The organism is Candidatus Roseilinea sp. NK_OTU-006 (assembly GCF_012931985.1).
In the GTDB taxonomy this organism is placed as follows: Bacteria; Chloroflexota; Anaerolineae; order J036; family Brachytrichaceae; genus JAAFGM01.
In genome coordinates, this window is sequence record NZ_JAAFGM010000019.1 from 1 (window position 1) to 57,671 (window position 57,671).

At 64.3% G+C, this 57,671-nt stretch carries 46 protein-coding genes (1 of these 46 running past the window's edge); 20 read left to right on the top strand and 26 right to left on the bottom strand.

Annotated features, from left to right (window positions below):
• Positions 1-140: 140 nt before the first annotated feature.
• A complete protein-coding gene (locus GXH28_RS10320; protein WP_169238945.1) occupies positions 141-332 on the bottom strand; it encodes a hypothetical protein in 192 nt (63 codons plus the stop codon).
• A 360-nt stretch (positions 333-692) separates the two neighbouring features.
• Here GXH28_RS10320 and GXH28_RS10325 point away from each other — a divergent pair, with 360 nt between their 5' ends.
• Positions 693-2,420, top strand: coding sequence for a CTP synthase (locus GXH28_RS10325; protein ID WP_169238946.1), 1,728 nt, complete (start codon positions 693-695; stop codon positions 2,418-2,420).
• A gap of 79 nt (positions 2,421-2,499) precedes the next feature.
• Here GXH28_RS10325 and mutS read toward each other — a convergent pair whose 3' ends face one another.
• Positions 2,500-5,127, bottom strand: coding sequence for a DNA mismatch repair protein MutS (mutS, locus tag GXH28_RS10330; protein ID WP_169238947.1), 2,628 nt, complete (start codon positions 5,125-5,127; stop codon positions 2,500-2,502).
• A 35-nt stretch (positions 5,128-5,162) separates the two neighbouring features.
• Between mutS and GXH28_RS10335 the strand changes: the two genes are divergently transcribed.
• Positions 5,163-5,636: an acyl-CoA thioesterase gene (locus GXH28_RS10335; RefSeq protein ID WP_169238990.1), complete on the top strand. Its 474-nt coding sequence runs from the start codon at positions 5,163-5,165 to the stop codon at positions 5,634-5,636.
• A gap of 62 nt (positions 5,637-5,698) precedes the next feature.
• Here the strand turns inward: GXH28_RS10335 and GXH28_RS10340 are convergent, their stop codons facing one another.
• Together GXH28_RS10340 and GXH28_RS10345 are read right to left on the bottom strand one after the other, a co-directional pair.
• Positions 5,699-7,042: an ATP-binding protein gene (locus GXH28_RS10340; protein ID WP_169238948.1), complete on the bottom strand. Its 1,344-nt coding sequence runs from the start codon at positions 7,040-7,042 to the stop codon at positions 5,699-5,701.
• Positions 7,043-7,124: 82 nt separating this feature from the next.
• A complete protein-coding gene (locus GXH28_RS10345) occupies positions 7,125-7,751 on the bottom strand; it encodes a lamin tail domain-containing protein (protein ID WP_169238949.1) in 627 nt (208 codons plus the stop codon).
• A 68-nt stretch (positions 7,752-7,819) separates the two neighbouring features.
• Here GXH28_RS10345 and GXH28_RS10350 point away from each other — a divergent pair, with 68 nt between their 5' ends.
• Positions 7,820-8,755 carry a tyrosine-type recombinase/integrase gene (locus GXH28_RS10350; RefSeq protein WP_169238950.1) on the top strand — a complete coding sequence of 312 codons (936 nt, stop codon included), beginning with the start codon at positions 7,820-7,822 and terminating at the stop codon, positions 8,753-8,755.
• Between the two features lie 82 nt (positions 8,756-8,837).
• Here the strand turns inward: GXH28_RS10350 and GXH28_RS10355 are convergent, their stop codons facing one another.
• The 6 genes from GXH28_RS10355 to GXH28_RS10380 all read right to left on the bottom strand — a co-directional run bounded on the left by GXH28_RS10355 (position 8,838) and on the right by GXH28_RS10380 (position 15,463).
• Complete coding sequence (locus tag GXH28_RS10355; protein WP_169238951.1) at positions 8,838-9,827, bottom strand: lysylphosphatidylglycerol synthase transmembrane domain-containing protein; 990 nt, start codon at positions 9,825-9,827, stop codon at positions 8,838-8,840.
• 1 nt (position 9,828) lies between these two features.
• The gene (locus tag GXH28_RS10360) at positions 9,829-11,052 is read right to left on the bottom strand and encodes an alpha/beta hydrolase (protein ID WP_169238952.1); all 1,224 of its coding nucleotides are present in this window, start codon (positions 11,050-11,052) and stop codon (positions 9,829-9,831) included.
• 59 nt (positions 11,053-11,111) lie between these two features.
• Positions 11,112-12,068: a lipoyl synthase gene (lipA, locus tag GXH28_RS10365; RefSeq protein ID WP_169238953.1), complete on the bottom strand. Its 957-nt coding sequence runs from the start codon at positions 12,066-12,068 to the stop codon at positions 11,112-11,114.
• A 114-nt stretch (positions 12,069-12,182) separates the two neighbouring features.
• On the bottom strand, positions 12,183-12,827 hold the full coding sequence (locus tag GXH28_RS10370) for a cyclase family protein (protein ID WP_169238954.1): 645 nt from the start codon (positions 12,825-12,827) through the stop codon (positions 12,183-12,185).
• Positions 12,828-12,867: 40 nt separating this feature from the next.
• Positions 12,868-14,124, bottom strand: a complete 1,257-nt coding sequence (locus tag GXH28_RS10375) for a hypothetical protein (RefSeq protein WP_206156798.1) — start codon at positions 14,122-14,124, stop codon at positions 12,868-12,870.
• Positions 14,125-14,467: 343 nt separating this feature from the next.
• The gene (locus GXH28_RS10380; protein WP_169238956.1) at positions 14,468-15,463 is read right to left on the bottom strand and encodes a thiamine pyrophosphate-dependent dehydrogenase E1 component subunit alpha; all 996 of its coding nucleotides are present in this window, start codon (positions 15,461-15,463) and stop codon (positions 14,468-14,470) included.
• A 107-nt stretch (positions 15,464-15,570) separates the two neighbouring features.
• Between GXH28_RS10380 and GXH28_RS10385 the strand changes: the two genes are divergently transcribed.
• Both GXH28_RS10385 and GXH28_RS10390 read left to right on the top strand, forming a co-directional pair.
• Complete coding sequence (locus tag GXH28_RS10385; RefSeq protein WP_169238957.1) at positions 15,571-16,701, top strand: glycosyltransferase; 1,131 nt, start codon at positions 15,571-15,573, stop codon at positions 16,699-16,701.
• A 53-nt stretch (positions 16,702-16,754) separates the two neighbouring features.
• On the top strand, positions 16,755-17,981 hold the full coding sequence (locus GXH28_RS10390; protein ID WP_169238958.1) for a glycosyltransferase: 1,227 nt from the start codon (positions 16,755-16,757) through the stop codon (positions 17,979-17,981).
• Here the strand turns inward: GXH28_RS10390 and GXH28_RS10395 are convergent.
• Positions 17,968-18,681, bottom strand: a complete 714-nt coding sequence (locus GXH28_RS10395; protein WP_169238959.1) for a hypothetical protein — start codon at positions 18,679-18,681, stop codon at positions 17,968-17,970. The genes GXH28_RS10390 and GXH28_RS10395 overlap by 14 nt on opposite strands.
• Before the next feature lie 139 nt (positions 18,682-18,820).
• Between GXH28_RS10395 and GXH28_RS10400 the strand changes: the two genes are divergently transcribed.
• Positions 18,821-21,517, top strand: coding sequence for a DNA gyrase/topoisomerase IV subunit A (locus tag GXH28_RS10400; RefSeq protein ID WP_169238960.1), 2,697 nt, complete (start codon positions 18,821-18,823; stop codon positions 21,515-21,517).
• Positions 21,518-21,577: 60 nt separating this feature from the next.
• Here GXH28_RS10400 and GXH28_RS10405 read toward each other — a convergent pair whose 3' ends face one another.
• From GXH28_RS10405 to GXH28_RS10445, 9 genes are all read right to left on the bottom strand, one after another.
• Positions 21,578-22,741: a fatty acid desaturase gene (locus GXH28_RS10405; protein WP_169238961.1), complete on the bottom strand. Its 1,164-nt coding sequence runs from the start codon at positions 22,739-22,741 to the stop codon at positions 21,578-21,580.
• 171 nt (positions 22,742-22,912) lie between these two features.
• Positions 22,913-23,422, bottom strand: a complete 510-nt coding sequence (locus tag GXH28_RS10410) for a hypothetical protein (RefSeq protein WP_169238962.1) — start codon at positions 23,420-23,422, stop codon at positions 22,913-22,915.
• 12 nt (positions 23,423-23,434) lie between these two features.
• Positions 23,435-23,953 (bottom strand): hypothetical protein, encoded by a 519-nt coding sequence (locus GXH28_RS10415; RefSeq protein WP_169238963.1) that lies wholly within the window; start codon positions 23,951-23,953, stop codon positions 23,435-23,437.
• Positions 23,950-25,335 carry a VWA domain-containing protein gene (locus tag GXH28_RS10420; RefSeq protein ID WP_169238964.1) on the bottom strand — a complete coding sequence of 462 codons (1,386 nt, stop codon included), beginning with the start codon at positions 25,333-25,335 and terminating at the stop codon, positions 23,950-23,952. Before GXH28_RS10420 ends, GXH28_RS10415 begins: the two co-directional genes overlap by 4 nt.
• A 9-nt stretch (positions 25,336-25,344) precedes the next feature.
• Positions 25,345-26,271 (bottom strand): AAA family ATPase, encoded by a 927-nt coding sequence (locus GXH28_RS10425; RefSeq protein ID WP_169238965.1) that lies wholly within the window; start codon positions 26,269-26,271, stop codon positions 25,345-25,347.
• 110 nt (positions 26,272-26,381) lie between these two features.
• Entirely contained in the window at positions 26,382-28,913 is a 2,532-nt protein-coding gene (locus GXH28_RS10430) for an ATP-dependent Clp protease ATP-binding subunit (protein WP_169238991.1), read from the bottom strand.
• A gap of 497 nt (positions 28,914-29,410) precedes the next feature.
• Positions 29,411-30,544, bottom strand: coding sequence for a dienelactone hydrolase family protein (locus GXH28_RS10435; RefSeq protein ID WP_169238966.1), 1,134 nt, complete (start codon positions 30,542-30,544; stop codon positions 29,411-29,413).
• Between the two features lie 127 nt (positions 30,545-30,671).
• On the bottom strand, positions 30,672-31,883 hold the full coding sequence (locus GXH28_RS10440; protein WP_240550328.1) for an MFS transporter: 1,212 nt from the start codon (positions 31,881-31,883) through the stop codon (positions 30,672-30,674).
• Between the two features lie 95 nt (positions 31,884-31,978).
• Positions 31,979-32,563 (bottom strand): TetR family transcriptional regulator, encoded by a 585-nt coding sequence (locus GXH28_RS10445; RefSeq protein WP_169238968.1) that lies wholly within the window; start codon positions 32,561-32,563, stop codon positions 31,979-31,981.
• Positions 32,564-33,066: 503 nt separating this feature from the next.
• On the opposite strand from GXH28_RS10445, the gene GXH28_RS10450 reads away from it, so the two are divergent.
• The 3 genes from GXH28_RS10450 to GXH28_RS10460 all read left to right on the top strand — a co-directional run bounded on the left by GXH28_RS10450 (position 33,067) and on the right by GXH28_RS10460 (position 35,883).
• Positions 33,067-33,678 (top strand): hypothetical protein, encoded by a 612-nt coding sequence (locus tag GXH28_RS10450; protein WP_206156799.1) that lies wholly within the window; start codon positions 33,067-33,069, stop codon positions 33,676-33,678.
• Between the two features lie 63 nt (positions 33,679-33,741).
• Positions 33,742-34,980, top strand: a complete 1,239-nt coding sequence (locus GXH28_RS10455; protein ID WP_169238970.1) for a Zn-dependent hydrolase — start codon at positions 33,742-33,744, stop codon at positions 34,978-34,980.
• A gap of 240 nt (positions 34,981-35,220) precedes the next feature.
• Positions 35,221-35,883, top strand: a complete 663-nt coding sequence (locus tag GXH28_RS10460) for an SDR family oxidoreductase (protein ID WP_169238971.1) — start codon at positions 35,221-35,223, stop codon at positions 35,881-35,883.
• Positions 35,884-35,905: 22 nt separating this feature from the next.
• On the opposite strand, the gene GXH28_RS10465 is transcribed toward GXH28_RS10460, so the two are convergent.
• The 4 genes from GXH28_RS10465 to GXH28_RS10480 all read right to left on the bottom strand — a co-directional run bounded on the left by GXH28_RS10465 (position 35,906) and on the right by GXH28_RS10480 (position 40,861).
• Positions 35,906-36,931 (bottom strand): carbohydrate ABC transporter permease, encoded by a 1,026-nt coding sequence (locus GXH28_RS10465; RefSeq protein WP_240550329.1) that lies wholly within the window; start codon positions 36,929-36,931, stop codon positions 35,906-35,908.
• Positions 36,928-38,061, bottom strand: a complete 1,134-nt coding sequence (locus tag GXH28_RS10470; RefSeq protein WP_169238972.1) for a carbohydrate ABC transporter permease — start codon at positions 38,059-38,061, stop codon at positions 36,928-36,930. Before GXH28_RS10470 ends, GXH28_RS10465 begins: the two co-directional genes overlap by 4 nt.
• Positions 38,062-38,148: 87 nt before the next feature.
• Entirely contained in the window at positions 38,149-39,687 is a 1,539-nt protein-coding gene (locus tag GXH28_RS10475; RefSeq protein WP_169238973.1) for an ABC transporter substrate-binding protein, read from the bottom strand.
• Positions 39,688-39,844: 157 nt separating this feature from the next.
• Positions 39,845-40,861, bottom strand: coding sequence for a LacI family DNA-binding transcriptional regulator (locus GXH28_RS10480; RefSeq protein ID WP_169238974.1), 1,017 nt, complete (start codon positions 40,859-40,861; stop codon positions 39,845-39,847).
• Positions 40,862-40,961: 100 nt separating this feature from the next.
• On the opposite strand from GXH28_RS10480, the gene xylB reads away from it, so the two are divergent.
• The 10 genes from xylB to bchC all read left to right on the top strand — a co-directional run bounded on the left by xylB (position 40,962) and on the right by bchC (position 55,254).
• Positions 40,962-42,434, top strand: a complete 1,473-nt coding sequence (gene xylB, locus GXH28_RS10485; RefSeq protein ID WP_169238975.1) for a xylulokinase — start codon at positions 40,962-40,964, stop codon at positions 42,432-42,434.
• Between the two features lie 144 nt (positions 42,435-42,578).
• Positions 42,579-43,052, top strand: coding sequence for a hypothetical protein (locus tag GXH28_RS10490; RefSeq protein ID WP_169238976.1), 474 nt, complete (start codon positions 42,579-42,581; stop codon positions 43,050-43,052).
• Between the two features lie 4 nt (positions 43,053-43,056).
• Positions 43,057-44,499 (top strand): MFS transporter, encoded by a 1,443-nt coding sequence (locus GXH28_RS10495; protein ID WP_169238977.1) that lies wholly within the window; start codon positions 43,057-43,059, stop codon positions 44,497-44,499.
• 97 nt (positions 44,500-44,596) lie between these two features.
• Positions 44,597-45,070 carry a 2-vinyl bacteriochlorophyllide hydratase gene (bchF, locus tag GXH28_RS10500; RefSeq protein ID WP_169238978.1) on the top strand — a complete coding sequence of 158 codons (474 nt, stop codon included), beginning with the start codon at positions 44,597-44,599 and terminating at the stop codon, positions 45,068-45,070.
• Positions 45,067-46,203, top strand: coding sequence for a magnesium chelatase ATPase subunit I (gene bchI / locus GXH28_RS10505; protein WP_169238979.1), 1,137 nt, complete (start codon positions 45,067-45,069; stop codon positions 46,201-46,203). Before bchF ends, bchI begins: the two co-directional genes overlap by 4 nt.
• A 27-nt stretch (positions 46,204-46,230) precedes the next feature.
• Positions 46,231-48,072: a magnesium chelatase ATPase subunit D gene (bchD, locus tag GXH28_RS10510; RefSeq protein ID WP_169238980.1), complete on the top strand. Its 1,842-nt coding sequence runs from the start codon at positions 46,231-46,233 to the stop codon at positions 48,070-48,072.
• Positions 48,069-48,872, top strand: coding sequence for a class I SAM-dependent methyltransferase (locus GXH28_RS10515; protein ID WP_206156801.1), 804 nt, complete (start codon positions 48,069-48,071; stop codon positions 48,870-48,872). Before bchD ends, GXH28_RS10515 begins: the two co-directional genes overlap by 4 nt.
• Positions 48,873-48,885: 13 nt before the next feature.
• The gene (locus GXH28_RS10520) at positions 48,886-50,250 is read left to right on the top strand and encodes a BCD family MFS transporter (protein WP_169238982.1); all 1,365 of its coding nucleotides are present in this window, start codon (positions 48,886-48,888) and stop codon (positions 50,248-50,250) included.
• Positions 50,251-50,277: 27 nt separating this feature from the next.
• Positions 50,278-54,171, top strand: a complete 3,894-nt coding sequence (gene bchH, locus GXH28_RS10525; protein ID WP_169238983.1) for a magnesium chelatase subunit H — start codon at positions 50,278-50,280, stop codon at positions 54,169-54,171.
• 81 nt (positions 54,172-54,252) lie between these two features.
• Entirely contained in the window at positions 54,253-55,254 is a 1,002-nt protein-coding gene (bchC, locus tag GXH28_RS10530; protein ID WP_169238984.1) for a chlorophyll synthesis pathway protein BchC, read from the top strand.
• A gap of 63 nt (positions 55,255-55,317) precedes the next feature.
• Here the strand turns inward: bchC and GXH28_RS10535 are convergent, their stop codons facing one another.
• Together GXH28_RS10535 and GXH28_RS10540 are read right to left on the bottom strand one after the other, a co-directional pair.
• Positions 55,318-55,464, bottom strand: a complete 147-nt coding sequence (locus tag GXH28_RS10535; RefSeq protein WP_169238985.1) for a hypothetical protein — start codon at positions 55,462-55,464, stop codon at positions 55,318-55,320.
• Complete coding sequence (locus GXH28_RS10540) at positions 55,461-57,020, bottom strand: ATP-binding protein (RefSeq protein ID WP_169238986.1); 1,560 nt, start codon at positions 57,018-57,020, stop codon at positions 55,461-55,463. Before GXH28_RS10540 ends, GXH28_RS10535 begins: the two co-directional genes overlap by 4 nt.
• 150 nt (positions 57,021-57,170) lie before the next feature.
• Here GXH28_RS10540 and ftsH point away from each other — a divergent pair, with 150 nt between their 5' ends.
• A protein-coding gene (ftsH, locus tag GXH28_RS10545) for an ATP-dependent zinc metalloprotease FtsH (protein ID WP_206156803.1) crosses the window boundary here: on the top strand, positions 57,171-57,671 show its start. 1,377 nt of this gene lie beyond the right edge of the window; only the first 501 of its 1,878 coding nucleotides appear in the window; its start codon is at positions 57,171-57,173; the stop codon falls past the right edge of the window.

The following is a 57,671-nucleotide window of genomic DNA, read 5'->3' on the forward strand; positions in this document are numbered from 1 at the left end:
TCCTTCTCCTGGCGATACAGGGCATACAACTGCTCGACGCTCTCAGCGATCTCAATCGGTTGTCGCGGTCGTCCTGTTCTCATACGCCAAGTTTATTTAGCACACCTTGACTCCGCAAGCGGTATTACTCCCTGCTCGTTTTATGCCCGATCCGGGTTGCGCCGGCTTGTCGCCAGCGCGGCGACGATCAACGCTGCGATCACCAGCGCAATGCCCATCAGCGCGATGAACACGGCGTCGAACAGCCCCGGCAGTGTGGAGAGGGGCAGGATCAGGAACAGAACGATGGGGATCAGGATCGGCCATGCGCCGTTCAAGTTGGTGCGTTTCATAAGGGAATCTCGGTTCACGAATGACTACTGCGCTTGAGACCATGGCTTCGCTGCACGCGGCGGTTCGCGACGGTCGCGCTTCTTGCGCGCCGGCGCGAATCCCCGGCGGCAGCGGTGCGATCACACGCCATTTGTTATACTTCAGATTGTCCGGGTAAGTCGGTTGGGCTTAAAAGTATCCTGCCAGCTTACCAGACCCTTTCGTCTTAATCGTCCTTTTGCGGATCATCCACGCCGAATTCAATTAGTAGGGAGCATGGCGGTGCTCCCTACTGCGCTTTTCGTGCTTGCGCGCAAGCACGATCGAAAGGTCAAATCGGAGAGTGCAAGATTCCATAGACTCTGTCCAAGGGAGCAATCATGCCTAAGTTCATTTTTTGCACCGGCGGCGTCGTCAGCTCGGTAGGCAAAGGCGTGACGGCGGCGGCCATCGGCCGCGTGCTGAAGGCGCGCAGTTTGCGCGTTGCGATCCAGAAGCTTGACCCGTATCTCAACGTGGATCCGGGCACGATGTCGCCCTATCAGCACGGCGAAGTCTTCGTGACCGAAGACGGCGCCGAGACCGACCTCGATCTAGGCCACTACGAGCGCTTCATTGACGAGAACCTGACGCGCGCATGCAACGTGACCACCGGCCAGGTCTACAACGAGGTCATCAGCAAGGAGCGCCGGGGGGACTATCTGGGCAAGACCATCCAGGTGGTGCCGCACGTGACGAACGAGATCAAGCGGCGGATCTCACTGGTGGCCAAGAGCAGCACCGCCGATGTGGTGATCGTCGAAGTGGGCGGCACGGTCGGCGACATCGAGGCCATGCCGTTTATCGAGGCCATCCGGCAGATGCGTCGCGATGTGGGGCGCGACAGCACGTTTTACGTGCACGTCACTTTCCTGCCCAAGGTGGGCGCTACCGGCGAATTGAAGACCAAGCCCACGCAACACAGCGTGCGCGATCTGCGCGGCGCGGGCATCCAACCCGACGCCATCATCGCGCGCAGCGACGAGCCGGTAGATGACGCGCTGCGCGAGAAGATCGCCCTGTTTTGCGACGTCGAGCCGCGCGCGGTGTTGCCCATGGTGACCACGAACTACCTCTACGAAGTGCCGCTGATGCTGGAGGACATGGGCTTTGGGGATTACCTGTGTGAGCGGTTGCAGTTGAGCTGCCCGTCGGCCGATCTGAGCGCATGGCGGGCGATGTGCGCGGAGATGCGTCGGCCCAAGCCGCCGCTGCATATCGCCATCGTGGGCAAGTATGTCGAGCTGCATGATGCCTACATGAGCGTGCGCGAAGCGCTCTATCACGCCGGCGTAGCCTGTGGACGCGATGTCCAGTTGGTTTGGCTCAACAGCGAGGCGCTCGAACGCGGCGAGGGACGAGATTGCCTGGAGCGCGTGGCCGGCATTGTGGTGCCGGGCGGGTTCGGTTATCGCGGCATCGAGGGCAAGATCATCGCGGCCCAATATGCGCGCGAAAATGCGGTGCCATACCTGGGGCTATGCCTGGGCATGCAGGTGATGTGCATCGAGTTCGCCCGCTTTGTGCTGAACAGCCGTGAGCCGAACAGCACCGAGTTCAACCACACCACCCCCTATCCGGTGATTGACTTGATGCCCGATCAGCGCGACATCAGCGACATGGGAGGGACAATGCGCTTGGGTGTGTATCCGTGCCAGCTTGTGCCCGGCACCCGCGCGCACCGCGCTTACGTGAGCGCGCTGGACAAAAGCGAGCTATCCAGCGCGAACCCCGTCAACGGCATGCGCGGCGGCTCGGCTGTCGGCGCCGTCGTCGTGCACGAGCGTCATCGCCATCGCTTCGAGTTCAACAATGAGTTCCGCAAATCTTTGGGCGCCGCCGGCCTGGTATTTAGCGGTCTTTCGCCGGACGGCCGGCTGGTGGAGATCTGCGAACTGCGGGATCACCCGTTCATGTTGGGCAGTCAGTTCCACCCGGAGTTCAAGAGCCGGCCGAATCGCCCGCATCCGCTGTTCAAGGCGTTTATCGAGGCAGCGATCGAATACGACAGGGGGGCACCGCTGATCAAACCGATGATCGTCGAGTCTCCGACGCAGTCGGCCGAGTAAGTCGCAGCGGCCCCAGGCTCCCTGGCGCCCGGCCTCTGGCTGCACGCCGATGGCCGATGCACGCGCGGCGTGCGGCCGGTCACAGGAGCTTCTTCAACTCGTAGAGCGCCGTCAGCGCTTCCAGCGGGCTGAGCGCGTTGGGATCGAGTTGCTTGAGCTTCTCCAGCGCCGGCGATGGCTCGGCGAAGAGCGACATCTGCGCCGGGCGATCCTCAGTCGGCGTGGGGCGCTCATGCGCCCGTTGCCCGTTCTCCAGTTCCTTCAACACATCTTGCGCGCGGTGCACGACGGCCGGCGGCAGGCCGGCCAACTGCGCTACATGGATGCCATACGATCGGTCGGCGCCGCCGGCGATCACCTTGTGCAGAAAGACGATCTGTCCGCCTTCCTCGCTCACCGCAACGTTGTAGTTGCGTACGTGGGGCAGCACATCGGCCAGTCGGATCAGCTCGTGGTAGTGTGTGGCGAATAGCGTCAATGGGCGGTGCTCAGGGTGGTTGTGCAGATACTCGACGACGGCCCAGGCGATGGCCAGGCCATCGTAGGTGCTGGTGCCGCGACCGATTTCGTCGAGGATGACCAGGCTGCGCGATGTGCAGTGGTGCAGGATGTTGGCCGTCTCCACCATCTCGACCATGAAGGTGCTCTGGCCGGCGGTCAGCTCGTCCTGAGCGCCGATGCGGGTGAAGATGCGGTCCACGATGCACAGGTCGGCCTCGCGCGCCGGCACGTAGCTGCCGATTTGCGCCATCAGCGCGATTAACGCCACCTGGCGCATGTAGCTGCTCTTGCCGCTCATGTTCGGGCCGGTGATGATCAGGATGCGCGCGTCACGGTCGAGATGGGCGTCGTTCGGCGTGAATGGGGTTTCGCGCAGCAAATGCTCGATGACCGGATGCCGGCCGTCTTTGATTGCGATGCGGCCTTCGTCGTTGAAGCGCGGGCGACAGTAATGGTTGCGGGCGGCCACTTCGGCCAAGGCTGCAGCCACATCCAGGCGCGCAATGACCTGCGCCGCCTCCAGCAGCGCCCTGGCATGCGCGGCGATGGCCTGGTTGATCTCGATGAGCAAGCGCCGTTCAATCTCGGCGATGCGCTCGTCGGCGTTCAGGATGAGCGCCTCATACTCCTTCAACTGCGGCGTGATGTAGCGCTCGGCGTTGGTCAGCGTTTGTTTGCGGATGTAGTCGTTGGGGATGGCGTCGCGGTGCGCGTGCGTCACCTCGATGTAGTAGCCAAAGACCTTATTGTAGCCGACCTTGAGCGACTTGATGCCGGTGCGTTCCCGCTCGACCCGCTCGAGGTTGGCCACCCAGCGCTTGGCGTCGCGCGCGGCGCGATGCACGCTGTCCAGCTCGGCGCTGAAGCCGGGCTGGATGAAGCCGTCGTCATCCGGCTCGTCCTTAATCGCCGCGGCGATCAGGTCGGCGACGGCGCGCAGGCCGGCAATGAGGGGCTGGAGATCGGAGATTAGAGACTGGGGATTGGAAGATAGGCGATGCGCAATCTCCAATCTCCAATCGCCAATCTCTACGACGCGCGCGCACGCCGCCTTCAAATTCAGCAGATCGCGCGGCGTGGCGATGCCGCTGAGCACCCGCGTCGTCAGCCGCTCCAGGTCGGGCATCTGCTTTAGCGCGTCGCGCAGCTTGGCCCGCAACAGCGCGTCGCCAAACAGCGCATCCACCTGGGCCAGGCGCGCTTCGATGGCTGCCTGGTCGAGCAACGGCTGGGCAATCCACGCGCGCAGCAGGCGTGCGCCCATCGGCGAGAGCGTCTTGTCGAGCACGCCCAGCAGCGTTGGCGTCGTCTTGCCGCCGCCGGCGGCCGGCCGGAGCGGCTCGAGCAGCTCCAGATTGCGGCGCGTCACGGCATCCAACCCCATGAACTGCGACACGGCATAGGTGCGCAACTCGCGGAGTTGGCTCAACGCCGCCGGCTGGGTCTCGCGCAGGTAGGCGATGATGGCGCCGGCAGCGCGCAGGGCATATGGCTTCTCCTCTATCCCGAACCCTTGTAGCGTGCTGACCTTGAAATGGTCGAGCAATGCTTGGCGCGCGTGGCTCAACTCGAAACGGTAGGAGGGGAGCGGGGTCGTGGGGTAGGGCGAATCGTCTCGCCCGGCCGGCGTCGGGCGTCCCCCGTCATTCGGCGTGAGCATTTCACGCGGCTGGATGCGCGCCAGCTCGCGCTCCAACTCCACCCGGCTCTCCAGTTGTGTGGCGCAGAACTCGCCGGTGGTAATGTCGCAGTAAGCTAAGCCGATGGGCGATTGCGTCGTGGCCTGTCGCTCGTCGTTCGCTGCAGCGCCGATGACCGCGGACAGGTAGTTGGGGCGCGCCGCGTCCAGCATGCCCGGCTCGACGACGGTGCCGGGGGTGATGACGCGGCGCACTTCGCGGGGCATCAGGCCGTTGATCGCTTCGTTGCCGACCTGGTCGGCGATGGCAACCCGATAGCCGCGCGCGATCAGTCGAGCGATGTAGCCCTCGGCGGCGTGATGGGGCACGCCGGCCATCGGGATGCGCACGTCTTTGGCCACCGGACGCGAGGTCAGCGCCACGTCCAGTTCGCGCGCCACCAGCTCGGCGTCGGCGTCGAAGGTCTCGTAAAAATCGCCCAGCCGGAAGAACAGGATGCAATCGGGATATTGGCGCTTGAGTTCGAGGTATTGCCGGCGGATCGGCGTCGCGCTTGCTTCGGACATCGGCGCGATGATGATAGCATGTGGCTATGACGACTATGCGCCCTCGCGAAGTGACCCTGCGCTTCTTTGCCCAGCCCACGGAGCAGAACGTGCTCGGCAAGGTGCATGGCGGTGCAGTGATGAAGTGGATTGACGAGGCCGGCGCGGCCGTCGCCATCGGTTGGAGCGGCCAGACCTGCGTCACGGTCTACGTCGGCGGTATTCGCTTTGTCAAGCCCATCCTCATCGGCAGCCTGGTGGAGGTGCACGCCCGGTTGATCCACACCGGCCGCACCAGCATGCACGTCGCGGTGGATGTGCGCGCCAGCGATCCGCGCGACGGCGTCTACGTCCAGACCACGCACTGCATCATCGGCTATGTGGCGATAGACGCAGAAGGCCGGCCGATGGCGGTGCCGCAGTGGCAACCGCAGACGCCGGAGGACATCGCCCTGCAGCAGCACGCCGTGAATGCCATGGCGCTCAGCAAGCGCATCGAAGAAGAGATGCGCCGGTTTATGCAGGTGTAGGGAGCTCAGGCCGCAGGCGCAGCCTGGCTGCGCTGAATCGCGGCGGGCGTTCGCGCGCGATGCTACTTGAGGATGTAGTATGTCCCGCGTTTGTCGCCGATGCGCAGGATCAGTCCGCGCTCCACCATGTCCACGAAGTCGCGCCGAAGCGTCTCCGGGTTCACATCGGGACACAGCTCCTGATAATCGCGGTTGGTGATGCGTCCGTTGGCCTTGAGATAGGCCAGCATCTTCTGCCAGCGCTGTTGCTGCGCCGTCTGTGGCGGGGGGAGGGCTTCCGACTCGATCGCCTTGGCGTAGAGCGTCACGGCGAAGCCGGCTTCGGTCTCCTCGAACGCCGGCGGGGGCTGGTCGGCTTCCTTCATGGCGCGCACCATGCGGTCTATGCCATAGCCCAGCCGCTCGATGAAGCCCATGTCGGCCAACACTTGGACGATCGCTTCGTTGCGCGAATAGCGTTCGCGCAGCAGGTTTTTCAAGGTGATGTGGCCGGGCAAACGGCCGGGGCTGCGCACCTCCACGCGGTCGCTGAACATCAGCACGTGAATGGGGTTGCCGGTCAGGCGGTAATCGCGGTGAGCGACGGCGTTGACTACGGCCTCGCGCAACACGCCGGGGGGGTAGAGCGGCTCGTCGCGGCGCTGCCAATCGCGCAGCCGCGCGCGGTGCGCCAAGTGCTCGGCCAGGAAGGCTTCGGCGCGGCGGATCTGTTCCGGCAAGGTCCCGCCGATGGTCTGCCGAGCGAAGACATCGCCCATCTCGGTGCCGCCGAAGCGCGCGCAGAGGATCTCCGCACTGCGCACCCAGCGCTGGGGCTGCCGGCCGAATAACAACAGCCCGGCGAAGGTGGGCTTGACCTGTGGGCCGCGCTTGACCAGGCACCCGCGCCGCAGCAGCACGTCCTCTGCGTCCTCATCGCCGACCCTCGCCTGCTGCGCATAGGCCTCTGCTTTCGGCCAATCCAGGTCGTCGCGGCCTGCGCCGCTCGGCGTGGCCGACTCCCACGTGCTCTCGCCGCGCACGAGCATCAGCTCGCGCAGCGCCCGCGCCCCCAGGGCGACGTTGCGTCCGTTCTCGCGGGTCAGGTAGCGCCCGTCCAGACTATAGACGTTGGGCAGGCCCTCCGGCACTTCGACGATCAGGGCTTCCGGCGCATTCGGATCGCTGCCGACGAAGTAGGGCAACGGCGCAATCAGGCGTGGTTCGCTCATGAGCATGGCCTGCAGCGCGCGGTCGCGTGCCTCTTCGGGCGAAACTTTGTCTTTTGCGCCGAAAGGGATGACGAGCACGCCGCCGCGCGCGTTGGCCAGCGCGACCAGCGAGCGCGCCATACGTTCTGGCCCGGCCACGTTGGGCGAGAGCACTTCGATGCGCGCACCGGGTCCGGCGGCAAGCAGTTTCTTCACATCGGCGCTGGTCAGCATTTGTATAAGGCGAGTGTCGGATGAGAGGCGACGAATGTCAAGATTGCGCAACGGGGCGCCTGTGTTATCGCACAAGGTAAGTCGCGATCACTTCATCGCCTCGGCGCAGCACCACTTCGTCGCCCACGCGCCACACGGCCTCCGATTGATTCCAGAACAGATCGGTCGGCACGTCCACGCCGCTGGTCGTGTGCAGGTTGATGAAGCTCTCCTTGAGCAGCACCACATTGCCAAAGGTGTAGGCTTTGCCGCGAGGGTTGGCAAGCGTCCAGCCCGTCAGGTCCACCGCGTCGCCTTCGTTCACGATCACCACGGCTTCGCGCGTGCGCTGGCCGGGATAGATGACGGCGCTGATGCGTACATTGGGGACGGTGCCTCGGGTGGCCTGCGCAAGCGTCTGAGTCGTCGCGGTGGGTTGGGGCGGCAGCGTAACCGCTTCGGCGGTGCCGGCCGCTTGATGAGCGGCAAACAGATCGCCGGCCGGCGGGATGTTTGTGCCCTCGGCGACAGGTGGAGCAGCATCGGCGGCGGCGGCGATCGGCTGAGTCGCAGCGGCGACGATCCGGGTCGTGGCCGGTCGGCTCACCGCTTGCGTGAACGCTTGCACAACGAGGAACGCAGTGACGGCCGAAACGAGCACGTTGATCAACAAGAAGATGATCCAGTTGCGAGCTCGAAACGGTGACTGCATAGGCGAAATATAGCACGCGCGGCGCGCCGCGGTTGTCATGGATAGAACATCTGTGCTACACTGTCGGCATGGCGACGGTAACTCGATTGGATGAAGCGCTGCTGGCCTACGCTCAGCACCTCGAGCGCCGGCCGATCAGCGACAACACGCGCAAAGCCTTCTGGGGCGATGTGAATCGGTTTGCCCGCTTTCTCATGGCCGAGAGCCAGCTTATCCCGCCGCTAAGCTCCATCACCAGCGACCGCATTCGCGCGTTTATCGCCCATGAGGAGCGTCGCAAGAACGCCAATAGCCCCAAGTCCGTCGAACGCCGCCTGACGTCGGTCAAAGTCTTCTTCCGCTGGCTGCGCGAATGCGGCTACATCGCAGTGGATCCCGCCGATAGCGTGCCCTACAAGCCGCTGGTGGATCCGCTGCCGGCGCATCTGACCGAAGCACAGGCGGCGGCCGTGTTGCAGGCGGCTCGCCGGGTCGCCGCCGGCGCGCGGCCTGACACGCGAGCGTTGGCCATCATCTCCCTTGTGCTGGAGACCGGCATCAAGAAGAGCGAGTGCTTGCGGCTGACGCGTGACGACCTCGACCGCGACGCGCGCCAGATATGGGTGCGCTACGACAAGAAGCACTTGAAGTTCAAAGAGCGGCAGTTGCCCATCTCTGCCGAGTGCCTACAGGCGCTGGATGAGCATCTGCGCCGCCGACAACCGCGCGGTCGGTTGTTTGACTGCACCGGCCGCAACCTGGAATACATCTTCAACCGCAAGATCGCGCCGCAGGCAGGTCTGGATTCGCTCACCTTCGAGATGCTGCGCTGGACGTGTGCGCTGCGCGACTACCGCGCCGGGACGATGGACGAGGAGCAGCTCCAATATAAATACGGCCTGTCGCCGCTTGCTTGGAAGGAGATGGAGGCGAAGCTCGCCCGCATCGTCCGGGGCGAGGCCGGCCGCGCTTCAAACGCGCGCCGGGGTGGAAGTGCGACGGATGAACGTCAGGCCGACAACTGACCTGATCACCGCTCCCACGCCCGGCGTCGGTCGTAGCGCGCAACCCAGCGCAAGCGTATTCGTCGGCAGAATCGCCGCTGCCCTACGCGGCTGCCTCCTCGGCCCGCCGCAAGTCCGACCAGCGCAGGCCCTCGCGCAGCATGAAGAACACGCCCAGCGATGTCACCGGCAGCCACAGCACCACGTGCAGCGTGAGCACGTAGGCCGCCGCCAGCGAGTCATCCACGCCCAGCGCGCGCGCGCCCAGCATCCCGCCAGCGTCGAATGTGCCCACGGCGGCGGGTGCGCCGGGGATGATCGTGAAAAGGTTCGACAGACTGTTGATCAGCATCAGGCCGCCGAACGGTAGCGCGAGGTCGAACGCTTGCGCCACGCTGCCGTATTTCATCGTCTCCAGTAGCCAGATTACAACCGTGCTGAGGAAAACCGCCAACACGTCGCGCGGGCTGCGCAGGCTCTGCGCGCCTTGGACGAAGCGATGAGTCACGCTCAACAGCGGCGCCTGGAAGCGCCGTGGGGCGAATCGGTTGATGGCGGCCTCGGCCAGCCGATTGGCGCGCGCCGGCGCCAACGCCATCCAGAAGAACACGGCGCTGGCCAGGGCGAAGAGCGCGATGGCGAAGGTGATCACCTGTCCGGCCCGCGCACTCACGCTCGGCGCAGATTGCAGGCCGACCAGGGCAAAGCCGATCATCACGATGCCATCCGTCATGCGTTCGATCAGCACCGTGGCCAGGCTGGAGGCGATGGGCACGCCGGTGTCGCGCCGTAGCACGTAGGCGCGCAGCAGTTCGCCGATTCGCGCCGGATAGATGTTGTTGCCCATGTAGCCGATCACGACGATGGGAAAGAGCTGGCCTACGCTCAGCGCCTTCAAAGGCCGCAGCAGATACGACCAGCGCCACGTGCGCACGATGACGGTGAGCACGTAGAACCCGACGCCGGGCAACAGCCACAATGGGTTGGCCTGTTGCACCGCCAGTGCGAACTCCTCGAAGTGGATCCCGCGCAGCGCCAGAAAGAGGAAGACGATGCTGATGCCGACGCCGATCCAGGTGAGCCAACGTCGCATGTCAGGGGGCGGCGGCTCGGTCGAGCATCTTGGCGCGTGGGACGCGCGGCCACGACGCTGCGTAGAACGCCAGATAGTCCGGCACGCGCGATGTCCAGTAGCTGTCCTCGTGGCCGCCTTCGCCGATTTCGGCGTGATACGGCACGCCGGCGGCGTCCAGGTCGTCCATCAGCTTGCGCATGTCCACCTTCGCCCAGTCGGCGTTGCCGGAGTCCAGCCAAATGCGCAGGTCGCGCAGTGCATCAATCGAGCGCGCCATGCTGAGCATGCTGAAATTGGGGGGCACACCCACCAGTCGAGTAAACACCGATGGACTGTGGCCGCCGACGGCGCTGAACAGGTCGGGGTGGGCAAATGCGATCTCGATGGACCAATAACCGCCGCGCGAGATGCCGCCGATAGCGCGCCCGTCGCGGTCGGCCCATGTGCTGTAGTGCTGATCAATGTAGGGGAGCAGTTCGTTGACCACAAAGTCGTCGTACGACCCTGGGCCGGTGTTCGTCCAAGAGTATCTGCTGGCTTCGCCGGCGCGCATGTCCGCGCCGGGCATCACGATGATGAACGGCGGCAACACGCCCAGGCTCATTTGCAAATCGGCCACGCGCGGCACGCCGTTGTAGAGCCAGCCCCCTTGCTCGAAGGCAGTGCCGTGGATCAGGTAGAGCGTCGGATAGGCGTAGCGCTCCGGGTCATAGCAGGGCGGCAGGTAAATGTGCACGGTGATCGGCACGACGGTGATGTCGCTGTCCAGCGTCTCGGTGATGATCTGCCCGGCCGGTTGTGAGCAGGGGGGGGCTGCAAATCCGTCCGATAGCAGCGCAATCTCGGCGCGCGGCGGCGCGCTGCGCGCATCCGGCGTGGCCGTGGGCGGAGGGGGCGCCGTGGGCCGAGCGCGCGTGGGCATGAGGGGGCGGGCCGCCGACTCCAACCACTCGCGCCGAGGCTGAGGAATAACGGATGACGTGCCGACGCTGGCCTCGAGCGCCGATGTGAGGCTTGCTGACGCATGGCCGACCAGGGGCTGCATCGGGGTCGGTTGGACATAGATGACCTGTATGATGCCGGGGTCGCTGGCGGATGCCTCGCGCGAGGCCAAGGCATAGATTGCAAGGAATGCAGCTCCGACGATCAGCGCAATGACCAGCAGCGCAGGGCCTAGAGGCACCTTGCCCCTGGCGCGCGCAGGCGCGTTGATCGGGTCTGGTGAGTTGCTCCGGGCGTACATGATTCGTGTCGGTCAACGGACGTGAATGTGTTCGACGCTTGTCCGGTGGCGCCGCTGGATCAGGCGGCGGGTGTTGCCTGGGCGTAACGCCAGCGCCTGGAGAGCGCGCGAGCCTGGAACTCGGCACGGAACGAGCTGCGCACCAGCGGCCCGCTCTCGACCCATTTGAACCCCATCTCGTAGCCGATGCGCCGGAATTCGGCGAACTCCTGCGGTGTGTAGTAGCGCTCGATGGGCAGGTGGCGCTTGCTCGGCTGTAGATACTGGCCGAGCGTCAGGATGTCCACGTCAATGGCGCGCAGGTCGCGCATCACATCCAGCACTTCATCCGGCGTCTCGCCCAGGCCGAGCATGATGCCGGTCTTGGTGACCGCGTCGGGTTGGATCGCCTTGGCGTTGCGCAGCGTCTCCAGCGCCCACTCGTAGCGATCCTGCGGCTGCACCTTCTTGAACAGGCGCGGCACCGTCTCGACGTTGTGGTTGAGGATGTCCGGCTCCTCGCGCATGACGATTTCGAGCGCAGCGCGGTTGCCCTTGAAGTCGGGGATGAGCACCTCGACCGTGCAGCCCGGCTGCAGCTCGCGCACCTTGCGGATCGTCAGGGCGAAGATCGGCGCGCCGCCGTCCCGGCGTTCATCGCGGTTCACCGATGTGATCACGACGTGTTTGAGGTCCATGGCTTTGACGGCTTGTGCCACGCGCAGCGGCTCGGCCCAGTCCAGCGGGCTGGGCATGCCGGTCTTCACATCGCAAAAACCACATGAGCGGGTGCACACGTCGCCCATGATCAGAAAGGTGGCCGTGCCGCGCCCCCAGCACTCGGCGATGTTCGGGCAATTGGCCTCCTCGCAGATGGTGTGCAGCGATTTGCTGCGCATCAACCGCTTGAGGTTGTGGTAAGTCTCGCCGGATGGCATGCGCACTTTCAACCACTCCGGCCGACGCGTCGGCGCTGGGCGCGTGTCGGTCGCCAGAGGTATGTCCGCCGTTGGGATCGCGTCTGGGGCAAGCGTCATGATGGCGAAGATTGTAGCAGAATGGCTGCCCCAGCGTGCGGCGTTGACCGTGGGTGCGCGCCGACCGCCTGTGCCTTGGGCGTCGAGAAGTGCTGGGCAATGACGACGCCGTCGTTAGGGCGCGCACCGGCGCAACACGACGCGCGCCGGCCCGGCGTCGCCGCCTGCGATCTTCAGCGGCAGCGCCAGCAGCTCATACTCGCCGTCTGGCACACCCTGCAGGCGCAAGTTCTCGATGATGATGATGCCATGTCGCAAGAAAGCACGGTGTGCCGGCAAGGCCCGACTTGCCGCCGGATCCACCGATGGCGCGTCGGTGCCGATCAGCCGCAGGCCGTTCGCGCCAAGCCAGTCGGCCGCCTGCGGATCGACGTGGGCGAAGGTGTCATCCCAGACGTCGTCCGGGATGTGGCTGGCGCGGGTGCGGATGAGCAGGCGCGGCGCAGCGCGTATGGCGTGGAGCAGATCGCCAATGACGTTTTGCAGGTCGGCGATGGTGATTGCGTCGGCGGCTTCCAGCGTGACCACGCGGGCTGGTCCGATCAGCACATCCAGCGGCACAGCGTCTATGCCCGCGCCGTCGTCGCTGTAGTGGCGCGGCGCGTCCACGTGCGTGCCGGCGTGCGCGCTCATCGTGATGGCCGTGACGTTGCATGAGTCGCCGGCGCGCCTCTGCAGCGTGGGGGTGATGGACACCGGTGTATCGCCGGGGAAGACGGCCGAGCGCGGCGTAAGGGTGCGGGTGATGTCGTATAGCATTGCGCGGGTGAGATGCGCCAACGATGCGGCGGCGAATGCGTCAGGTTTTGCCTGTTGCGTCGCGCGTTCCTGCTTGGAGCCGACGCTGCAGGTCGTCAAAGTCGCGGATGGCGGCAATCTCGCGCAGAAAAGCGCCGAGCGAGGGGCTGCGCCGACGCAGCTCCTGCACCGCCGGGCCGATGGGATCCTTCCCGGCGGCAGGCGAGCCGCCCGGATCGGCGTTGTATGCGCCGTGAAAGGCAAAATAGGCTTGATTCAGCTTGCGGATCAAATAGCCGTTTTGCACGAACAGGATGCGGCGCTGCTCCATGTAGGCTTCGGCTTCTTCAACCCGGCCCTGCGCCAGAAGCTCGTCCACGCGCTCGCGCGTCCGGCGCATCTCGGCGCGAAAGTCGAACTTGTGGTTAGTATCGCTCGCCGCGCTGGCTTGTGTGTCGCTGGCCAGCGCCGCGCTCAGCTCCGGATAGTAACGCTGTGCCACCCGTTCGCGAATTTCGCGCTCCACGATCACGGCGGCGGTTTCGTTGATGGTGCGCGCCTCTGCGCTAGAGAAAAAGTTCAGGCCGACCGGGCTGAGTGTGAAGATCAGGTAATTGTGCACCCACTCGTGGGCGATGACGCCGATCACCCAGTGGAGCGCTGACGTCTCCGGCAGCATGGTCGGGTAAGCGCCCAGCCCGCCGATGGGCGTGACTAACGACGACACGTCGAACCGGCGATCCACTGCTTCCTCCAGGCGCGCCTTCTCTTCCAGCGTTAAACCGGCAGCGAGTTCGCGTGAGGCGATGCGCTCGATCTTGTCTCGGCGTGAAATGACCAGCAGGTCAGGCAGCTCGGTAAAGCGGAAGCGCAGCGGCGGCATCACCTGGCCGGCGACGGCGAAGCCTTCCTCGCGCAGCACGCTCTGCACCTGGTCTTGCAGGATCGCCTCGACGATGGCTTGTCGGACGTTTAGCCTGGCGCGCAGGGCGTCGCGTTGGGCGCGCAGCCCCGCGCTGGCCGCAGCAGCGTCCCCCACTTTGAGGTCGCTGTAGATTGCTTCGATCTGGCCAACCAAACGCTTGAACTCAGCTACGTCGTGCATGTAGTCCTGCACGAAAGCGGCCTGCTCCGCGTCGCTCATGCCCTCATGTGTCGGGATCAACTCGTAGCTGAGCTTGGCTGCCATCGCTTCGATCCACCAACCCGCTAGGTCGAAGTGTTTGCCGGCCAGTATGCGATCGAGATGCGCCTCGCGGTCGCCATAAGGCGGCGCCTCGAACCGCAGCAGAGCGAGCAGCAGGCCGGCCGCCACCATCACACCGGAGGCGCGTCGTAGCTTTGTGCGGATTGCGCGCTGGCTTGTGGAGCTTGCTATCCACAAATCTTTCACAACGCGTCCACAGGCGACGAACATGACTACTGGCTACATGTGGGTCTTAGATGTAGGTCATACCCTATAATTCGGGATCCACTTCGTGTCGGTCAAAATTATCTCCATATTTAAGAAGAGTAAACAATCGTCGCAAGCGGGCCAAAATGTGGACAACTCCCAGACGCGCTGGGGATAAGTGAAAGTGTTTGGGGATAAATCGAACTTGCTGCGTTTTCACAATGCACTTAGATTTTGCATTGAAGTCGTTATTATTATCTAAGCGAACTTAGAACGCCAAACTGTTATGATGGTTGCCGTATACGCCGCTCAGTGCGTCCTCTATGCGTGCCGGCGGCGCAGATCGTGCAAAGGCTACGGCCTCCTCGATGAGCGCCAGCACCTGGCCTTCCACTGCTTCGATCTGCTCCTCGTTGATCCCGCGTTCAACGAGTATGCGACGAAAGCGCGGAATGGGGTCGCGCGCTTGCCAGCGTTCGACCTCCTCGCGTGAGCGGTAGACCTGCGGGTCGCCCTCGTAGTGGCCGCGATAGCGATAGGTGACGCCCTCGATAAACGATGGGCCGTCCCCACGCCGCGCGCGTTCGACTGCTTGCTGCGTGGCCTCATACACGGCCAACACATCGTTGCCGTCCACCGTGACGCCGGGCATGGCGTAGCTCTCGGCGCGCTTGCTGAGCTGGGTGACCGGGGCTTGTTTGTGCTGGGGGGTGCCTTCGCCATATTGGTTGTTCTCGCAAAAAAATACCACGGGCAGTCGCCACAGGCCGGCCAGGTTGAGCGCTTCGTGGAACGCGCCCTCGTTGGTCGCACCGTCGCCGAAGAATGCCAGGGCGACGCGCAGCCCCGCGCCGGTGGATGCGGCCTGCATCTTGAAGGCCAGCGCCGCGCCGACGGCCATGGGGATGCCGCCGGCGACGATGCCGTTCGCGCCCAAGATGCCGAGGTCGAAGTCGGTCATGTGCAACGAGCCGCCTTTGCCGCGGCAATAGCCGGCCTCGCGCGCGGCCAGCTCGGCCATCATGTAGCGCACGTCGCCCCCCTTTGCGATCAAGTGGCCATGGCCGCGATGCGTGCTGGTGATCACATCGTCGCGGTTCAACGCTGCGCATGCGCCGACAGCGCACGCCTCCTCGCCGATGTAGGGGTGGATGAAGCCAGGAATCAATCCCTGGCGTCGCTCGTCAATCGCGCGCAGCTCGAACTGGCGGATCAACACGAGCTGGCGATACCACTCAAGCAAACGATCCGTGGATAGGGTCACAAACCGATTATAAAGTTACGGCCGCATCGAGCCGCGTTCGGCGCTTCAATAGGCCGGCGCGCCATGGCGCAAGGACGAATGCAGTTGCTAAGATTAAGATATCTGTGGTGTCGCGCGTCTCCGACTGCAAGCCCTGCTCAGTCCTCGTGGACTGCCGTCTGATGTATTACCGCAAGGCGGGCGTGTCGTACTACGCGCAGCGGCTGGTGCGCGCCCTGGCCGAGTTGCGCGCGCCGTGGTTCACGTTGCGCATTTTGCTGGATCGGCGCGACGCCGATACCGGCTGGGTGCCCCCGAACGTCGGCATCGTCCGAGCGGTCACGCCGGCGCATCACCGCTACGAACATCTGACTTTGCCCATCGAACTGGCCTGCTTGGGGCTGCGCCGCGCGCCGTGCACCGTGCTTCATTCCCCAGACTTCATCACCTGCCGAGGGCGATTCCGCAAAGTGATCACCATTCATGACCTGTATTTCATGGAACATCCGGAGGCGATGAGCGCCGATGGCGCGCGCTATTACAGCCGCATCCGTTGGTCGGCGTCGGCAGCCGATCGCATCATCGCTGTGTCGCGCTTCACGCGCCAGGACATCCTGCGCCTGATTCCGGAAGCCGCGTCCGAGAAAGTCATCGTGGTGTACGAAGCCGCCGGCCGAGCACCGAAGGTCGAGTCCGGCGCGGTGGCGCATGCTGCGCCTCCGATGCGCGATGTTCGATTTATCCTCTTTGTGGGCACGTTGGAGCCTCGCAAGAACTTAAGCACGCTGCTGCGCGCGCTGGCGCGCTTGCCAAGCGAGGTGCGCCTCGTCATCGTGGGCGCGCCGGGGTGGCGCGATGAGGCGCTGGGCGATGCGGCCCGCGAGCTGGGCGTGGCCGAGCGCATTGAGTTTGTGGGGTGGGTGAGCGAGGACAAATTGGGCGCCTTGTATCGCCAGGCGCGGCTGCTGGTGATGCCGTCGCACTCGGAGGGTTTCGGCTTGCCGGTGCTCGAGGCGATGTCGTGCGGCACGCCGGTGGTGTGCAGCAACGCCGGCGCTTTGCCCGAGATCGTCGCCGATGCTGCGCTGCTCCACAGCCCGACGGACGATGCTGAACTCGCCCGTCATATACTCGCCTTGTGGGCCGACGACGCCTTGCATGCCGAGTATGCGCGTCGCGGCTTGGCCCGCGCGCGGGACTTCTCCTGGGCGCGCGCCGCCCAAGAAACGCTTGAGGTCTACCGTGCGGCGCTCGGCTGATCTGATTGGCCGATGACGGCTTGCGGGTCGTGGCCCGTAAACTTCAAACTCCCATGCGCCTGCTTTTTCTCACGCCGCAGTTGCCGTATCCACCTCAGCAAGGGACCGCGCTGCGCAATTGGGGGCTGATCTCACATCTGGCAGCCCGACATGAGATTTGGCTTCTTTCGTTCGACGAACGGCGCGAGGATGCGCGCGGTGAGCTGCCTGCGCCGTTGCGTCAAGCGTGCCAGCGTGTGGTCATTGCGCCGGCGCCTGCGCGCGCGCTGGGCGACCGCCTGCGCGCGCTGGCGGCCTCCACGCTGCCCGACATGGCGTGGCGCCTGTGGTCGCCGACGTTCGAGCGGATGCTCCATGCGCACCTGTGCGGTCATCGCTTCGACGTTGTGCAATTCGAAGGGATCGAGCTGGCGCGCTATATGATCGGCGCTGCGCGACGGCCTCACAGCGCGCGTTTCGTCTTTGATGCGCACAATGCAGAGTATGTGTTGCAAAAGCGCACCTTCCAGGCCGATGTGCGCCGCCTCAAGCGCTGGCATGGTGCGGGCTATTCGTTTGTGCAATGGCAGCGGCTGCGCGCGTTTGAGCGACGGACGCTGCGCGTCGCCGACGCTGTATTGTGCGTCTCGCCCGAGGACGCGACAGCGTTACAACGCCTCGAACCGTCCATCCGCCCCGCCGTGATCTACAACGGCATTGACGTCGCCCACTACGCGAATTTCGACTGCCCCGCGCCTGCTCCTCGCGCGCCGACCCTCGTCTTTACCGGCAAGATGGACTTTCGGCCTAATGTGGACGGCGTGTTATGGTTTGCTCAGCGCGTGTGGCCGATGGTCAAGCAGGCCCATCCCGGCGTGCGCTTGTGCATCGTCGGCCAAAAGCCCAGCCCACGCCTTGACCCCTTGCGCGCCGATCCCGACATCGCGCTCACGGGCCAGGTGGACGATGTGCGCTTCTACATTGCGCAGGCCGACGTTTACATCGCGCCGTTGCTGGCTGGCGGCGGCACGCGCTTCAAGTTGCTCGAAGCGATGGCCATGCGCCGCGCCATCGTCAGCACATCACTCGGCTGCGAGGGCTTCCCGGTGACGTCGGGGCGCGAGATGATCGTGGCCGACCGACCGGAGGAATTTGCCGGCGCCTTGACCGAGCTGCTGCGCAGCCCGTCGCGTCGCGTTGCCCTTGGCGAAAGCGCCTATCGCTTCGTCTCGGCGACCTACGACTGGCGGGCGATTGTGCCCCGATTGGAGCAGGTCTACGAGCGGCTCACTGCCCATTAGTCCACTCGCGCATGGCCCAGGCGCGCTCGGCGCGCGCCTTGATGCCCAGCAGCATCCGCCGCTCCATAATGAAAGCGCCTGGCTCCAGCAGGGCGCGAATGACAAGGGTGTTTGCGAACGTCGGCTCCCAGTCGGCGCGCCAGCGTTCGATGAGTCGGGTGTTCGTCGCGTCAATCGGTTCTAGGTGGAATGTCCAGGTTACGCGCCGGTAGTATCCGGCTTGCATCACGGCAATCCGCGCCTGGATGGGCGCGTCCGCGTGCATCACGATCGTGCGATTGGGCACGACGATGTCCACCGGCAACCCGACGCCATCCGGTGCCAGTGGCACAGCGTCGGCAGCGTGCAACTCCTGCAGCGATGGGATGATATGGTTGGCGTTGCTGGGATACAGGCCGAGCAGGCGTTCAATCCACTCGTAGCTATAGAAACCGCCGCGCCCCTGGCCCATTTGCACCAGCCATGGCCAGATCGCCTCCGGTGGGGCATGGATCGAAATGGCATGCGTGGCCTGCAATTTGGCGTTTTCAATGAGCGAGTCGCCGAGCAGCGGCCGCTTGGCCTCCTCCTCGGTAGCGCCCCAGCGCAAATGCCATGGTCGAATGAAGGCCACGTAAGCACCAATCGCGCCTGCTCCGGCCAGGGTGAGCGTAGCGAGAAAAGATGAAAGAAACGACGCGCGCTTGGGCGAATCAGTCAAGACAGTCCTCCGATTTTATCTGTCCGCGTATTCTTTTCGCATCTGCAGGTGGTTCAGGCCGTGTAGATTATCGCGCAGAATGCAGAAAGCAGTCGCCATAGCCGGCGCTGCGTATAATCCGGCTTAGAACAAACGTCCGATGGCCAAAAAGCAACCCCCATCCACACGCAACGGCAACGATGGCCGCGTCCCCGTCCAGGGCGTGATCGAACTTGAAGACAACCGCTTCGGCCGCATCCGGCGCACCGACATCAATCAGGAGATGCAAACCAGCTACCTCTCCTATGCCATGTCGGTCATCGTCAGCCGCGCCCTGCCGGACGCGCGCGATGGCTTGAAGCCGGTGCAGCGTCGCATTCTCTATGTGATGTACGATACCGGCCTGCGTCCCGATGCGCCCTATCGCAAAAGCGCGCGCATCGTCGGCGACGTGCTGGGCAAGTACCACCCCCATGGCGACCAGTCGGTCTACGACGCGATGGCGCGCATGGCGCAGGACTTCTCGATGCGTTACCCGTTGGTGGACGGCCAGGGTAACTTCGGCAGCGTGGATGGCGACCCGCCGGCGGCCATGCGCTATACCGAGGCGCGCCTCAGCCAGCCGGCCATGGATCTGCTGGGCGACCTGGAGAAAAACACCGTTGACTTCACTGATAACTACGACGGCACCACACGCGAGCCGACCGTGCTGCCGGCGGCGCTGCCTAACCTCATCCTCAACGGCGCGACGGGCATCGCCGTCGGTATGGCCACCAGCATCCCGCCGCATAACCTGAACGAGATCGTGGATGCGATCGCGTTCATCATTGACCGCATCGCTGCTAAGCGCGGCGCCGCAAAGCAACTGCAACAGTGGCTGTTGCCTGAGGCCGAGGTTGATGTGGATGAGCTGATGCAGTTCGTCAAAGGCCCTGACTTCCCCACGGGCGGCATCGCCTTTCGCTACGATGATCGCGTCGAGGGCGGCGACGCGATCAAATCGGCCTACGCCACGGGCCGCGGCAAGATCACCGTGCAAGCCAAGGTGCACTTCGAGGAAGGCACACGCGGGCGCAACCACATCGTCATCACCGAGCTGCCCTATGCGGTGAATAAATCGGCGCTCATCGAGCGCATCGCCGACCTGGTGCGCGACGACAAAATCACCGGCATCACCGACATCCACGACGAGAGCGACCGGCGCGGCATGCGCATCGTGATTGACATCAACAAAAATGACGATCCGCGCCAAGTGCTGAGCGCCCTCTACAAGCATACGGCCATGCGCACGTCCTTCGGCGTGATCATGCTTGCGCTGGTGAACGGCGAACCGCGCATTTTGCCGTTGCGCCGCATGTTGCAGGTGTTCATTGAACACCGGCTGCTCGTCATCAAGCGGCGCAGCGAGTTCGACCTCGACGAAGCCAAGCAACGCGCCCACATCCTCGAAGGCTTGGTGAAAGCGCTGGACATCATTGACCAGATCATCCGCCTGATTCGCACGTCGCGCGACACCGAGGCAGCGCGGCGCGGGCTGATCCAGCGCTTCCAATTTAGCGAAGTGCAGGCGCAAGCGATCCTGGATATGCCGCTGCGCCGGCTGACCCAACTTGACCGCAAACGGCTGGAGGAGGAGCTGGCCGAGAAGCGCAAGCTGATCAAATACCTCGAAGACTTGCTCAAAAACCCCATCAAGATCCTGGGCGTGATCAAAGAGGAGCTACAAGCGCTGAAGGACAAATATGGCGACAGCCGACGCACCACGATCGTGGGCCGCATAGAGGAAGGGTCAAAGGCCGGCGGACAAAAGGCAGGCACCGAGGGCCGGAGGTCAACAGGCAGCAGGCAGCAAGCAGCGGGTGGGACGAGCGGTAAGGCAGCTCCTGGCAATCGCCAGCCGGCGCCCCGTGACTTCCCGCTCACGGCCCATGAGTTGATCGGCGACGAGGCGGCCTACGTGATCATCGGGCAGAATGGCAAAATCGGACGCGTGAGCGCGCCGCCGCGAGTGACCGGCGCTGCCGAAGTGGCCCCGGCCGCCATTATCAGGGCGTACACCAAAGAGATGGTGTACGTGATCGGGGCATCGGGCAAAGGGGTGGCGCTCAACGTGGGCGCGCTGCCGCAAGAGGATGTGACCCGCGGCCAAGGCGTGTCGCTCAGCGCCATCAGCGCCTTCCCGCCAGACGACGGAGTGGCCGGCGCGTTTGCGGTGGATCGCGCGGCGGTGCAGAAGGGTGACGATGAAGCCGGCCCCTATCTGGTCTGCGCTACGGCTAATGGAATGGTCAAGCGCAGCGCCGCCGGCATTTTGCCCGGTGTGCCCGGCCAAGTCTTCACGGCCATCGGCATAGCCGAGGACGACAGCGTGATCGGCGCGCGTTTAGCTCAGGGTCACGAAGACCTGATGCTGTTTACCCAACAAGGCATGGCCATCCGCTTCAGGCAGGACGAGGTGCGACCGATGGGCTTGCCCGCCGCCGGCGTCATCGGCATCAAGCTCGGAGCGGGCGATATCGTGACCAGCCTGGCGGTCGTGGATAAAGCCAACAAGGCGATGGAAGTCGTGATCGGCTCGACCGACGGGCGCGCGAAGCGCGTGGCCCTCAAGGAATATCCGGTTCAGGGCCGGGCCGGCAAGGGGGTGCTCACCGCTAAATTGGCGAAAGATGCCACCGTCGCCGACGCAGTGATCGCCGCGCCGGACGATACCATCATCTACGCTACTTTCAAGAACAACGCTAAATCGCTAAAAGCCAAAAATCTGACGCGGCGCGGGCGCCCGGCCGGCGGCGATCAGGCGATCGCGCTTTCCGGCAGCGACTATCTGATGCGGATGGTGGTGGTGCACGAGTAGCGCGCGGCGGGAGCAGGGATGGTTAGGCGAAGCGGTGGTCTCCGCCTAACCTCAACGCACTCACACCGGTTGCCGGCCAAACTCGCGCAGCGATTGCCAGTGGTGCTTCAGCGCCGCGCGGAAGGTGGGATAGCAACGATAGGTCAGGCCGAACTCTTCGCACGTTGCCTTCACGATCGGCGCGATCTTCGGATACACCAGATGGCACATGTGCGGGAAGAGGTGGTGCTCGATCTGGTAGTTCAAGCCTCCCACATACCAGTTCAGAATAGGATTGTTCGGCGCGAAGTTGCTCGTAGTCTGCACCTCGTGAATCGCCCATTCGTTCTCGATCTTGAGCGGGTCGCCCGTCGGTTCAGGGAACTCCACATCGTCCATCACGTGCGCCATCTGCAAGATGACGGCCATGACGAAGCCCGTGACCATGGACGTGACGGCAAAGATGATCAGCGCTCCGCCAATGCCGAACACCAGCGCCGGCAACACGAGATACACCATCAAGTTGATGAAGCGGCCGATCCAGAACACGATTTTGTCGTTGCGCGACATGGGCGGGTATCGAAAGGTGTCGCCCGACCGGCCGGTGAAATACACCTGGAAGTTGCGACCGAGCAATAGCCCAACCCCGGCCAGCGCATACACCATCGGCGCATACAGATGCTGGAAGCGGTGAATCGGCTTCCAGATGTCGCGCGGGCTGTTGCGCACCCAGCCGTCCATCTCCAACCCCTCGTCCAGGCCGGCGATGTTGGTGTAGGTGTGATGCCAGATGTTGTGCTGTTGCCGCCAGATGAAGTTGCTCAGCCCAACCAGTTCGACGGTGAGGCCAAGCAACCGGTTCACCCATGGCCGATCGGAGTAGCCGTTGTGGTTGGCGTCGTGCATGATGTTAAAGCCGATGCTGCCCGTCGCCAGCCCGAATGAGAGCGCGAAGAAAAGCGCGACGAGAAAGTGCCAACCGGCGACGCCGCTGTAGAGCATCAACCCATAGCTGATCGCCCACCAACTCAGGCAAATGGCCGACTTGACATACATGGCCGGCAAGTCGCGCGTGCTCAGCTCGTTTGCCTTCAGGAAGGCTTCGACGCGCTGCACCACCGTTCGGCGAAAGCCATACTGCTTGGTGAAAGGTACGGATCGAACGGGGGTTTGCTTGACTGCCGGGATGACCGGAGATTCGAATACCGTCTTCGATGGGGTTGAAGCGGATTGGGTGAGTGACACGGTGATTTGATTTACCTGCCTTTTTCGTGCCTCGATGACTCAACGCGCGCGGTCGTTGGCCGTCGGTCAAGAGGGGATTGATCTGGGCTAAGACGTTACCACAGGTCGGTGGGGCCACGCTGAGCGCGTCGCATCGGCGCGCAAAAGCCGCGCAGTTGCGTGGCGCGGGCGTCAACTCATCTGACGCTTCGCCAGCGCGCCCCCCACGACGCCCAGGATCCAACCGAACAGCAGGGCGAAGAGCAAATAGCCGAAGATGTAGCTGACGTCCTGCCCGCGGAAGAACTCCGCGCCGAGCACGACGTTGAATTGTTCCATCATCGCGATCTGATCCGACGTGAGTTCGGCGGCGCGCTCGGCTACGGTCTGGTCGTTCACGCTGAGGTAACGGGCGAAGTTGTAGATCATGAACGGCAGGACGTAGCCCAATGCAGCGTAGATGCCGCCGGTGACGCCGGCGGAGCGGAAGGACTGCGGCTCGATGGGGACGGCTGCGCGCGCTGCGGCGATGCCGCCCGACAAGGCGACGGCCGCCGCAATGACGCAATGCAGCGCCAAGAACGTGCTTGACAACAGCAGCGTGATGACGCCGACGGCGGCGCCCACTGTCGCGACGAACAGCGCACGCTTGCGGGCCGTCTCCGCCGCCCTGATCTGTGAAGGGGTGCGAACCTTCTTCATGGTTGCTGATGCTTAAGCGCGATGGTTTCGCATTGCGCCGCTCGCGCCGCCCAAGGCGCCCAGCGTCAAGCCTGCGATCGGGAAGCCCAAACCGCAGCAGGCGATGCTCAGCGCCAGCGAGAACTGCGTGAGGGTGCCCAGGTCAATGTTCGCTGCTTCCATTTGTTGGACCTGCAGCGGCGAGAGCTGCTGCGCGACCTCGGCTTGTAATCGCTCAACGCTTGCCGGATCGAACGACTGGAGCAACGAAGCCACGACGAAGGCGCAAGAGACGCATAGGCCGGCGATCAGCCCGCTGAGCGCGCCCACGCTGTAGCCGGCGTTGCGATGCAGCACGCCGCTGCGCCGCGCGGCGAAGTAGCCGGCGACGCCGAAGCCCATCATGATGATGAACGTGCCCAGTGCGCGCATACCGGGTGACGAAGGCGCTTGCTGCGCGATGGCGGCCAGCGCCAAGGTCAGGCCGGCGGTTACGCCCACGCGCAACGCCGGCCGAAGGTGATGCGGCGATGTCTGCGATGGGCGGGTCATCGGGTCTGGAACAAATCGTCAATCGCGTCGGCCAGTTGTTTAAGCGTCGCCACCTGGTGCACCGCGTGGCAGAGCGGCGCGTAAGCCAGCATGTCGCTGTCGCCGTGCCCCCACTGATAGGGCGGCTCTGGGTTGAACCAGATCACCCTGCGCGCGCGCATGCGCAGCATCTGCACCAGATCGGTGCGCGGGTCGTTGTAGTTGTTGCGCCCATCGCCGACGAAGATCAACGTGGTGCGGCTGTCCACCGAATCGGAGAATTTCTCGCAGAACGTGCTCAGGCTGTGGCCCAGATCGGTGTTGTAGTAGCCGGGCGGCAGCTCGCGCAGGACGATCTCGACGGCGTCCTGTGGCCGGTTTTCGGCGAAGATCATGCTGATCTCGTGCATGTCGCTGATGAAGGCGAACGAGCGCGCTTTGCTGATCTGGTCTTGCATCTCGTAGACCATGCGCAGCATGAACTCGGCCACCGGCCGCATCGAGGTCGAGACGTCCACGATGACCGTGAGCTTGGGCTTGAGGTGGCGGCGTTTCATCTTCAGCTCGATCGGCACGCCCATGTTGCGCTGGTTGTAGCGGATGGTGCCCTTCGCGTCGAAGTAGCCTTGTTTGCCGCGACGCATGCGCAGCGCCGCGCGCGAGCGCAGCCGGGCTACCAGCCGGCGCACGTGGTTGCGCAGCTCGTCGGCTTCGGCCTCGCTCAGCGAGGCCAGCGGCCGGTTCATCAGGTCGTCAATGCGCTGCCGGCGCGGGTTGTCATCCGGCTGGTTGAGCAGGCTTTGCCCCACGAAGCGCGCCACCTGCTCGCGCAGCGCCTCGGCGTTGCCCGCCACCGTCTCGCGCACCTCCTGCCGGCCCTCGGCGCTCATGCCCTGCTGTTTGAGCTGCTTCATCAGCGCTTCGAGCGCGTCCTGGACCTGTTCGGGCGTCAGGCCCATCTGGCGCAGCATCCGCTCGGTCAGCCATTCTTGCACTTGCCGGCTGCCGCGCATGCCGCGATCAATGCCGGCTTTTTGGGCGAACTGTTGCATCTGTTCGCGCGTGGGCTGCTGCCCCTGGGCCAGCATCTGCATCAGTTGGCGGAGTTGCTCGCGCAATTGTTCAATGGCGCGCCGGAGCTGCTCCTGCTGCTCTGGGCTCAGGCCGTGCGGCGGCTGCATCGGCGGGCCTTCGTGGCCGAAGTACAGCGGAAAGAGCTGCTCGAACGACGGCACATCCGCCGGTTCTTTGACGAGCGTCGCCTTCAGCGCATTCTTGAACGTCTCGCGATCGGTCACCCCAACGGTGGCGATGGCCTTGATCGCGTCGGCCGATTCGGCCAGCGACACGCGCACGCCGCTTGAGCGCAGCGCGCTGATGAACTCAACGATTCTCTGGTCCATGGCGGCAGACTACCTGACTCCGAAATCCTGGCCGCGCTTGCCGCCGCTGAGGGCGCGCCGGGCGCGTTGAATGTCGCTCTCGTGCTTCAAGATGACCGTCAGCGTGTCGTTCAGCGTCTTCTCGTCGAGGTGCTTGGCGTTGATGGCGACGAGCGCTTTGGCCCAGTCCACCGTCTCGGCGACGCTGGGCGCTTTCTTCAAATCCAGGCCGCGCAGGCGCTGGACGATCTCCACGCACTGCCGGGCTACGTGCGGCGCGAGGTTCGGCGCGCGCATCTGCACGATCCTCAGCTCCGATTCGAACGAGGGGTAATCTACGAATAGATACAACGCACGACGCTTGAGCGCTTCGCTCAATTCGCGCGTGTTGTTGCTGGTGAGCACGACCATCGGCTGGTGATTGGCTTTGATCGTGCCCAGCTCCGGCACGCTCACCTGGAAGTCGCTGAGGATCTCCAACAGAAAGGCCTCGAACTCGGCGTCGGCGCGGTCAATTTCGTCAATCAGCAGCACTACCGGCTGGTCGTTCATCAGCGCGCGCAACAACGGGCGGGGTAACAGGAAGCGCCGAGAGAAGAAAACGTTCTCCTCTTTGCCCAGCGCGTCGGCAGCTTCGGCGAGCGTGGTGGCTTCTCCCATGATTTGGCTCAGCTTATCGCGCAACAACTGGGTGTAGAGCATCTGCTTGGAGTACTCCCACTCGTAGAGCGCCTTAGCTTCGTCCAGGCCCTCGTAGCACTGCAGGCGGATCAGCTCGCGCCCGCTGGCGGCAGCCCAAGCTTTGGCCAGTTCGGTCTTGCCCACGCCAGCCGGCCCTTCGGCCAGGATCGGCTTGCCCATCTGCTCGGCCAGGAAGACCACCGTTGCAATTTCGTCCGATGCGATGTACTGCTGCTCCAACAACCCCTGCTTCACATCTGAGATCTGCTTGAACATGGAAGGGAAAAGCCTCCGCGGGGGATGTTACCAGAAATGGAAAAGAAACTTCCGAAATCCTTGCGGTTTCGGAAGTTGGATCGCACATGCGTCGGGGCGCGGTCGTCCGATTACTGCGCAGGCGCTTGGTGTGGTTCGCCCACGGGTCCGCTGCCGGAGACCAGCTCAGGCGTCCGTTCCTCGTGAGTCGGCTCGTCCGAGCAACCGTCGCGCACGAACTCCAAACCGTCGCCGCCGGCCTTGACGTCCACGACGATGCAATCGCCGGCTTTGAACTTGCCCTGCAGCAACTGTACGCTCAGCGGCCCCTCGACGTACTTCTGCATGGCGCGGCGCAGCGGTCGCGCGCCGAAGTTGGGGTCGTAGCCCTGGCGCGCCAGCCACTTGCGGGCGCCCTCCTTCAGCTCGATCTGGATGCCGCGCTCCATCAGCCGCTCGCGCACTTCGCGCAGTTGCAGCTCGACGATCTTCTCTACGTCTTCCAGCGACAGCGGCGAGAAGACGATGATCTCGTCCACGCGGTTGAGGAACTCCGGCCGGAAGGTGCGCTTGAGCGCATCCTCGATCTTCTTGTGGTCGCCGACCATCTTCATCTCATCCGCGCTGGTCGGCTTGATGAAGCCCAGCGTGCCGCCCTTGCGCACGTATTCCGTGCCCAGGTTGCTGGTCATGATGATGACGGTGTTGTTGAAGTAGACCACGCGCCCCTGGCCGTCGGTCAGCCGGCCGTCGTCCAGAATCTGCAGCAGGGCGTTCCACACGTCCGGGTGGGCCTTCTCGATCTCGTCGAACAGCACCACCTGATACGGCCGCCGGCGGATGCGCTCGGTGAGCTGGCCGCCCTCTTCATAGCCGACATAGCCGGGCGGCGCGCCGAACAGCCGGCTGACGGTGTGCCCTTCGCGGTATTCGCTCATGTCCACGCGCACCAGCGCGTTCTCGTCGTCGAACAGGAACCAGGCCAGCGCCTTGGCCAGCTCGGTCTTGCCCACGCCCGACGAGCCGAGGAAGATGAACGAGCCGATCGGCCGGTTGGGATCCTTCAGGCCGCTGCGCGCGCGTCGGATGGCGTCGCTGATGGCCCGGATGGCTTCGTCTTGGCCGACGATGCGCTCGTGCAGCCGCTCTTCCATCTTCAGCAACTTCTCGCTCTCGGCCTCCATCATCTGGTTGACCGGGATGCCGGTCCATTGGGCAACCACGCCGGCGATGTCGTCTTCGTCCACCACCTCGTCCAGGTTCTTCTCGGTCGCCCATTTCTCGCGCTGCTGGTCAAACTCCTGCTGTAGGCGCAGACGGTGCGTCTTCAACTCGGCGGCCTTCTGGTAGTCCTGGGCCGCAGCGGCGGCTTCCTCCTCGGCGCGCAACCGTTCCAACTCCTTGCTCTTGGCCTTCAGATCGGGCGGCAGGGTGAACAGCGCCACGCGTAGCTTGGCTGCGGCTTCGTCAATCAGGTCAATGGCCTTGTCGGGCAGTTTGCGGTCGGTGACGTAGCGCGCCGACAGCTTGGCCGCGGCGACGATGGCGGCGTCGGAGATGCTGACTTTGTGATGCGCTTCGTAGCGGTCGCGCAGCACACGCAGCATCTCGATCGCTTCGTCCACGCTCGGCTCGTCCACGAACACCGGCGCGAAGCGGCGCTCCAGCGCGCTGTCCTTCTCAATGTAGCGGCGGTATTCGTCCAGCGTCGTCGCGCCGATAGCCTGCAGTTCGCCGCGGGCGAGGGCCGGCTTGAGCATGTTGCTGGCGTCCATCGCGCCGGCGCCGTTGCCGGCGCCCACCACGTTGTGCAGCTCGTCAATGAACAGGATGATCTCGCCCTCGCTGCGCACCACCTCTTCCATGGCGGCCTTCAGGCGCTCCTCGAAATCGCCGCGGAAGCGCGAGCCGGCCACCATCGCAGCTAGGTCGAGCGCCACCACGCGCTTCCCCAGCAGGATCTCCGGCACATCGCCGCTGACGATCTTCTGCGCCAGGCCCTCAACGATGGCCGTCTTGCCCACCCCCGCCTCGCCGATCAACACCGGGTTGTTCTTGGTGCGCCGACAGAGCACCTGGATCACACGCAGGATCTCCTCGTCGCGCCCGACCACAGGGTCTAGCTTGCCTTCCTTAGCCATCTGGGTCAGGTCGCGCGAGTACTTCTCCAGGGTGCGATATTTGCTCTCCGCCTTGGGGTCGGTCACCCGCTGACCCCGGCGCAAGTCCTTGATGGCGTCGCTGATCTTGTCGCGGGTGACGCCCATCTCGCGCAGGATGCGCTCGGCCGGCGTGTTGCGCTCGGTGCTGATGGCCAGGAAGAGGTGCTCGGTGCTGATGTACTCATCCTTGAAGCGGTTGGCCTCCTCGTTGGCCACGTCCAGGATGCGTTTGACGCGCGGCGTGATGAAGATTTGCGCTGTGGCGCCGCCGTAGATCGTGGCCTTGGGCGACTTGCGCAGCTCCTCATCCACTTTGCCGATCATCACGTTCACATCCACGCCCAGCGCCTCCAGAATTTGCGACACGACGCCCTCGGGCTGTTCGAGCAGCGCCAACAGCAGATGTTCGGTATCTATCTGGCTGTGGCCGTAACGGCTCAGCACTTCGTAGGCGCGCGCAGCAGCGTCCTGCGCACGCTCGGTGAATCGGTCAAATCTCATCATGTTCGATCTCGTATGGGACCAGGGTCAGGGATCGGAGCCGTTTGACAGCCGAGGATCGATGACCGGTGATCCAACCTTCCAAACGCCACTCTATCAAACCAAACCATCCCTCTCAAGCAGCACATCCCCGCTTGCGCGCATATCGCTCCGGCGCTGTCGTCGGCCGCTCGAGCGCGCATGGGGACGATGACAATATGTGCCGCGTTACAGTCAACGGATTATAGCGACCGGTGTTAATGCAACGTCAGAGGGTGATTGGAGCGCTATTAGCGGTGCGCAGTCCTCACCCCAATTGATATTGCGCAGCATGCAGACGAAGTGGCCGGGGGCGTCGCCGGCGAGGAACGTGCAAGTGGGGCACGGGGCCGTTGCCGAACGGCAAGTCCCACACGTCGCCCTCGGCCTATGTGCGGGTCATGGGATTCAGAATCCTCGGCGGGGGGTGTCGGGGATCGGGGGTCAATCGCCAATCCGCGATCGCGCGTCCCCGATAGTCACTTGAGCCAGCGATCCAGCCAGGCGAACGCCTCCTCTTGCATCTCGACGTTGAACTGGTGCGGCGCGTCGTAGAAGCGGTAGGCGAAACGCTCGCTCAGGCCGGCCTTGGCGTAGAGCGCCGCAAGCCGGTCGCACGTGCGCTGCATGCCGATCGGTGGAAAGAGCGCGTCTTGGGCGCACTGTTGCACCATCAGCGCGCCGGGCATGCCCATCGCAGCCACATCGCTCAGCTCCAGCCAACCGGTCAAGCCGGGCACGTATTGCGCCCAGGAGTGCCGCGCGATGTGCTCCGGCAGCAGCTCGCGCCAGTCGGTCATCCAGCCGACCGAGACGGCAACCCTGATGCGCGGGTCGGTGCCGAATAGCCAATTTGCGCGCATGGCGCCCATCGAGAGGCCGACGCAGCCGATGCGCTCGCCGTCCACCTCTGGGCGTGAGCACAGATAGTCTACGCTGGCGCGGTCGTCGTGGACAAGGATGCCCATCCAGGTTGCGCCGGCGGCGACGATGTGCCGCATCACCAGCTCTTCCAGCAAGCTGTAAGTTTCGTTGACGCCGGCCACGCCGGTTTTGAATTGCGCGCGGCGCTGCATCTCTTTCACCAGCTCCGGCGGCGTCTGTTGCAAATCCAGCCGACGTTCGCCCCAGTAGAACGCATCGCTGACGATCACGACGTAGCCACGCCGGGCCAGCGCGTCGGCGAACGCGCGCCCGCCGTAACCGCTCCGGCGATAGGCGATCAGGTGCGGCGACTCCCGCTCGGTCTCCACCAGCTTCTCTTTGCCGTGCACATAGTAGCCGCCGTGATCATGCAAGGCGACAATGCCGGGCGCAGGCGCGCCCAGCCCTTTGGGGATTAGCACATAGGCCGGTATGCGCGTCCAGGGCGTGCTGGCGAAGGACACCTTTTCGCGCACGTAGTCGCCCTTGTCCACGACTTCGATCACCTGAGGATCTTGCCGGACAGGCGGCGGCGCATAGCGCAACAGCTCCAATGCCTTGGCGCGCGCCGTCTTGCGCCAAGCATGCAAGTCGGTGAACTGTGGGTTGAGGAAAGACAGCGCCGGCGGATGGTGCTCGGCGATGGCCGAGATAGAAGGGTGTAAGTTGCCGAGGGGAGGATGGGACATTGCGCCTCCAGCGCAGATTATCAACCATTTCGCCGTCCCATCCACACCGAGAGGCTCATTTTGGCCGGGGCGCGCGCGGAAAGCAGGCGCAGTCCCGCCAGCGCACCAGCGGGACTGCGCTTTGTGGCTACTTCCCGGCCACTTGTATGCCAACGGCGGACCGCGCCGGCGCGCCTTGCACAATCGGCGTCGCTGGCTTGCTGCCGATGACCAGCGCCAACGCAATTGCGATGAAGATCGCGCCGGTCCAGTAAGGGGCGCCGATGCCGATCGTGTCGAAGACGAGGCCGGCCCACAATGGCCCAAACACGCGGGTGAGCGCGTTGAGCGATTGCGTCACCCCCAAGATGCTGCCTTGCTCCTGATGCGATACCTGATTCGACACCATGCTGGTCAATGTCGGCGTGGTCAGGCTGTTGCCGACGCTCAGCGCGCCGAGCACCGGGAAGAGCATCCAGGCTTGCGGGATGAAGGCGATCAGCGCATAGGTAACGGCCTGTAAGCCCATGCCGAAGACGGCCAGCCGGCGATCGCCAAAACGCGGTACCAGGCGCCGGACGATGGCGGCCTGCATGATCACCCCGACCACCCCGACGAAGCTAAACAGGATCGCATTCTGATTGGGCCCCCAGTCGAATCGCTCCAGCGTGAACAGAGAAAAGTTGTTTTGCAAGCCGGAGAAAGCAAAGTTGAAGCCGAACAGGGCAAACAGCAGCGCCGTGAGATTAGGGCGCTTGAGCGCATCCCACAACGCGCTGGCGGGGTTCACCTTCGCCCATGTAAAAGGTTCGCGTATGCGTTGCTCCAGAGGCAATGATTCGGGCAGGATGAAGTAACCCAACGCGACGTTGGCCAGGGCCAGCGCGCCCGCGAAGTAGGCCGGCGCCGAAAGGCTGATGTTGCTCAGCGCGCCGCCTAGCGCCGGGCCGATGATGAAGCCCAGTCCGAAGGCGGCGCCGATCAGACCAAAGGCCTTGGAGCGATCCTGCGGCGGCGTGACGTCGGCGATGAACGCCTGTGCGATCGAGATGTTGCCGCCGGTGATGCCGTCAATGATGCGGGCCAGGAACAGCAGCCAGAGCGCGCCGGCTGCGCCAAAGACAAAGTAGCCAATCGCTGTGCCGAACAGGCTGAGCAGCAACACCGGCCGCCGGCCGTAGCGATCGCTGAGCCAACCCAGCAACGGCGCTGCGGCAAACTGGAAGAGCGAATACGAGGCGCTGAGCATAGCTACGGTCAGCGCATCGGTGTTGAACTGCCGCACGATGAACGGGGTGATAGGGATGAGGATGCCCACCCCTAGCAGGTCAATGAAAACGGTGACGAAGATGAATATCAACGCACCGCGTCCAACGCCGTTATTTGATCGCGAAAGATTTACTCCTCTGTTGAACATTTAAGCTCTCCTCTCGTGTCCTCTGTAATCTAAGCTCGCTAAGCCCGCTGCGCGCCGGCGACGCCATGGAAGAACGTCTCGAGCAGCGCGCGGGTCAACGTCGTTCGGTCCTCGTCACAAGGTGGGCTACTCCACTCGGTGAACAGCCGACGAAAGGCCAAGGCGATGACCTCCGGGTCTACAGCGCGCAGCTCGCCCGTAGCGATGCCCTCTTTCACCAGGTGAAGCAGCGGCGCGTGGAGCCGCGCGAACGCTTCGCGCAACTGCGCTTGCTGGTCTTCGCTCAACTGGCGCATGGCAGCGTCCATCATGGCAGCGTTGTAGGCTGCGGCCAGCGGCCGGCTTTGTCGTTCGATCGCCAAGCGCTCCAGGCGCTGGCGCACGCTGAGCGACCGGTCGTTGACGACGCGCTCGATGTCGCGCTGCACGCGGCGCAGCAGGTCGAGCGCGCCCGAGGTGAGCAGGTCGGCCTTGCTGGGAAAGTGGTAATACAGCGTCGCTTTAGTCAGCCCGGCCGCGTGCGCAATGTCGCTCATAGAAACCGCCTCGTAACCGCGCTCGTTGATCAGGCGCATTGCGTGTTGGAAGATGGCGCGCCGGGTGTCCTCCGCGTTGCCCAGCACGAGGGGACGCCTACCCGGTCGGCGCCTGTTTGCACCGATGAGCAATTCCTGGGACATTCAATCAAACTGACCAGTATGTTTAATTGGTTTGTGTGAAAATCAGATGAGGGTTTGCACAGTTTTTGTTTAATGTCGGCTTTCGAAAGCCGCCTGTTGCCTATCATCATGCATCACACACGGTTTGATGGCAGATAACCTCCTAGCCGTCTTGCGCCCAAATAACCCGTGCGAGCACATCCTTACTCGTCGTGAACACAGTGAATGAAAGAGCAAAAAGCGCGTTGGGTTTTCGATTCCTTAGACGACTTGCATCGTTGGCGCGGGGCCGGTATAGTTTGTCGTGACCTGTTAAATCCGCGACGAAAAGCACTGATATAATCATGCTCCAATCACGCATGGAACGCAGGCGATTTATGAAGGGCGCTGGCTGGTTGATATTTTTGCTGGGGAGCGCCGGCAGTTTGCTTTGGTTATGGCGGCGCAACGCCGCAGAAAATCAACACATGGCGGAGATGCTGGGGTTGTCACCCGTGCAGGATGCCGCCTGGGAGGATGTGGACGAACCGGCTAGGGGAGTCGCGCTCCGCACGCAGCGCCCTATCCTGCGCGGCTCGATCCGTGGTTATACCGCCACCGTCTGGCAACGTGGCTATTACCTTCAGCAAAACGACTCGCGCTTCTATCTGCGCACGCCGTTCTATACGCTTGCGTTTGAGCTTCCGGCTCCGGCGCCGGTGAGGCTGACCTTTGAGCCCACGGGGCTTCAGGAGGATGTGCCCCCGCTGGCGAGCCTGTGGCCGGTGGTGCGCGCTGGCGACCCAGACTTTGACGCTAGTGTGCGCGTGACCAGCCCGCAACCCACCGAGGCCGGCGCATCCTTGTCGTCCGAACTACGCCGCGCTGCAATGGACTTTTTTGCGCGCTTCGCTTGTGATAATCCCACCGACTACCCATTTGATGTGCGCAGGGCAGTGCTCGGCTGGTTGGAGGTTGAAGACTCGCAAGTCACCTATACGACATTCTCTGTGCCAGAGAAGCTCAGCGCATGTGCCAGACGTATGCAATGCGCTCTGCCGCTGATGGACGCGCTGGCGCAAGCGGCTATGTCCGTGTAGTAGCGTTGCTCGATCGTCACCGGGAGAGCGCCTGCGGTGACGCGGGCGCAGAGTTGCCGCGCCATGTCTACCTCTGCCCTCAACCCGAAGCGCGTCCTTGCCGAGCTGCGCGAGCTGGCGGCGCTGACCTCGGACGCGAACGGCGCGCAGCGCGTTGCCTGGACGCCCACCTGGGCCAGGGCGCGCGACTGGTACCGCGGCAAGCTGGCCGAGCTACCCGTCGCCGTCGAGCAGGATGAGGCCGGCAACCTGTGGGCCACTTTGCCCGGCGCATCGCCCCGCGCGCTGATCATCGGCAGCCACTTGGACAGCGTGCCGAACGGTGGCTGGCTGGACGGCTGCCTGGGCGTGCTGGCCGGCCTGGAAGTCCTCCGGCGCATCGCCGGCCGGAGCACGCCGCCGGTCACCGTGCGGTTGGTGGACTGGGCCGACGAGGAAGGCGCGCGCTTCGGCCGCAGCCTGTTCGGCTCCAGCGCCGTCGCCGGGCGGCTGAACCTAGAGTGGGTCAGCCGGCTGGCCGACGCCGATGGCGTGCGGCTGCCCGACGCCGTGCGCGCCTTCGGCGTGGACATTGCCACCGCCGAACAAGCCCACCGGCAAATCGCTAACGCCGGCGCGTATCTTGAAATGCACATCGAGCAGGGGCCGGTGTTGGAGTCGCTGGGCTTGCCGCTTGGCGCGGTGATCGGCTGCTACGGCATCGAGCGACATCAACTTGTCTTCAGCGGCGTGGCGGCACATGCCGGCGGCTTCCCCATGCACCTGCGCCACGATGCCTTTCTGGTTGCGGCGCGCTTCGCGCTAGAAGTGCGCGAAATTGCCAAGCGCTACGGCGGCGTGGGCACCAACGGCCGCGTGCGCAACACGCCCGGCGTCCCAACCGCTGTCGCTGGCGAATGTGCCATTACCCTGGACATGCGCCATATTGACACTGCTCGGTTGCAGGCGATGGTGGATGAGGCGCGCGCAGCAAGCACGCGCATCGCCGATGAGGAAGGCGTGGCTGTGACCTGGCGCACGATCTACCAGTCGCCGCCGCAGCGCTTTCACCCGCGTCTGGTGGACCTGTGCGATGAGGCCATTCGCGAGGTCGCCGGCGCCTCGCACCGCATGCCGAGCGGCCCCGGCCACGACGCGATCGAGATGGCCTGGGCCGGCGTGCCCACGGTCATGCTGTTCGTGCAAAGCTTGCGCGGCCTCTCGCACAACAAGGACGAGGACACGCGGGACGATCACCTCGAACTGGCTGTGCGCGCCTTCGACCGGCTGGCCGACAAGGTGGTGGCGTGGTTGGCCACTTAGACGCGCTCGGACTCAGGCGAACGCCGGCGGTGCGCGCGAGCAGCATTTGCTCGCCCGTTGGCCCATCTCGTGGATTTGGCCGGGCGGCTTCCGGCCCGTCGGCACGCTGCCGCGCGGCGTCTGTGCGCCGGTTGCGCGCAGGAACCGATCCCACGGGCGAGGCACTGCCTTTGCCCATCTTGGCGGCAGACCGCGATCGGCTTGACACAACCTGCCTGTGGGCTTTAGCATCCGCGCAGTATGGCAAACGAGTTGGTATTAGTGGTGGGCGCGTCGGGGCGCACCGGCCAGCGCGTGGTCAAGGCGCTGCGTCGGCATGGTTTCCGCGTGCGCGCCATGATTCGTAACGCCGCCGCGCGCGATCGGGTCGAAGGTGAGGGCGTCGAGGTGTTCGTCGGTGATGTGACCCGGGAAGAGGACGTGCGCCGTGCGCTCGATGGCGTAACCTATGTGGTGAGCGCGCTGGGCAGCAAAGGGACAACTGACGCGGCGCACATCGAGCTAATCGAATACACGACGATCGCCGAGCTGGCTCAACTGGCTCAGGAAGCCGGCGTGCGTCACTTCGTGTTGTGCTCCTCGATGGGCGTGGAAATTCCCGAACTGATCCCGCCGCTGGCGCCGATCCTGCGCCAGAAGCGGCGCGGCGAACTGGCCCTGGAGGGCAGCGGTGTGCCGTTCACCATCGTGCGGCCGGGTGGGTTGACCGACGAGCCGGGTGGGGGCGGCGTGGCCATCGCGCGGACACTACACGGCTTCGGCATGATCTCGCGCGACGATGTGGCCGAAGTCATGGTGCAGGCGCTGTTGCAGCCCGAGGCGAAGAACAAGATCGTCGAGATCGTCAACGCGCCCGACGCCGGGCCGGCGGATCGGCCCGACCTGTTTGCTGGCGTGGCTTAACCTGACGCGCGAGACGTCCGTTTTAGCCTTTTATTGCGCCCACCAGCAGGCCGCGCGCGATGTAGCGTTCCAGGGCGATGGCCATGGCGATCACCGGCACGATCATGATCAGCACCAGCACCGACATGTACCACCACTGTGGGCCGCGCGTGGCGTTCTGTGCTACCACCGCCAGCGGCATGGTCTGCGCGCGGGCGTTGGTCAGGAACAGCGCCAGCAGGTATTCGTTCCAGCAAAACACCAGCACGAAGAGGAAGGTGGCCACCAGACCGGGCACCGACAGCGGCAGCACGATCTGGCTGAAGATGCGGAAGCGCGACGCGCCGTCAATCTGCGCGCTCTCCTCCAGCTCGTAGGGGATGCTGGCGAAGTAGTCGCGCATCAGCCACACCACGATCGGCAGGTTGGTGGCGACGTAGGTGATGATCAGCGCCGGCCACGTATCCAGCAGGCGCAGTTGCTGGAAGATGATATAGATCGGGATGACGACGGCCACCGGCGGCATGATGCGCTGAGAGATCAGCCAGAAGGCGATGTCGTTGTTGCCCAGCGTGCGCGTGAAGCGCCGGGCGATCGTCACCAGGCTGATGATGAACAGCGCGATGGCCACGGCGACGGCCAGCCCCCAAGGCGCGCCCAGCGCCGTGAGGATGGCCGCGAGCAAGACGCAGCCGAGGAAGACGAGCACCGTGCCGACCTTGGGCCGAAACTGAAAGCGGGTGAGCGCATACGCCGCGCCTGAACCGATGACGAGCGTCAGCGTCGCGCTGATGAGCGAGACGCCGACCGTGTTTGTAAATAGTCGAATGGTGTCGTTGCCCACCTCGCCCAGCACGTACTCCCAGGCGTGCAGCGAAGGCTGAAAGTCCACGAACGGCAAGTAGAACGGCCCGTTGTTCACCGCCGCCGGCAGCTTGAACGCGGTGATCGTCAGCCAGTAGAGCGGAAAGAGGATGATGAGCGCCCACGCGCCGAGGATGAGATAAGAGACCAGCATCCTGAACGGCGAGGGCTTGAAAGGGGAGGCGCTGTGGAAGAACGATTTCATCGCACGGTTGACACGCGCCCGCGCAACGCGCGCACGTAGAGCGTGGCGAAGAACGTCACCAGGAAGAGCAACAGGTAGGCGATGGCCGCCGAGCCGCCGATGTCCAGCGCGCGCCAGATGCGGTAGGCATAGAGCGTCATCGTCTCGGTCGCCGTGCCCGGTCCGCCGTTGGTCAGGATGTTAGGCAGGTCAATGATCTTGAACGCCTCGATCATGCGGATCAGGATCAGCGTGGTGCTCACCGGCAGGATGGCCGGCAGGGTGATGTGCCGGAAGATGTCCCAGTGGCTTGCCCCGTCCACGATGGCCGCCTCGACCGGCTCGACCTCTTGTCCTTCGATAGCTGCCAGCAGCACGATGAACATGAACGGCGTCCACTGCCAGATGTCGCCGATCATCACAGCGATCCGCGCGCCCCAGGCGTTGTTCGACCAGGCGAAGTCTTGCATGCCCAGCGCCACCCACAGGGGTTCCAACGGCCCTTTGTTGGTGTCGGCCAACATGCGGAACAAGTAGCCCACGCCCACCGGCGTGATCATCATCGGCAGCAAGAACACCACGCGGAAGAATCGGCGCCCTGGCAGTTGCTGTGCGCACAACAGCGCCAGCCCCAGCCCAATCAGATACTGGAGCGTGATGCCGACGATCACGTAGAGCATGGTCACCACCATCGTGCCCGGCCGTCCCTCTGGCGCCAGCAGCGATGCAACGACCAGATACGTCAGCCCGATCAGCATCATCCCCGCCAGCGCCCGGCCGACGACGGCGCGACCCGACCGCGCATCGCGGATGGCGCGATACACCGCCGCCAGCATCAGGAAGGCCACGGCTCCCAGCACGACCCAGCCGACCAGCGAGGGCGTCGCGATCGTCCCAAACAGCACCTTTTGCTCGCTGCCGAACAGCAGCTTGCGATAGTTGTCCAGGCCGACGAACTGCACCTTCAGGCCGCCGGCCTCGAAGCGCAGCCGCGACAGCGAAAGGAACAACGACAGGAGGAGGGGAAAGATTGAGACGAACAGCACCACCAGCACGGCGGGCAGCAAAAACGCGGCTGGGGCAAGCCGCTCGCTGCGCGACGCACGCGCGCGCGTCGTCGGTGGGTTCGCCGTCGAGGTGAGCGTGGCCATAGCGGATTTTGAAACAAGGGTTGGGAATTGGGCAAGCGCGACGCTTGCCCAATTCCCCGTGCGCTCCAATCTGCCGATTGGGGCTGCTTACTTCTGCACGCCGAGCGTCGCCTTGTAGGCGGCGAGCTGCTTATCGCGACCCAGCTCCTCCGTCTTCTGTTCCCAGCCGTCCTCGATCTCTTTCATCGTGGCGGCGATGTCCTGCTCGCCGGCCAGGAACTTGGCGATCGCGCCGTCCAACACGATGCCTTGGTAGTACTGGTTTTGCGGGATGCGCAGGTCGAGCACCATGTTCGGGCTGTTCAGGCTGGCCTCGATGGCGCCGAGGTAGTCCTTGGCGGCCTGTTCGCTCATGCCGGCCTTGATCCAGTTATCGAGGTTCTTGAACTGAGAGACCCGATAGGGGTTAAAACCGGTCTTGCCGATGGTCACGTCCACGTTGCTCTGCGCGGGCTGGTTCATGTACGAGAGATAGGCGAACGCGGCGTCTTTCACCTCCGGCTTGCTGGCCTTGTTGATGGCGCCCGACCAGCCGCCGAACGCAGCGAACGGCGCATGGTTCACCCCGTCAATCGCGTGCGGGCACAGCTCCGGCGTGCAATCCACCAGCTTGCCGGTCTTGCGGTCGAGCACTTGCTTGCTGCCCGGCAGGATCACCGCGCCGGTCTTGTCCTTGGCCTTGCTGCCCTCCTCGATGGCCAGCGTGCCGATGTCGCCCCAGTCAATGGTTAGCGCGCACTGACCAGCCGTCCACAAACTGCGGGTGTCGCCTACGTCGAGGTTGATCTCATCGGGCGGGCCGTATTGCGTGGTCTCCTTGTAGATCTCCAGCGCGCGGGCGAAGGCTTCGTTGTTGTAGAGCGGCTTGAAGGTCTCCAGGTCGAAGAACGCGCCCTGGCCGGTGCCCTGGCTCTGGATGAACGCCGAGGCGATGGAGGTGATCATCCAGTACGACTGGGCGGCTTTCTTCTTGGCGATGCACGAGCCGTAGACCGGCTTGCCGTCGTCGGTGGTGAGCTTCTTCTCGCTGACCGCTTTGGCGAAGGCGATGTAGTCGTCCCAGGTCTTTGGCGGCTGCAGGCCGAGTTCCTTAGCGATGTCGGTGCGGTAGTACACCATCTGGAAGTCGCCGTCCAGCGGGATGGTGTAGATGCGGCCGTTGTAGGTGGCCGAGAAGTCGCGGAAGAACAAGCCGATGTCCTCCCACTGGAGGTCAGCGTCGGCCTTCACCCGGTCGGTCAGGTCCTCCAGGTAGCCCGGCTCGATGTAGTCCACCATCCACTGCGGTGCGAACACGACGACGTCGTAGCTATTCGTGCCGGTCGCGAAGTCGTTGAGGATCTTCTGATACAGGTCGGCGAACGGCACGGTGACGACGTTGATCGTGGCGCCGGTCATCTCGCTGAACTCCTTGCCGCGTCGTTGCATCGGCTCGGCGATCTGCGGGCCGGAGAACGTGATGGCGTTGACGGTGATGCCGGCGAACTTCTTGGCCGGTTCGGCGGGCTTCTGCTCAGACGGTTGAGCGGGCTGCGCCGGTTGGGCAGGCGCAGCCGGCGGCGCAGCGCAGGCGGCCAGGACGAGGGCACCCAGCGCTGCCAGGCTTGCAAACTGCTTCAGGTTCATGGTTTCATCCTCCTCTGTAAAAAAATTTTTTTACGAAGTGAATCGCGTGCGTTTGCGCGAGCGCACATGCGAACTAAACCGAGAAGATCGGGTTGCGGAGAACGTTTGCTCAGATCGTGGCCTCACCTCCTTTTGTGCGCAATCCGGCGGCGCAGCCTCAGACGAATGCGGGCGTCGCAACCGAACTACGGATGACCAGCCGCGGCGCCAGCTTCACTTCGCGTAGCGGCTGGCGGTCGCCGGCGATGCGCTCAAGCAGCATGTGCATCGCCAGTCGGCCCATCTCGTGGATTGGCTGGGCGGCGACAGTGATGCCCGGTGCCAGCAGCGACATCCACGGCATTTCGTCTAGGCCGGCCACGGCGATGTCGTCCGGGATGCGCAGGCGGCGCTCCTGGATCGCCTTCAACGCGCCCAACGTGATCAGGTTGTTGCCGGTGAAAATAGCCGTGGGCCGGTCGGGCAAATCGAGCAGCGCGTGTGTGGCCTGCGCACCAAATGCCTCGATGCCCTTGCTCTCGTGAATCAAGGCCGGGTCGGGTGTGAGGCCGACTTCCTCCATCGCCTGTAGGAAGCCCGCCAGCCGCTCGCGGCCGGACGTGATGCTGGTGTTGGGCAGGATGGCGCCGATGCGTTGGTGACCGTGTGCAATCAGGTGCCGGGCCAGGTCACGCGCTGCAGTCACGTGGTCCAGCAGCACCGTATCCACCGGTGTGCACGTCGAGCGGCGATCCACCGACACCACCGGAATGCCGGCATCGAGGAGGGCAGCGAAGGAGGTCTCGGCCTCTGAGGCCGGCGAGCCGATCACCCCGGCGACGCGCTCGTCGGCCATGAACTGGATATAGGCGCGCTCCTTGTCGGGGTCTTCGTCCGAATTGCACAGCAGCAAGCTGTAGTCATGAGCGTAGGCCACGTCCTCCACGGCGCGCACCAGGCTGGTGTAGAAAGGGTTCTCGACGTCGGAGATGATCAAACCGATGAATTTGCTGCGCTGGGCGCGAAAGCTGCGCGCCATTCGGCTGGGCCGGTAGCCCAGGGCCTGGATCGCCTGTTCCACGCGCCCGCGTAGTTCGGCGCTGACCGGCCCGCTGTTGGACAGCACACGAGAGACCGTCGCCGTCGAAACGCCGGCGTGCTGGGCAACATCCTTAATCGTGGCCTTATCCTTCATGGGAGCAGGGTGAAATCGTTATCACTGAGGTAGTGTAATCGTTCTCAGCAACTTGTCAACTGCTTTTGCGCAGCCATGGCGGTTGTGATAATCTGCTGTTATGGCTTACATCCTGGCGCACGACTTAGGCACATCGGCTAACAAAGCGAGCTTGTTCGACGAGACGGGGGCGTTGCTGGCCGGCCATAGCGAGGGTTACCCGGTGAGCTATCCTCAGCCTGGCTGGGCCGAGCAGGACCCCGACGATTGGTGGCGCGCCGTGTGCGCTGCTACACGCGCGCTGCTGATGCAGACCGGCGTCGCCCCGCGCGACATCGCCGCGGTGACCTTCAGCGGGCAGATGATGGGCGTGATCGCGCTGGATGGTGCGCGTCGCCCGCTCCGTCCGGCCATCATCTGGGCCGATCAGCGCGCCACGGCGGAGGCTGCGCTGATCGCCGAGCGTTGTGGCGAGGAGGAAGTCTATCGCCGCACCGGCCATCGCATCAGCCCGGCTTACACTGCTGCCAAGATGCTTTGGATCAAGCGACATCAGCCGGAGGTGTTTGCCCGCGCGCGGCGCTTCGTGATGGCTAAAGATTACATCGTCATGCGCCTGACCGATGTCACGGTGACCGACTATTCCGATGCTTCGGGCAGCAACTTGTTCGACCTGGAAGCGCAGAGGTGGCGCGCCGATTTTCTGGATGCGCTCGAACTTGATGCGGAGTGCTTGCCGGCGCTTGCGCCATCCAGCGCCGTGGTCGGCCAGGTGACGCGCGCGGCAGCGGAGGAGACCGGCCTGGCGCCCGGCACGCCGGTGGTGATCGGCGGCGGCGACGGCGCTTGTGCAACGGTGGGCGCGGGATCGGTGGAGGAAGGCGACGCTTACTGCGTGCTGGGCACCTCGTCGTGGATTGCCTACACGTCGCCGCGGCCGTGGCTCGATCCGGAACGGCGCACCTTCACTTTTTATCACTTGCTCCCAGGGCGTTACATCCCGATGGGCACGATGCAAGCGGCCGGCGGCGCGCGCGAGTGGTTGGTGCGGGCGATGGGCGAAATCTCGGATGAGGCGATGGCGCGCGTCGAGCCGGGCTGTCGCGGGTTGATCTTCCTGCCCTATCTGATCGGCGAGCGCAGTCCGTGGTGGAACCCGAAGGCGCGGGCCGCGTTCGTCGGCCTGACGATGAGCCACGGCCCGGCGGAGATGCACCGCGCCGTGCTGGAGGGCGTGGCCTTCAACCTTAAATTGATTCTGGATGCGCTGAGCGCTCACCGGCCGCTGCGCAGCTTGCGGTTGATCGGCGGCGGCGCGCGCAACGTCGTCTGGCAGCGCATCCTGGCCGATGTGTTGGGGACGCCGCTAGAGATTCCAGAGTTGCTGGCCGAGGCCACCTCGTGGGGGGCGGCGGTGGCTGGCGGCGTCGGCGTCGGGGTTTACGCCGACTGGCGTATCGCGAAAGCGAAGACGCGCGCCGTCAAGGTGGTTGAGCCTGATGTGACAAACGTCGCCCGCTATGCGGAAATCTGCGCGTCTTTCGTACAGGCCTATCACGCACTTGACCCTCTTAACAGCTCAAACCTTGTGTAATCCGTAGACATACACTCCGCGACTGATTTGCATAGAGATTGTGAACTTGTTGTGGTAACTTCGTTCAGCCGATGAATGTCACATCAAAAACATGACATATACCTGATTGTGTATCGCGGAGCCTTAAGCATACTTTAAGGTGCGATGGCGCACTGGGCTCGCCACCTGCACTGGGTGGTCTGGAATACGGAATGCCTCACTAGGCATCTATCCCGCACAGCCTACGCCGACCGCCTGTTCGTGGCGCACTTTGCGGTGATCACATTCGGCCTGGTGGCGTTGTGGGGTGCCTGGCGCGATCCGACGTACAGCTTGCACGTGGCGCTCGGCCTCGGCGCGCTTCTGGCGCTCATATGGATTGGCCCGTCCGGTCAGACAGGAGGGCCGGTTGCACTTGCGCTGCAAGTGCCGGACGGGCTGTTCATCTGTTTTTTGCGCGAGGCGCGTCGCACATGGGCGCTGCGCGAGCTACTTGAGTTCATCCGCCGCGCACATCTGTCTTGTGGTGCGCCGCCCTGCCCGATGTCCAATTACTCGTGCCTAAAAGGTGGGGGTTCGATGCATGATCCGACGCATCGAGCCCTCGCTTTTTTTGATTTCAAGTTTCAGGGAGGTTAATCAAATGTCATCATCGCTCGTTCGACCGTTCAAAGCGATGCGCAGCCGAGCGACGAGTTCAGCGGATCGGCTGCCCATGTTGGCCATCGCGCGTTTGACGCTGCCCAAGCTCGGCGTGGCTTATCTGTTCACCATGCTGCTCAGCGTGTTCAACCGCGTGATGATCAACGAGTTGGGGATCGCCGCTGCTGTGATCGGCAGCCTGTACTTCGCCTATCGCCTGATGAACGTCTTTCAGGTGTCGGCCGGCCGCTACGCCGACCGCCGCGCCTTCTTCGGGCTGCGCCGCACGCCGGTGATGTTCGCCGGGCTGATGTTCTCGGCGATCTCGCTGGTGCCGCTGCCGCTTTTTGCCACGCGCTATGCGGCGGGCGAGACGATCTATCTGCTGTTCATGTTGCTGAGCTTGTTGGGCTTCGGCTTTGGCTTTGCGGCCAACGGCGACGCGCACAACACGCTGATCGCCGAGATGACCGAGGGCAAGAAGAATCGCCCGGCCGTGGTCGCCACCGTCTGGCTATTCCAGATCGTGTTCATCGTGATCACCGGCATCGCCAGCTCGATCATCCTGCAAATCGCCGACACCCAGGCGGGCGCGCCGCCCGGCTGCGCCACCGACGCCTGCGCCGCGATCCGCAGCCAGGTGGCCGTGCAGATGATGCCGAAGTTCTTCCTGGCCGGGCCGGTCGTCTCGTTGATCGGTTTGCTTTCGTTGATCGGGCTGGAGCGACGGCTGTCGCCGGAGGAAGTAGCCGCAGCCGAACAGCGCCCGCCGTTGCGGATGGGCGAGGCGTATGCCCGCATCTTCACCAACCCGCAGGCGCGCGTGTTCTTCTTCTTCATCGTCATCGCGATCTTCGCGCTGTTCGTGCAAGATAGCATCCTCGAACCGTTCGGGGCCGACGTATTCAAGCTCGCGCCGCGCCAGACGGCCCAGTTCCAGCCGATCATGGGCATGGGCACGATCATCGCCATGCTGGTGATGGGCATCGTGGCCAGTAAGTGGCCCATCCCCAAGCGTCGCATCGCCGACTGGGGCCTGGTTGTGTCCGGCATCGGCTTCGCGCTGCTGTTCGCCTCGGCCATGGCGCACCTGTTGCCGGCGATGTATGCCGGCATCGCCATCCTGGGCGTCGGGATGGGCGTGTTCAACGTCGGCGCGCTCTCGATGATGATGGACATGACGGTGCCCGGCGAGACCGGCTCGCTGATGGGCGCCTGGGGCATGGCGCAGGCGCTCTCCAACGGCTTCGCCCAATTCGCCGGCGGTGCGATGCGCGACATCGGCATTCAGGCCACCGGCAACTATGCCGCATCCTATGGCTTCATCTTCATCGTCGCCATCGCCATGTGCTTTGTGGCCATGAACCTGATGGCGCGGGTGAATGTGGAACAGTTCCGCAAGCTCACCCGCGAGCAGATGGTCATGACGATGGAGGCGGCGTGAAATTCGCGTCGGGCCGGTTGGGTCGCTGGGGTCGGGTCTGTTTGGAGCCGATGACTCGGGCGGCCTGACCGGCCCATGACGCGCAACAGGTTTCGCGATGAACTACACCCCCGAACAGCTTGAGCGCCGCAACCGGTCGTTCTGGACGCCGGTGCAGGCCGTTGGCGCATTGGTTCAGTTTCTCACCTTCCTCGCCAGCCTGACCCTGGTGATCCGCTTCCTGACCACCGGCCAGGGCTACGAAGTTACTACCGTGGCGAACGTCGCCAAGGTGCTGATGCTGTATTTCATGACCGTCACCGGCATGGCCTGGGAGGATGAGGTATTCGGCCGGATGTTCATGGCGAAGGAGTTCTTCTGGGAGGACGCCGGCAACCTGCTGTCGTTGGCCGGCAATACGGCCTACCTCGTCGCCCTGTTCGCCGGCGCCGATCACCGCACCCAGATGCTGGTGATGTGTGTCGCCCTGGCCACCTACGTCGTCAACTTCGTCCAGTTCGCCCGGCGCGGCGCGCAGTCGGCCCGCCAGAAGCGTGCGCGGGCGCTGGCGACGGCCAGCAGCGGGAGATGAGCGCGCAGATTGCGGCTGAGCCGGCTCGTGCGCTCCGCGCCGACCACAGCGGCGCTGCCTCCGCGTCGTCGGCGGTGCACTATCCCTTCACCGCCATTGTCGGCCAGGAGGAGATGAAGTTGTGCCTGCTGTTGAACGTGATTGACCCGCGCATCGGCGGCGTGATGATCATGGGGCATCGCGGCACCGGCAAGAGCACTGCCGTGCGCGCCCTGGCCGACGTGCTGCCGATGATCACGCGCGTCAAGGGTGACCCGTTCAACCGCACACCGGAGGAAGTTGCACGCGATGCGCTGCCCATCGAGAGCGCAGCCGAACGCAACGGCGCATCTCCCACCCCGCGTCAACCCCGCGACTCGAGGCTCAGAACGGAGCGCATCCCCGTTCCCGTCGTTGACCTGCCGCTGGGCGCGACCGAGGATCGCGTCTGCGGCACGATTGACATCGAGGCGGCGCTGACGCAGGGGGTGAAGCGCTTCGAGCCGGGGCTGCTGGCGCGGGCCAACCACGGCTTCCTCTACATTGATGAAGTCAACCTGCTCGACGATCACCTCGTGGATGTGCTGCTCGACGTGGCGGCCAGCGGCTGGAATGTGGTCGAGCGTGAGGGCATCAGCGTGCGCCACCCGGCCCGCTTCGTGCTGGTGGGTTCCGGCAATCCCGAGGAGGGCGAGCTGCGGCCGCAGTTGCTCGACCGCTTCGGCCTGCACGCGCGCATCGTCACCATCACCGATGTCGCGCAGCGCATGGAGATCGTGCGCCGCCGACGCGCCTTTGACGCCGACCCCCGTGCTTTCATCGCCGCTTGGCAGCCCCAGCAACGCGCGCTGCGGCGGCGCATCGTCGCTGCGCAGAAGCGCCTCGCCGAGGTGGAGATGCCGGACGATGCGCTGATGGTTGCCGCCGAACTGTGCATGCGCCTGGGCGTGGACGGCCACCGCGGCGAACTCACGCTGGCGCGCGCCGCGTGCGCGCTGGCCGCTTTCGAGGGGCGCCCGCGCGTGACGCGCGACGACGTGAAGCGCGTCGCCGTACCTGCGCTGCGGCATCGCTTGCGCCGCGATCCGCTGGAGACGACGGACGCCGGCGAACGCATCGAACGCGCGCTCATGGAACTGCAGGCACAGGCATGAGACGCGCCAAAACGCACCCAAACACGAATGTCACTCGCGTTTACGGACATCGTTGGGTTGGAGGCGGCGAAGCAGGCGCTGTTGCTGCTGGCGGTCAATCCCGCCCTGGCCGGTGTCGCGATCGCAGCGACGGTCGGCAGCGGTAAGTCCACGCTGGCGCGCGCCTTTGCGGCGTTGTTGCCGGAGGGCGCGCCCTTCGTCGAGCTGCCGGTGAACGTCACCGAAGATCGCCTGCTCGGCGGCCTCGATCTGGAAGCGACGCTGGCGACCGGCGCGCGCGCGATCGAGCGCGGGTTGCTGGCGCGCGCGCATGGCGGCGTGCTCTACGCCGACGGGTTGAATCTGCTGGATAGGAGCATCGTCGCCCATCTGATGGAGGCGCTGGCCAGCGGGGTCGTGCGCGTGGAACGGGAGGGCTTGAGCGCCGCTCATCCGGCGCGCTTCGTGCTGGTCGGCGCTTACGATCCGAGCGACGGCGAGGTGCCGCGCGGCCTCCTCGATCGCATCGGGTTGATTGTGCCCTTTGCGCCGCAGACCGACGCTCGCCTGCGCGCCGAGGTCGTGCGCCGCAATCAACTGCGGAAGGGTGAAGCCGAGGCGGGAGCGCTTCCTTCCGCGTCTTCGCGTCTCCGCAATGAGGCCGCGGACGACGAGACGCACATGCTGCGCGCGATGATCGCCGATGCGCGCGCGCGCCTGCCGCACGTGCGCGTTCACGATGAGCAGGTTCAGGCGCTGATTCAAGCGGCGTTGAGCCTGGGCGTAGAGGGCAACCGCGCCGACGTGTTCGCCGCGCAGGCCGCGCTCGCCAAGGCCGCATTGGATGGACGCGATCGCGTGGACGACGACGACTTGCGGCTGGCCGTCCGGCTGGTGCTGCTGCCGCGCGCCACGCGCCTGCCGGAGGCGAATGAAAGCTACCAAGCCCAGGATGAGCAACCCCGCGCGCCAGAGGAACCAGGCCGAAGCGAACGGGATGAGCCGAACGGGGCGCCTCAGGTGCAATCCGAGCAGCTCGAAGCGTTGTTGCTGAGCGCAGCGGAGGCTGAACTCCCCAAGGACGTGCTGAATTTGCCGTTTGCGATGCAGCAGCGTGGGCGCAGCGGCAGCCGAGGCGCAGCATTGAACAACCGGCGAGGGCGCTTTGTGCGCGCAGTGGAAGGCGATCCGCACGGCAATCGCATCGCATTGCTACAGACGCTCGTGGCGGCTGCCCCCTGGCAGGCGGTGCGACGGGCTGGGACACGCAGCAGCGCTCAGCTCGCCATTCGCAAAGAAGATATCCGCATCAAGCGCTTCCGCGACAAGGCGGGCATGCTCTACATCTTCGCTGTGGACGCCAGCGGCTCGATGGCGATCAACCGCATGCGCGAGGCGAAGGGCGCAGCGATTCGCTTGCTGCAGGATGCATACGTGCATCGCGATCAGGTGGCCTTGATCGCCTTTCGCGGCGGGCGCGCGCAGGTGCTGCTGCAGCCTTCGCAAAGCGTAGAGCGCGCCAAGCGCGAGCTAGACGTGCTGCCCACCGGCGGCGGCACGCCCCTCGCCTCGGCTTTGCTGACGGCCTGGGAGCTGGCGCAGCAGGCGCGCGGGCGCGGCATCGCGCAGGTCACGTTGGTGCTCATGACCGATGGGCGAGCGAACGTGGGGCTCGACAGCCAGGCATCGGCGGACAAGGCCGGGTTGCAACGGGAGATTCAGCAGCTTGCTGCGCTGTTGCGCGCGCATGGCGTGCGCGCGATTGTGATTGACACGCAGGCCAACTACCTCTCGCGCGGCGAAGCGCCGAAGCTGGCCGAGTGGCTGGGCGGGCGATACGTGTATTTGCCCAACGCGCGGGCGGAGCAGATTGCAAAGGCGCTGACATGACCCCATACTGCTCCATGTCCTATCGTGAGATCGCCTCGCGTTACAACGCGCTCAACGCATTGCCGCCGCATGCAGCCTTGCAGGTCGGCAGCGCGATTGCGCGCTACGCGCGCGGCAAGATGTTGCTCGACTTGGGCGCCGGCGCAGGGCGGCTGGGTATTCCGGCAGCGCTGGCCGGCTGTCGCGTGGTCGCGCTCGACTTAGAACTGGCCATGTTGCGCGCCGGCCCACGTGAGGCCGGCCTTCAGGCGGTTGAGTTGCCTTCGATCCAGGCCAATGCTGTGCACGTGCCCTTCTGCGATGAGAGCTTCGACGCCGTGATGATCAACAATCTGCTGCACCTGGTGCCGCAGTGGGAAGCCGTCTTAGTTGAGGCAGTGCGCGTCATGCGCCCCGACGGCGTCTTGATCCAGGGACGCGATTGGCTCGATCCGCAATCCTGCGCCGGCCGGATTCGCGCGAAGTGGCGCGAAGTTGTCACCACGCTCCGGTCGGAGATGCGCCCGACGACGGCAGCCGGCCCGGCGCTCTTCCAGACCTTAGCCCGCATGGGCGGCCAGATCGAAGCGGAGATCCTCGCCGCCGAATGGACGGAGTGCCTTACCCCTGCACGCATTTTGCATCGCATGCGCCAACGCATGCACAACGAGACCTGGTCGCTGGACGATGACCTGCTCCGGTCTGGGCTGGCCATGCTCGAACCCTGGGTGCGCGAGACGTTCGATGACCTACAAGCCGAGGAAGACGTGACGTGGCGCTTTGTGTTGACCGTGACCTATGCGCTTAAGCGCGTGCGATAGGAGCTGATGCGCGATGAAGACCAAACTGCAATTCACCCTCTCCAAGCTGGGCATCGCCTGGATGTTCGCTCTGGTGACGATCAACTTCAATCGAGTGACGATCTACGAGCTGGGCATCTCGGCGTTGCTGATCGGCGTGATGATAGGGCTATATCCGTTCTTCGGCCCATTCCAGCCGATGTTCCGGCGCATCACCGACCGCTACCCCATCTTGGGTTATCGGCGCTCGCCCTATCTGGTGATCGGCATGGTCGCCGGAAGCTTGGTCTTTCCCTTTCTACCGGCCGTAGTCGGCACCATGGCCGCCGGTTCGCCCATCGCACTCATGGCCGGTTTCGTTTTGTTCTTCGTCTTCGGCGCGATGATCGCGCTGATGGCCAACACCTATCTCGACTTGATCGCCGAGTGCACGCGCGAAGACGAGCGCAGCGGTGTGTTCGCCGCCGCATGGACCGGCCAAACGGCCATCATCGTCGTGTGGGCGCTGGTGTTTCGCGTGCTGATGCCAGACTATGCACCGGCGCGGATGCAAGTGTTGTATGCGCTCACGCCATTGGTCGTTACCGCGCTGGCCATCGCCAGCGTGTGGAAGCTAGAGCGCCGGCTGTCGCCGCAGGAGATAGCCCAACTGCGTCGTGGGTCGGCAGACCCAATCGCCAACACGATGAACTCGATCCGCAGCTCGCTGCTGCTGACGCGCACCAACCGAACCGCACGCGTGTTCTTCGTCTTCATCGTCTTCACCTTCCTCGGCATCTTCACGCAGGACCTGATGCAAGAGGTCTGGGCCGGCGACGTGTTCCGACTCTCCGTCGGCGAGTCCACCGTCTTCCAGCAAATCTTCAACGGCATGGTCACCGTTGGCATGGGGATGACTGCAGCGCTGGGCGCGCGGGCGCGGGGTGCGAAGGCGCGCACCGAGGCGTTGCCTATGGACGACAAGAAGCGCATTGCGACGTTCGGCGGTTGGTCAGCCACGCTAGGCTTCATCATGCTTGCCGTTGCATCACTCACGGCGCAGGTGACGCTGGCCCACCTCGCGTTTGCCGTGGTCGGCTTCACGGTCGGCGTGTTCACCTTCGCGGCGGTCACCGTGATGAGTGATATGACCGTGGAGGGTCAGACGGGTGCTTACCTTGGCTTGTGGAGCATCGCGCAGGCGCTCGGCCTGGGCGCCTCATTCATCGTCGGCGGTGTGTTGCGCGCGGCGCTGGTCGAAACCGGCCTGATGTCTGCGCCGGTCGGCTATGCAGCCATCTTCGGGGTCGAGGCAGTGTTCATGATCGGAGGTGTGCGACTGCTGCGCGGCGTGGGCGTGGAAGGGCTGCGGCGCGACGCGCATCGCTTTGCGCCGGCAAAGAGCGCAGTGGCTGCTTGACGCAGCTCTGCGAAAGGATGGGCAGCTATGAACGACAAACCGAATATCGTCGCCATCGTCGGCCTCGAGCACTTCAACAAGGGCGTGTGGGACGAGGTAAAGGCTGACCTGGCCGGCGAGGCCAACCTCGTCCAGTTCACCGAATGGGAGTTGGAGTCGCGTTCGCCGGAGGCGGCGCGCGCCATTCGCGACGCCGACTGCCTGTTCGTCAGCATGATCAATTTCAAGGAGCAGGCGGATTGGCTGCGCGCGCAGGTCGAGCAATCGCGCGCAAGCGTCGTCTTCGCCTACGAGTCCATGCCTGAAGTGATGGCGTTGAACCGCGTCGGCGATTACGTGGTCGCCGGCAAGTCCGGCGGCAAGGGTGGCATGCCCGAGCCGGTGAAGAAGATCGCGCGCATGCTGGTGCACGGGCGCGACGAAGACACGCTCTATGGCTATACCAAGCTGATGAAGCTGATGCAGACCATGATGCGCTTCATGCCGGCCAAGGCGCGCGACTTCAAGAACTGGATGCAGGTGAACATTTACTGGAACCAGCCGCTCGCCGTCAACGTGAGCAGCATGTTCAAGTTCATCCTGCGCGAGTACTTCAACCGGCCGATCGCGGTGCCGCCGGTGGTCGAGGTGCCGATGATGGGGCTGTATCACCCCGACGCCCCTCGCTTCTTCAAAGACATCAAGGCCTATCGCGACTGGCGGAAGCGTCGAGACAAGGCGACCGGGCGACCGGGTGACCAAGGGACAGGCAGACAAGGCGAGAGGGAGATACGACGATCGCTCACCATCCATCATCAATCATCGGTTACCGATCATCAACCCGCCGTGGCGCTGCTCTTCTTCCGTAAGCATCTGATGCAGGATCGCGGCTACATAGACGAGATGATCCGGGCGATGGAAGGCGCCGGCTTGGACGTGTTGCCCATCTTCGTCGCGGGCGTCGAAGGCCACGTCGTCGTGCGCGATTGGCTGACCCACGAGCGAGTTGATGCGCTGGTCAGCACGATCGGCTTTGCGCTGGTGGGCGGGCCGGCCGGCTCGACCTTGCCCGGCGCGCATCGCGACGCGGCGGTCGAAATCCTGGCGCGCCTGGACGCGCCCTACATCGTCGCACAGCCGCTCTACGTGCAAGACTTCGTCTCTTGGCAGAAGATCGGCGTCGGGCCGATGCAGGCAGCAGCCACGTATGCCCTGCCGGAGATGGACGGCGCGGTGAACCCGGTCATCCTCGGCGCGATCAACAACGGCCGCTTTCAGACCGCGCCGGACCGCCTTCAGCGGCTGACCGCGCTGGTGCACCGTTGGGCGACGTTGCGCCATACGCCTAACCGCGATAAGCGGATCGCTTTTATCGTCTACGACTATCCGCCCGGCCTGGGCAAGAAAGCGACGGCGGCGCTGCTGGACGTGCCGCGCTCACTGCTCAACATCCTGCGGCGGTTGCAGGCCGAGGGTTACGACGTCGGCCAATTGCCGGAGACGCCGGAGGCGCTGTTGCAGCAACTGGAAGCAGCGACCACCCCGCGCGCCGACGGATTGGCCGTGACGCAGGAGCAATTCAAGCAGTGGACGACGCCGCGCGAGCGTGAGCGCGTGGAGGAGCGCTGGGGGCCGTGGCCGGGCGACATCGCACCGGCAGGACGCGACGCGGTGTTCATCGGCGGGCTGCGCCTCGGTAACATCTACATCGGCGTGCAACCGCGCTTCGGCGTCACCGGCGACCCGATGCGCTTGCTGTTCGACAAGGAGAACACCCCGCACCACCAATATCTGGCGTTCTATCGCTGGATCAGCCGGGGCTTCGGCGCGCACGCCCTGGTGCACGTCGGCATGCACGGCTCGGCGGAGTGGATGCCCGGCTTGCAGCTCGGCATGACGCGCAGTTGCTGGCCGGACGCGCTGCTGGGCGAGCTACCGCAGCTCTATCTCTACCCGATGAACAACCCCAGCGAGGCGAACATCGCCAAACGCCGCGGCTACGCCGTAATGGTTTCCCACGCCGTGCCGCCGATGGCGCGCGCCGGCCTATACAAGGAGTTGGCCGCGCTCAAGGATATGCTGCAAGACTATCGCGAGCGGCAGATCGAACGGCGCGGCCAAACTGAGGAAGCTCTGGAAGAGACCGTGCTGAACAAAGTCGCGCTGGCCAATCTGGATGCCGACTGCCCGCGCCTGCAAGGAGAACCGTTTTCCGACTACGCTGCGCGGCTCTACGTCTATCTGCGCGACCTAGAGCAGCGCTTGATCACAACTTCGCTGCACGTCTTCGGCGAGGCCGCGCCAACGGAATCGCAGATCGTCACGGTGACCGAGGCGCTGAAGGTGCGCGGCGGCCATCGCGCGCTGGCCGATGTGATGCTGAGAGAGACGTTGGGTGATGTCGCGCCGGCGACATCGTACGCCGAGCTGGCGGCGCTGGCGCGACGCGGCGACCCCGAAGCGCTGCGTGCCAGGGAACGGGTGGATGAGGCGTGCCGGGCCTTCGTTGAACGCGCTGTGTTCCGCGGCGAATCGCCGGCGTCGGCGCTGCATCAGGCGACTCACAACGGCACGTCCATCGCCGCCGACGACGCTGAGGCGCTGATGGAGATAGCCCAGGTGGGCCGAGCGATGGCGCGCATGCTCGGCGACAACCGCGCCGAACTTGAGGCCGTGGTGCGCGGCCTCGACGGGCGTTACATCCCGCCAGCGCCCGGCGGCGACTTGATCCGCGATGGCCTGAGTGTGTTGCCCACCGGTCGCAACATCCACGCGATTGACCCGTGGCGCATCCCCAGCGAGCTGGCCTATGCGCGCGGCGCAAAAATCGCCGAAGCCTTGCTGGAGAAGCACCTCGCCGAGAACGCCGGCCAATATCCAGAGACGATCGCGCAGGTGCTCTGGGGCCTGGACACGATCAAGACCAAAGGCGAGGCCATCGGCACGGTGCTGCGCCTAATCGGCGCGCGGCCGCATCACGACGGCCAGGGCAAGATCAGCCACTACGAACTCATCCCGCTGGAGGAGCTGGGCCGGCCGCGCATTGACGTGCTGATGAACCTCAGCCCGATCTTCCGCGACACCTTCGAGCTGCTCATGGATCACCTCGACCGGCTGGTGAAGGACGCCGCGCGCGCCGATGAGCCGGTTGAGATGAACTTCATCAAGAAGCATGTTGAAGCGGCGATGCGCGATGGCATGACGTTTGAGCAGGCGACTGCGCGCTTGTTCACCCAGCCGCCGGGGCAATACGGCACCTACGTGGATGACATGGTGGAGGACTCGGCCTGGCAGTCGCAGGATGACCTCGACCAGTTGTTCGTGCGCCGCAACGCCTACGCCTATGGCGGTGGGCGCAACGGCCAGCACGCGCCAGAGGTCTTGCAGCGCATGCTCAGCACCGTTGGCCGCGTCGTTCAGGAGATTGACTCGGTGGAGTTCGGCGTGGCCGACATAGACCACTACTTCTCGTCGTCCGGCGCACTGCACCTGGCCGTGCGCAAGCGCAGCCGCGCGCCGGTGAAGCTGAATTACATCGAGAGCTACACCGCCGAGACGCGCATTGATGACCTGGATCGGGTGCTGCGCGCTGAGTATCGCACCAAGCTGCTCAATCCGCGCTGGTACGAGGGCATGTTGCACCACGGCCACAGCGGCGCGGCCGAGATCAGCAATCGCTTCACCTACCTGCTGGGCTGGGATGCGGTGAGCGGCTGCGTGGACGATTGGATTTACACCGATGCGGCGAAGACCTATGCGCTCGACCCGGTCATGCGCGAACGCCTGACACAAGCCAACCCGCAGGCGATGCGCAACATCGTGGGGCGGCTGCTGGAGGCCAGCGGACGCGGCTTGTGGAAAGCGGACGACGACACGGTCGAACAACTCAAAGCGCTGTATGCCGATCTGGAGGATCGCCTGGAGGGCGTGACGCATCGGTGACGCCCGCAACGGGCCGCGCGATCCCGCCGGATGAATGGCGCGCATCCCCCGCGGGGGTGAAGAGGAAGTAAGCGAGAAATCATGAAGACGAAAGCGATTGTGATTCCTGCGGCGCATACCGTGGAGCTGCGCGAGGTCGAGCTGAAGCCGCTCGGCGCCGACGATGTGCTGGTGCAAACCACGCTGACCAGCATCAGCGCCGGCACCGAGCGCATGCTGCTGCGCGGCGTGATGCCCCACCCGATGCTGCAATTCCCCGTTGTGCCCGGCTACGAGACGGTGGGCCAAGTGATTGAGGCCGGCGCGAACGCGCGGGCCTGGCTCGGCAAGCGCGTGTATGTCGGCGGCTCCTACGGCTTTGTCGGGGTCAATCCGGCCTTCGGCGGGCAGAGCGCCTACATCGTCACCCCGCAATCGCATCTGACCGACCTGCAGTCGCTGACCGACGAGCAGGGCGTGCTGCTGGCCCTGGCTGCGACGGCGCTGCACGGTGTGGATGTGGCCTTCGGCGCAGGGCAGGCATGCGGCGGGGAGGCTGCGCCGGAGGTATGGGTGTTGGGGCAGGGCGTCGTCGGCCAACTCGCGGCGAGGTTCGCAAAGGCGCGCGGCGCGCGTGTGACGGTCAGCGACAAGGTGCCCTCGCGCCTGCGGCTGGCCGTAGCCGATGTGAAGCTGCTGGCCGAGGACGGCGCGCTCAAGGCGGAGGACGGATCCGCCGTGGCTGCGCTCGACAAGACGTGTGCGATCTTGATCGACGCGACCGGCAAGATGGAGGCGATTGCTCCACGCCTGATGAATGTGCAGAAAGGCGGGCGGGTGGTGCTGCTGGGCTATTACGAGCGGATTGACCTGCCTTACATGCCGGCTTTCCTGCGAGAGTTGACCTTTGCGGTGAGCAAAGAGTGGGCGCCGGGCGACCTGGCGCGCGCGCGCGACGCCATTGCGGCCGGTCAGGTCGAGGTGCGCTCGCTCATCACGCATCGCCTGCCGGCCGATGACGCGCCTCGGGCGTTCGATCTTGCTTTCAACGACCCGGACTGTGTGAAGATAACGTTGACTTGGTCCGGCGCGCCAGGTCATTAGGGCGTTGGGTTCTCTGGGTTGTCCTGCCGCTGTGTTGATGTCCAGCCGGCGTGCCGGTCGTGATCACGGCAAAATGCGCAGCGCCGGGCAGGCTCGCAGGCCGGCCATGCGCCGCAGCGGTGCGCAGAACCCCTCGCCGACGCCGATCAGCTCAATGCAGGCCCGGCCCTCAGGTCGGTTGACAGCCCGGAAGGTAGCCCGATGCGTCAAGCCGCGCGCGGCAGGCTAAAGCTGAAGCGTGAGCCGGGTTGCCCGTCGTCGTTGCCTTCCACCCAGATGCGGCCGCCGTGGGCTTCGACGATGGCTTTGCTCAGGTATAGCCCTAGGCCGGCGCCGGGAGTGCCGCGCCGGATGGCGTTTTCCGATCGGTAGAAGCGCTCGAAGATTTTGCTGCGTTCCTCCGGCGGCACGCCTATGCCTTGGTCGGCCACGGTGATAATCACTTCGTTCGGCGTAGCGCGGCCGGTGATGCGGATCTCGCTTCCCGGCGGGGAGTATTTCACCGCATTCGAGATCAGGTTGCTGAGGACTTGCGTAATGCGCGCCTCGTCGGCGAACACCAGCGGCATATCGGACGCGATATCGGCGATGACTTTGTGTGATCGCGTCTGCGCCTCGAACTTCTTTGCTACCCGCACCACTAAATCGTCAATATCCAATTCCACCGGCGTCAGCTTAAAGTTGCCGGCCTGAGCGCGCGAGGCGTCGAGCAGGTTCTCGATCAACTCGGCCAGGTGATCCGCTTCCTCCTCGATGACCTTCAGGCTTTCGCGGACGGTTGCCTCATCCCACTGCGCGTCGGCGCGTCGCAGCGTGCTGGCATAACCCTTGATCAGTGCGACGGGCGTCTTCAACTCGTGGGACACCGCCGAGATGAACGTGGCCTTCATCTCCTCCGCCGCGCGAAACCGAGTGAGGTCATGCACGTCGGCGATGATGTTCACCAACCGCCCCTCGCGGTTGAGCAAGGCGGCAAAGGTGATCTCGACGCTGATCACGCCGCCGCCGCGTCGCTGCAGATCGCCCTCGACAAATAGCGTCGGCGATGTCCCCACCATCGGCCAGCCTTTGGCCTCGGCCTCCTCAAGCGTAGTGCCGGCGCGCTTGTTCTTCAGCACGAGCACCTCCTCGAACTTTTTGCCGATCGCCTCGGCGGCCGGAACGCCGATGAGGTTCGACATGGCGCGGTTGAACATTTGAATGCGATGCGCGCCGTCCATGATGACCACGCCGTCGGCGCTGAACTCGAGGATCGCATCCAGCCGGCGCTTTTCATGCGTGAGCTGCTCGTACAGGCGGGCGTTGTTGACGGCAATAGCGGCCTGATCGGCAAAGCTCTGCAAGATCCGTCGGTCGTCGCGGCTGAATCCACCGCCTCGAATGCGGAAGACGTAGAGCGCCCCGAGAAACTCGTCCCCTTCCACCTTCAGCGGCAGCGAGACCACCTCCCAGAACCCCAACCCCACGCTCTCTGCAATGGCCACAAGATTGCGCTCCAGCGCCGTCACAGCCTCGTCCACATTCTCCGTCCGTTGAAGAATTGGCCTGAGCTGATCTAACAAGGGTTGGGGAATTCCGTAGGATTGCCGTATGGTGTAACGCGCGTCCGGCTCAACCAGCGCGATGAGCGCCGCCTGGCCATTCAGCATGTCCGTCGCCTGTTGCAAGATCAGCCGCAACACCTCGCTCAGGTTGAGCCGCGAGGTCAGCGCGCGGCTGATCTCGAGCAGGTAATCGCGCTGGCGGACGCGGTAGTCGGGTAGCATGTTCCTCCTAATTACTGAACGGCGGCTGAGTGATTTATACTGGCTGCCGTAATCTCACGCCCGACTAATATACCCGTGGTATTCGTAGGGTCCTAAAACTGGATCGGTTGCGCGGGTGATCATCCGGCTTTTGGATAAAGGGACAAAGCAATGCCTAAGAGTCTACGAAACAATGTTATTCCGATCATCTTGATTACGCTGGTGATCGCATACGCGGTGATGCAGTTTGCGAGCACCACGCGGCGAGCCGAGAACGCTGACCTGACCGAACTCGTTCGCCAGATTAACGCCGGCAATATCACCGAGCTGACGATCTCCGCCGATGGCGCCACCATCCGTGCGCGTCGCAAAGATGCGCCTGCTATGCCCCTTGTCGTTAACAAGGAAACGAACGTGGACGCCAGCGCACTGCTGAAGAACTTCGGCGTGTCCACCGAAGCGCTGAACGGCCTGACCTACTCCGTCGAGTCCGTTCCTTTCATCACCCAGATCTCGGGCGTGTTGCTGTATTTGCTGCCAGTGCTGCTGGTCGGTGCCTTCTTCTTGTTCACCATGCGCCGGGCGCAGAGCGGCGCAGATCAGGCGTTCTCATTCGGACGCAGCCGCGCGCGCCGCATCACCAGCGAGAATCCGGTGGTGACATTTGCCGAC

What these genes read in the sequence shown, in the direction of transcription:
- GXH28_RS10320 (WP_169238945.1), bottom strand. Translation starts at nt 332, where the DNA reads ATGAAACGCACCAACTTGAACGGCGCATGGCCGATCCTGATCCCCATC.
- GXH28_RS10325 (WP_169238946.1), top strand. Translation starts at nt 693, where the DNA reads ATGCCTAAGTTCATTTTTTGCACCGGCGGCGTCGTCAGCTCGGTAGGC.
- mutS (WP_169238947.1), bottom strand. Translation starts at nt 5,127, where the DNA reads ATGTCCGAAGCAAGCGCGACGCCGATCCGCCGGCAATACCTCGAACTC.
- GXH28_RS10335 (WP_169238990.1), top strand. Translation starts at nt 5,163, where the DNA reads ATGCGCCCTCGCGAAGTGACCCTGCGCTTCTTTGCCCAGCCCACGGAG.
- GXH28_RS10345 (WP_169238949.1), bottom strand. Translation starts at nt 7,751, where the DNA reads ATGCAGTCACCGTTTCGAGCTCGCAACTGGATCATCTTCTTGTTGATC.
- GXH28_RS10350 (WP_169238950.1), top strand. Translation starts at nt 7,820, where the DNA reads ATGGCGACGGTAACTCGATTGGATGAAGCGCTGCTGGCCTACGCTCAG.
- GXH28_RS10355 (WP_169238951.1), bottom strand. Translation starts at nt 9,827, where the DNA reads ATGCGACGTTGGCTCACCTGGATCGGCGTCGGCATCAGCATCGTCTTC.
- GXH28_RS10360 (WP_169238952.1), bottom strand. Translation starts at nt 11,052, where the DNA reads ATGTACGCCCGGAGCAACTCACCAGACCCGATCAACGCGCCTGCGCGC.
- lipA (WP_169238953.1), bottom strand. Translation starts at nt 12,068, where the DNA reads ATGACGCTTGCCCCAGACGCGATCCCAACGGCGGACATACCTCTGGCG.
- GXH28_RS10370 (WP_169238954.1), bottom strand. Translation starts at nt 12,827, where the DNA reads ATGCTATACGACATCACCCGCACCCTTACGCCGCGCTCGGCCGTCTTC.
- GXH28_RS10375 (WP_206156798.1), bottom strand. Translation starts at nt 14,124, where the DNA reads ATGGTGGCGGCCGGCCTGCTGCTCGCTCTGCTGCGGTTCGAGGCGCCG.
- GXH28_RS10390 (WP_169238958.1), top strand. Translation starts at nt 16,755, where the DNA reads ATGCGCCTGCTTTTTCTCACGCCGCAGTTGCCGTATCCACCTCAGCAA.
- GXH28_RS10400 (WP_169238960.1), top strand. Translation starts at nt 18,821, where the DNA reads ATGGCCAAAAAGCAACCCCCATCCACACGCAACGGCAACGATGGCCGC.
- GXH28_RS10410 (WP_169238962.1), bottom strand. Translation starts at nt 23,422, where the DNA reads ATGAAGAAGGTTCGCACCCCTTCACAGATCAGGGCGGCGGAGACGGCC.
- GXH28_RS10415 (WP_169238963.1), bottom strand. Translation starts at nt 23,953, where the DNA reads ATGACCCGCCCATCGCAGACATCGCCGCATCACCTTCGGCCGGCGTTG.
- GXH28_RS10420 (WP_169238964.1), bottom strand. Translation starts at nt 25,335, where the DNA reads ATGGACCAGAGAATCGTTGAGTTCATCAGCGCGCTGCGCTCAAGCGGC.
- GXH28_RS10425 (WP_169238965.1), bottom strand. Translation starts at nt 26,271, where the DNA reads ATGTTCAAGCAGATCTCAGATGTGAAGCAGGGGTTGTTGGAGCAGCAG.
- GXH28_RS10430 (WP_169238991.1), bottom strand. Translation starts at nt 28,913, where the DNA reads ATGAGATTTGACCGATTCACCGAGCGTGCGCAGGACGCTGCTGCGCGC.
- GXH28_RS10435 (WP_169238966.1), bottom strand. Translation starts at nt 30,544, where the DNA reads ATGTCCCATCCTCCCCTCGGCAACTTACACCCTTCTATCTCGGCCATC.
- GXH28_RS10450 (WP_206156799.1), top strand. Translation starts at nt 33,067, where the DNA reads ATGGCGGAGATGCTGGGGTTGTCACCCGTGCAGGATGCCGCCTGGGAG.
- GXH28_RS10455 (WP_169238970.1), top strand. Translation starts at nt 33,742, where the DNA reads ATGTCTACCTCTGCCCTCAACCCGAAGCGCGTCCTTGCCGAGCTGCGC.
- GXH28_RS10460 (WP_169238971.1), top strand. Translation starts at nt 35,221, where the DNA reads ATGGCAAACGAGTTGGTATTAGTGGTGGGCGCGTCGGGGCGCACCGGC.
- GXH28_RS10465 (WP_240550329.1), bottom strand. Translation starts at nt 36,931, where the DNA reads ATGAAATCGTTCTTCCACAGCGCCTCCCCTTTCAAGCCCTCGCCGTTC.
- GXH28_RS10470 (WP_169238972.1), bottom strand. Translation starts at nt 38,061, where the DNA reads ATGGCCACGCTCACCTCGACGGCGAACCCACCGACGACGCGCGCGCGT.
- GXH28_RS10475 (WP_169238973.1), bottom strand. Translation starts at nt 39,687, where the DNA reads ATGAACCTGAAGCAGTTTGCAAGCCTGGCAGCGCTGGGTGCCCTCGTC.
- GXH28_RS10480 (WP_169238974.1), bottom strand. Translation starts at nt 40,861, where the DNA reads ATGAAGGATAAGGCCACGATTAAGGATGTTGCCCAGCACGCCGGCGTT.
- xylB (WP_169238975.1), top strand. Translation starts at nt 40,962, where the DNA reads ATGGCTTACATCCTGGCGCACGACTTAGGCACATCGGCTAACAAAGCG.
- GXH28_RS10490 (WP_169238976.1), top strand. Translation starts at nt 42,579, where the DNA reads ATGGCGCACTGGGCTCGCCACCTGCACTGGGTGGTCTGGAATACGGAA.
- GXH28_RS10495 (WP_169238977.1), top strand. Translation starts at nt 43,057, where the DNA reads ATGTCATCATCGCTCGTTCGACCGTTCAAAGCGATGCGCAGCCGAGCG.
- bchF (WP_169238978.1), top strand. Translation starts at nt 44,597, where the DNA reads ATGAACTACACCCCCGAACAGCTTGAGCGCCGCAACCGGTCGTTCTGG.
- bchI (WP_169238979.1), top strand. Translation starts at nt 45,067, where the DNA reads ATGAGCGCGCAGATTGCGGCTGAGCCGGCTCGTGCGCTCCGCGCCGAC.
- bchD (WP_169238980.1), top strand. Translation starts at nt 46,231, where the DNA reads ATGTCACTCGCGTTTACGGACATCGTTGGGTTGGAGGCGGCGAAGCAG.
- GXH28_RS10515 (WP_206156801.1), top strand. Translation starts at nt 48,069, where the DNA reads ATGACCCCATACTGCTCCATGTCCTATCGTGAGATCGCCTCGCGTTAC.
- GXH28_RS10520 (WP_169238982.1), top strand. Translation starts at nt 48,886, where the DNA reads ATGAAGACCAAACTGCAATTCACCCTCTCCAAGCTGGGCATCGCCTGG.
- bchH (WP_169238983.1), top strand. Translation starts at nt 50,278, where the DNA reads ATGAACGACAAACCGAATATCGTCGCCATCGTCGGCCTCGAGCACTTC.
- bchC (WP_169238984.1), top strand. Translation starts at nt 54,253, where the DNA reads ATGAAGACGAAAGCGATTGTGATTCCTGCGGCGCATACCGTGGAGCTG.
- GXH28_RS10540 (WP_169238986.1), bottom strand. Translation starts at nt 57,020, where the DNA reads ATGCTACCCGACTACCGCGTCCGCCAGCGCGATTACCTGCTCGAGATC.